This is a genomic window from Actinoplanes regularis (assembly GCF_900188005.1).
In the GTDB taxonomy this organism is placed as follows: Bacteria; Actinomycetota; Actinomycetes; order Mycobacteriales; family Micromonosporaceae; genus Actinoplanes; species Actinoplanes regularis.
In genome coordinates this window covers 1,145,449-1,200,796 of record NZ_FZNR01000001.1, presented here as the reverse complement: position 1 = coordinate 1,200,796, position 55,348 = coordinate 1,145,449, and the positions used below count along the sequence as shown (strand labels likewise).

Sequence of the window (55,348 nt, the reverse complement as noted above, 5' to 3'; positions counted from 1 at the left end):
GAACAAGATGCTCTTCACCGGCTACCTCAACAACGCCGCCGACACCGCGAAGACCACGATGCCGGCGAAGACCGTGAAGAAGCCGGCCAAGCCCGTCACGAAGAAGACCGAGAAGCCGCGCAAGGTCGTCAAGAAGCCGGCCAAGCCCGCCACGAAGAAGACCCTGAAGCCGCGCAAGGTCGTCAAGAAGCGCCGCTGACCTGATCCCGGAACACCCGCCGCGCGACGCGTCATGCGTCGCGCGGCGTCGTGTTTCCCGCGAAACTCGGCCGTCCGGTCCCTGCTCGGCAAAGTGCCCGACTCGGCGGCCCATGGCGGCTAGCGTGAGATCGACCCCAGCCCGCGAGGAGCACTCATGTCCGAGGCGCAGGTCGCCGACGCGCCGACCGTCCTGGTCGTCGACGACGAAGAAGATCTCCGCGACATCATGCGTCGCATGCTGGAACGCAAAGGGTATTCGACCCTGGTGGCGGGTGATCCGGACGAGGCGATCAGCCTCTGCCGGGACCACCCGGGCGAGATAGACGTCCTGGTCACCGACCTGAACCTGCCCGGCGGGAAGTCGGGCGGCGAACTGGCCGGCGCGGTCATCGGGATGCGCCCCGGCGCCGGCGTGGTGTTCATCTCCGGGCTGCCCAAGGACATCGCGGTCACGCAGGGCCTGGTCGGTGACGACGCCCTGCTGGTGAAGAAGCCCTTCACCGCCGACGTCCTGCTCGAAGCATTGCGAACGGCGCTCGGCAACGCGTGATCGCCCCCGCCGGCGCCGGCCGTGGTCAGGGTTGAACGGGCCAGGGCACGGTCAGCTCGCCGAGGCGCCAGCGGGCGGGCCCGTCGAGGACGGCCCGGCCCTCCGCGCGTAACCGGCGGACCGTGGCCAGCCAGCGCTGCCGCGGCCCGAACGGGGTCGCCTCGGTGTCCCACGCCCGGCCCAGCGCACTCAGCAGCTCGTGCACCGGATGACCGGGCACGTTGTGATGGATCAGCGCCTTCGGCAGCCGTTCGGCGAAGACCGAGGGATGTTCCAGCACCGGCAACCGCGCCGACAGGGTGAGCGTCGACGGCACGCCGGCCTCCACCACCGCCCAGGTGGCGATCCGGCCCAGCTCGTCACAGGTCCCCTCGACCAGTAACGCGCCGGTGCCAGTCATCTGCCGCCAGGCCGCCGCCACCCCGTCCTCCTCGTACTGCCGGAGCACGTTGAACGCGCGCACCACCACCGGGGAGAGCCCGGCGAGCTCGAACCCGCCCCGGCGGAACTCCAGGCGGGGCGGGTCGGCGTAGGGGAGGGCGGCGGCGACCCGTACCGGATCGATCTCCAGACCGACCACCGTGACGTCCGGGCGGACCGCGGCCGCCAGGCGGCCGCGGAGCTCGACCGCCGTGACCGGCGTAGCGCCGTACCCCAGATCGATGACCAGCGGCGCGGCCGTCCCGGTCAGCAGCGCCCCGCACCGGTATGCGATGTAGTTGTCCACCCGTCGCAGGCGGTTGGGATTGGTCGTCCCCCGGGTGATCGCGCCGACCGGTTTCACCTGTTACAGCTCCCGGTGCACCTTGTGCTGGGCGGCCTGGGCGATCGGGCGGACGACCAGCCGGTCGATGTTGACGTGCTGCGGCCGGGTCGCGGCGAACGCGATGATGTCCGCGATGTCCTCGGCCACCAGCGGCTCGGCGACCCCGGCGTAGATCGCGTCGGCGCGCTCGTGGTCACCGTCGAAGCGGTTGAGGGAGAACTCTTCGGTGCGCACCATCCCGGGGTCGATCTCCACCACCCGGACCGGCTTGCCGGAGAGCTCCAGGCGCAACGTGCCGACCAGGGCCGTCTGGGCGTGCTTGGCCGCGACGTAGCCGCCACCGCCCTCGTACGGCGTGAAGGCCGCGGTCGACCCGACCGTCACGATCGTCCCCGCTCCGCTCGCCTCCAGCGCCGGGAGCAGCGCCTTCGTGACCCGGAGGGTGCCCAGGACGTTCACGTCGAACATCGCCTGCCAGTCCCGCGTCGAGCCGGTCGCGACCGGGTCCAGCCCGATCGCGCCGCCCGCGTTGTTGACCAGCAGGGCGAGCGGGCCACCGAGACCGGCCACCGTGGCGGCCAGCTCGGCCACCGAGTCGTCCGAGGTCACGTCGCAGGCGACCGCGGTCGCGTCCGCCCCGATCTCCTTGACCAGCGCGTCCAGCCGGTCCGCTCGGCGGGCGGCGGCGACCACGTGGAATCCCTCCCCGGCCAGTCGGCGCGCCGTCGCCGCGCCGATCCCGCTGGACGCCCCAGTGACCACTGCGATTTTCTGCATGACTCAGATCTAACCCCATGACCTGAGTCACCCCGGCCCGGCTGCGTAGTGGTTCAGCGCACGCCGATGGGGAAGATGACAACTACGCAACGTCTTTTACCGGTTGGACCTGAGCGGAGGGACTGAACGTGGCTGAGGTCAGCTGGCCCACCCCGCGGCGCATAGCCACGCTCTCGGTGCACACATCGCCGCTGGAACAGCCGGGCACCGGCGACGCCGGCGGCATGAACGTCTACATCGTCGAGGTGTCCAAGCGGCTCGCCGCGGCCGGAGTCGAGGTGGAGATCTTCACCCGGGCCACCTCCAGCAACCTGCCCCCGACGGTCGAGATGGCCCCGGGCGTGCTCGTCCGGCACGTCACCGCCGGGCCGTACGAGGGTCTCGACAAGGAGGAGCTCTCCTCCCAGCTCTGCGCGTTCACCACCGGCGTGCTGCGGGCGGAAGCGGCCCACCCGCCGGGTCACTACGACCTGATCCATTCGCACTACTGGCTCTCCGGCCAGGTCGGCTGGCTGGCCCGGGAGCGCTGGGGCGTGCCGCACGTGCACACCGCGCACACCCTGGCCAAGGTGAAGAACCGGCTGATCGCGGCGGGTGACCGGCCGGAGCCGAAGGCCCGGGTGATCGGGGAGGAGCAGGTGGTCGCCGAGTCCGACCGCCTGGTCGTCAACACCGGGTTCGAGGCGCAGGATCTGATCACGTACTACCACGCCGACCCGTCCCGGGTCGGCGTGGTGCAGCCCGGGGTCGACCTCGAGCGGTTCCGCCCCGGTGCCGCGGACCGGGCCCGGTTCGGGCTCTCCGAGCGGGATCGGATCGTGGCGTTCGTCGGCCGGATCCAGCCGCTCAAAGCGCCGGATGTGCTCATCTCCGCGCTCGCCGAGCTGCGCGCCGGCGGCACCGAGAACGTCACCGTTGTCATCTGTGGCGGCCCGAGCGGCAGCGGCCTGGACCGGCCGTCCGCGCTGATCGATCTGGCCGCCTCGCTCGGCGTCCTCGACTCGGTGGTGTTCCTGCCGCCGCAGACCGGCGAGGGCCTGGCCGCTCTCTACCGGGCGGCCGACCTGGTCGCGGTGCCGTCCTACAACGAATCGTTCGGGCTGGTCGCGCTGGAGGCGCAGGCCTGCGGCACGCCCGTGGTGGCGGCCGCGGTCGGCGGCCTGGTCACCGCGGTCCAGGACGGTGAGAGCGGGGTCCTGGTCGACGGCCACGACCCGGCCGACTGGGCGCGGGTGCTGGAGCGGCTGCTCGCCGTGCCGGGATACCGCCGGCGCCTGTCGGCCGGCGCGGTGGCCCACGCCGCGCGGTTCTCCTGGGATCGGACCGTGGAGAACCTGCTGCGGGTCTACCGTGACGCGGTGATCGAACACCGGGCGCTGATCACCGCTCGGGTGGAGGGGGCGTCGTGCGCATGGTGAAGGACCTGATCGAGCGCGTGCTCGACGAGCGGGAGCTGGAGTGGGAGGCCACGGGCGAGTCGTCCTATGTGGTCACGCTGCCGGGCTCGCACAAGTTGAAGACGGCCTGCAACCTGATCGTCGGCGAGCACGCGCTGCGGATCGAGGCGTTCGTGATGCGCCAGCCGGACGAGCGCCGGGAGGAGCTGTGGGCGTGGCTGCTGCGGCGCAACGCGCGGATGTACGGGGTGTCGTTCTCCATCGACACTGTCGGCGACGTGTATCTGACCGGGCGGGTATCGCTCAACAGTCTCGATGAGGACGAACTGGACAGGCTGCTGGGCGCGGTTCTGACGTACGCGGACGAGTCCTTCGACACGATGTTGGAGATCGGTTTCGGTACGTCGATTCGCCGCGAGTGGGAGTGGCGCGTCAAGCGTGGCGAGTCTCTCGCGAACCTGCAGGCGTTCAAGCACTTCGCCGCGCCCGCTGCGAACGAACCTGCTGCGGACCTCGCCGGCCCGGAAGTGCCGGCGGCGGGCTGACCCCCGGCACGTCGTCTCGACCTGATCGCGCTGGCCTGCGAAGACGCGATCTTCGCAGCTTGAATTCACCTGCCCGTCACCACCCGGCAAGGCGGTCTCGGCGATCCGCCTGATTCGACGCTCATCATTTTTCCAACTCGTAACAGTCGTAATTTCCGACGGTGTCCCGGAGCCCGGACGAGTGATTGGCGGATCGTCCGATCGGTTGGTTGTTGGCGATTGTGACGCCTGAGACAGATGTCGACACGAATACGGGTTGTAAGCCTTGACTGGCCCAACTAGCGTGGTCGATGGACGCCGAGCCGTCAGTTCGGGGAACGGGACGATCAGCTAATGATCTCCACGGTTCGGCGTTTGGGGACGGGTGGCATAAGCCGTTGGGGGACGGCGCGACCCGAGACCGGCGGTTAGTGCGGGCGACACCTATGGGGATGGGGGTCGCCCGCCGCCGCCGGTGCTTTTGTTTGCGGGTCCGGCGCCGTTCCGTACGCCAAGGATCTTTCGTTCATCAATTCTCTGGCGCGCTTTCGAGCCGAACGCGCGCTTCGTTTTGTGCACCGACAGTGCACCTCTGCCCTATGTGTTCAGTGGTGCACTCGGTCGGTCCGATGTGTATCCGACGTCCGCCGCGGTAATGGGTGGGCGGAGGTCAGGTGGTCGGGGCGAGGTCGGTGGTTACCACCCGGCCGGGCGTGGCGGCGGCGATCCGGGCCGCTTCCTCCGTACGGCGCAGAGCGGCGCGCCGCTCGCGAGCCGGCCCGCTCAACAGATGGCCGGCGGCCGCCAGGGCGCACACGGCGAAGCAACCGGTCCAGAGCGTCGTCGAGCCCGGCCCCTGCAGGACGAGGCCACCGAGGACCGGCGCCAGTGCCGTCCCGATCGACCAGGACAGGGAATTGAGCCCCTGGTACCGCCCGCGCAGTGCGGACGGCGAGAGCGCGGCCACGGTGGCCGCGTTGCTGGGCGACTGCAGCATTTCGCCGAGCGTCCAGATCACCACGGTCAGCGCGTACACCCAGGCGGCGTGGGCGACCGCGACCAGCCCGAAACCGACCCCGATGAGCAGCGTCGCGACCGCGAGGACGCGGTGGCTGCGGCGGCCCTCGACCAGCCGCGGGACGAAGAGCTGGCCGGACACGATCATGATGCCGTTGACCGCGATCACCCAGCCGTAGGTGGCCGCCGAGAAGCCGTCGGCCTGCATGGCGATCGGCAGGGTCGACCAGTGCTGCAGGATGACCATCACGGACAGCAGGTTGACCAGCAGGAACGCGAGGAAGGTGCGATCACGCAGGGCGGTGAACATGCCCCCGCCGGACGTGGGTGCCGCGCCGGTGGGTGCCGGGCGACGGGCCGGCCGGGTCTCCTTCAGGAAGATCAGTGTGATCGTCGCGGTGACCAGCGTGGTGGCCGCGTCGATCGCGAAGAGCAGCAGGAAGTCGGCCTGGGCGGCGAAGCCGGCGGCGATCGCGGCGAGCGAGAAGCCGAGATTGATCGCCCAGTAGTTCAGCGAGTAGGCCCGGACCCGGTCGCGCTCGGGTACGACGTCGACCATCATCGCGGAGAACGCCGGCCGCACCCCCTCGCCGAACGCCCCGAGCAGCCCCGTGACGACCAGGATCTGCGGGTACGAGTGCGCGAACCCGAGGGTGAGCATCAGCGAAGCCGCGCCGAACTGGGCGAGGAGCATGGTCGGCCGCCGGCCCCAGCGGTCGGCCAGCACGCCGCCGGCCATCGTGCCGATCGCGCCGCCGACCCCGTAGAGGCCGAGGACCAGGCCGGCCTGGCTCTGGGTGAAGTGGCGCTCGCCGGTGAGGTAGAGGCTCAGGAACAGCACCACGAACGCGCCGACCCGGTTGATCAAGGTCCCGGTCCAGAGGAACCAGAACTGCCTGGGCAGCCCACCCGCGGCCTGTCGCAACCAACCCTGCACAACGCCCTCCCTGTAAGCAGCCAGCGGCTGCTATTCCCTTACAACCTAGGGTCCGGGGCAACCGGAATTCCATGTGGTGGTCACCACCTACCGGGTGGCCCGGACGCCGTCCCGGTACTGGGGGAAGATGTGGTCATGACTGGAACCCTGGTGCTGTTGCGGCACGGCAACAGCGAGTGGAACGCCAAGAACCTCTTCACCGGCTGGGTCGACGTGGACCTGGACGCCAAGGGTGAGGACGAGGCCCGGCGCGGTGGGGAGCTGCTCAAGGAAAAGAACGTGCTGCCGGATGTGGTGCACACCAGCCTGCTGCGGCGGGCGATCCGGACCAGCGAGATCGCCCTGCACATCACGGATCGGCACTGGATCCCGGTGAAGCGCTCGTGGCGGCTCAACGAGCGGCACTACGGCGCTCTGCAGGGCAAGGACAAGAAGCAGACGCTCGAGGCGTACGGCGAGGAGCAGTTCATGCTCTGGCGCCGGTCGTACGACGTGCCCCCGCCCCCGATCGAGGACGACTCGGAGTTCTCCCAGGCCGCCGACCCGCGCTACGCGTCGCTGCCGCCGGAGCTCCGGCCGTCGGCGGAGTGCCTGAAGGACGTGCTCGAGCGGGCGTTGCCGTACTGGTACGACCAGATCGTCCCGGACCTGCGGGACGGCAAGACCGTGCTGGTCGCCGCGCACGGCAACTCGCTGCGCGCGATCGTGAAGCACCTCGACGGGATCTCGGACGAGGCGATCGCCAAGCTGAACATCCCGACCGGCATCCCGCTGCGGTACGACCTGGACGAGAACCTGCGTCCGATCACCGCCGGCGGTACGTACCTGGACCCGCAGGCGGCCAAGGAGGCCGCGGCGGCGGTCGCCAACCAGGGCCGCTGACCGAGGGATCGGTTCCGGTCGGACGGGACCGGGACACCCCCGTGGTGTCCCGGTCCCGTCCTCAGCCGGTCGGTCAGGCCTGATCCGCGGCCGACTCCCCGGTCACCAGGTAGATCGTGTGCTCGCCGATGTTCACCGCGTGGTCGGCGTAGCGCTCGTAGAACCGGCCCAGAAGGGCGCCGTCGATCGCGGTCTCCGCCCCGTACGGCCAGTCGTCGGCCAGCATGATCTTGAACAGCCGACGCTCGAGATCGTCCATCGCGTCGTCGTCCTTCTCCAGTTCGGCGGCGAGGCCGGCGTCGGAGTCCGCCAACACGTTCGTGATCTTCTCGGCCATGTGGTCGGCGACCTCGGCCATGCCCTGGAAGACCGGGCGCAGCTCGGCCGGCACGGCCGGCGACGGGTGCCGCCGGGCGGCGGTCTTGGCCACGTGCTCGGCCAGATCGCCCATCCGCTCGAGGTCGGCGGAGATGTGCAGGGCGGTGATCGCCCGGCGCAGGTCGATCGCGACCGGCGCCTGCCGGGCGATCATATCGGCCACCTTCGTCTCGACCTGCTGGTAGACGGCGTCCACGTCGGCGTCACGCTGGATGACGGCCTCGGCCGCCTGGAGGTCAGCGGTCAGCAGCGCGATCGTCGCCTTGCGGAGCGCCGCGCGTACCGACTCTGCCATGGTCACCAACAGCCGGCTCACCTCGGTGAGATCAGCCTGGAACTCCTCGCGCATGTTTTAAAATCCCGGTTGTCGGGGCCGTCCCGTCTCCTGGGTTTCGGCCGAGGTTGCAGCCCAGGCTAGGTCCCCAGCCCTTCCCGAACATGAACGCCGGTGAACGACGCCAGACCCGGCGGTGAACTTTGATCGACGCGCGCCGGATTCGTCCTTTTGGCCTTGTGATCCAGGTAAACAATGACCCTACGATCGCAGGGTGGAGTGGGAATACGCCGTCGGCTTGGTATCAGCCGCGCTTGTCGTCGGTGTCGGTGCGGGGCTGATCCTCGCCCGTTTCCATCGGCGATCGCCGGAGGACGCGGCCGGAGCCGGTTCGCCGGAGGGGAGAGCCGCCATCGAACCGGACGACGATCGCCCGGCAGGCAAACACGGCCTCAAGGGGCTGGGTCGCAAGAGTCTCGATTCGCTACGGGTCGGCGTCGTCGTCCTCGACGCCGACGACTACCCGGTACTGGTCAACCCCGCGGCGCGGGCCATGGGGCTGCTGCGTTCCGGGGGCGCCCCCGGAACCATCGCCGCGCACCCCATCCTGCGTACGCTGGCCGGTCAGGTCCGTCGCACCGGCGTGCGCCGGGAGGTGGAGCTGGACCTGCCGCGTGGCCGGGCCGGCGGCGCACACGCCCCGCTCGGGCTGCACCTGCGGGCCGTCGCACTGAACTCCACGCACGTCGCCGTCGAGGCGGCCGACGTGACCGAGTCGCACCGCCTGGCCCGGGTCCGGCGGGACTTCGTGGCCAACGTCAGCCACGAGCTGAAGACCCCGATCGGGGCACTGCAACTGCTGGCCGAGGCGCTGCTGGACGCCACCCAGCTGCCCGAGTCGGCGCCCGAGGCGCAGTCCGAGGACCTGCTGGCGGCCCGCCGGTTCGCCGAGCGGATCCATCACGAGTCGGCCCGGATGGGCCGCCTGGTGAGCGAGTTGCTCGAGCTCACCCGATTGCAGGGCGCCGAACCGCTGCCCAACCCCGAGCCGGTCGCGCTCGACTGGGTGATCGCCGAGGTGCTGGACCGGACCAGGACGACGTCCTCGGCCAAGGACATCGAGGTCATCTACTCGGGGCCGAAGGGCATCATGGCGTACGGCAGCGACAGCCAGTTCGCCACCGCGGTGACGAACCTGGTGGAGAACGCCATCGCCTACTCCGGCCCGGACACCAAGGTCGAACTGACCGTGCGGCAGGTCACCGACTGGATCGAGATCGACGTCACGGACCAGGGCATCGGTATCTCGCCGCAGGACGTGGAACGGGTCTTCGAACGGTTCTACCGGGCCGACCAGGCCCGATCCCGGGCGACCGGCGGGACCGGCCTCGGCCTCGCCATCGTCAAACACATCGCCACCAACCACGGTGGTCGAGTGGACGTGACCAGCGCCCTCGGCGAGGGATCTACGTTCACCCTGCGCCTACCGGCGCGCCCGCCCGAATCCCCCTCGCCGTCACCGACGGCAACTGAAATCGAGTCCGGTGTGGCCGGGCAATGACCCGGTCACCGACGACGGAAGGAACTTCATTGGCCCGCGTGCTCGTGGTCGAGGACGAGGAGTCGTTCTCCGACGCCCTGTCGTACATGCTGCGCAAGGAGGGTTTCGAGGTGTCGGTCGCCGCGACCGGAACCTCGGCGCTCACGCAGTTCGACCGGACCGGTGCCGACATCGTGCTCCTCGACCTGATGTTGCCCGAGATGTCCGGCACCGAGGTGTGCCGCCAGCTCCGGCAGCGCTCAGCCGTACCGATCATCATGGTCACCGCTCGCGACAGTGAGATCGACAAGGTGGTCGGTCTGGAGATCGGTGCAGACGACTACGTCACCAAGCCCTACTCGCCGCGCGAGCTGGTCGCCCGGATCCGCGCCGTGCTGCGCCGCCAGGGTGGTGAGGCCGTCGAGGTGAGCACCCCGACGCTCGCCGCGGGCCCGGTCCGGATGGACGTCGAGCGCCACGTGGTCACCGTCAGCGGCACCGGCGTACAGCTGCCGCTGAAGGAGTTCGAGCTGCTCGAGTTGCTGCTGCGCAACGCCGGCCGGGTGCTGACCCGCGGTCAGCTGATCGACCGGGTCTGGGGCGCCGACTACGTCGGTGACACCAAGACCCTGGACGTCCATGTCAAGCGGCTGCGCTCCAAGGTCGAACCGGAGCCGGGCGCTCCGCGCTACATCGTCACGGTCCGCGGCCTGGGCTATAAATTCGAGCCCTGAGGGGCTGGGTTTATTGCCCCCCTTGGGGCCGTTGCCGCGAGTGCCGAAAACAACCGCGCTTCACTGGTTGTTTCTCGGCACTCTCGGCAACGGGCGAAATGCGCTGGGGTTGCGGCTAGCGCTGTGCGGGGCTTGGGGAGGCTGGTTCGCGGCCGCCTCGGCGTTTCGGCGTGGTTGGCGGGGCCGTCGCGGCGGTGGTGGCCGGGTGCACGGCGATGAGGCCGGACTTCAGGCGGGCTTCGCAGAGCTCGGCCAGCTTGTCGTAGGCCGCCTGGCCGATCAGTTCGATCAGCTCCGGGGCGTAGGAGAGGTACATCGCCTCGGTGCCCACGTGGGCCTCCGGGGAAGACGTGCACCACCAGGCCAGGTCGTGTCCGCCCGAGCCCCAGCCGCGCCGGTCGAACTCCGTCAAAGTGGACTGGAGCAGCTTCGTACCGTCGGGCCGGTTGATCCAGTCCTGTTCCCGGCGGATCGGTAGCTGCCAGCAGACATCCGGCTTGTACTTCAGTGGGTGCACCCCGTCGCGCAGCGCCTGGGCGTGCAGGGCGCAGCCGCCCCCACCGGGAAAGTCCGCGTCGTTGAGGAAGACGCACGGGCCGTCTTCGGATCGGGTGGCGGTCCGCCGGGCCGGCTTGGTGCCGTCCACGGTGTCCATCTCGGTCCAGTTCTTGAACCCGCGCCGGTGCCGCTGCCACGTCTCCGGAGTGAGTTTCGCGACGGCGGCCTTGACCCGGTTCTCGTCGTCGGCGTCGGTGAAGAACGCGCCGTGCGAGCAGCAGCCGTCCTCGGCGCGGCCGGGCAGGATGCCCCGGCAGGCCGAGCCGAACACGCAGGTCCAGCGGGACAGCAGCCAGGTCAGGTCGGCGCGGACCAGGTGCTGCTCGTCGGCGGGGTCGAGGAACTCGATCCATTCCCGAGGGAAGTCGAGGGTGACCTCGGCGGGGCGTTGCGTGCGGCTCATCCCGCTCAGCCTACGCGCACCAATGGATCATGACCGTTTGGAGCGGATATATCCGGCTGTGGCTGACGTGGTTAGGCTGGAGGGCGTGAGTTCCCGAGTTCCCGTGCTTCTCTCCAGCTCCTCGGTCTTCCCCGAGCCGACGGCGGCCGCGTTCGAGATGGCGGCCACGGTGGGTTATGACGGGATCGAGGTCATGGTCTGGACCGACGCTGTCAGCCAGGACACCGGCGCCCTGCGCGGCCTGGCCGATCACTATGGTGTGCCGGTCCTCTCGGTGCACGCCCCCTGCCTGCTGGTGACCCAGCGGGTGTGGAGCTCCGACCCGTGGGAGCGGCTCAACCGTGCCGCCCAGCTCGCCGAGTCGCTGGGTGCGCCCACGGTCGTGGTGCATCCGCCCTTCACCTGGCAGCGTGATTACGCCAAGAATTTCGCCACCGGTCTGGCCAAGGTCTGCGACCGGCATCCGGACCTGACCTTCGCGGTGGAGAACATGTTCCCGGTCAAGATGGCCGGTCGCTGGTTCGTTCCGTACACGCCGGGCTGGGACCCCACCGAGACCGGCTTCGACGGGTACACGCTGGACCTGTCGCACTGCGCCGCGTCCCGGACCGACGCGCTGGCGATGGCCGACAAGATGGGCGCCGGCCTGAAGCACGTCCACCTCGGTGACGGCACCGGCGAGGCCCGCGACGAGCACCTGGTCCCGGGTCGTGGCACTCAGCCCTGCGCCGAGCTGCTGAGCTCGCTCGCCGGTCGCGGCTTCACCGGTTCGGTGGCGCTGGAGATCAACACTCGTAAGGCCGCCAGCCGTGCCGTCCGCGAGGCCGACCTGCGCGAGTCCCTCGAGTTCGCCCGCCGTCATCTGGCCCCGGCCGACTCGACCCGGCCGGCGTACCGGAACAGCTGACTCAGAGGGGTGAAACGCCGCCGAGCGGAGCGAGGTTGTTGAGCACCGCCCGCTTACGGGCTCGGTGCGCCGCGACGTGGGAGCGGGTGGCGCAGCGCTCGGAGCAGAAGCGGCGGCAGTTGTTCGACGAGGTGTCCAGGTAGACGTTGCCGCAGCGCTCGTCGGCGCAGATGCCGAACCGGGCGCTGCCGTACTCGCAGAGCCAGACCGCCAGGCCCCAGACCGCGCCGGCGAGGTATTCCACGCTGACCGATGAGCCGCGGCTGGTCACGTGCATGTGCCAGTCGCTGGCGTCGTGACCGGAGATGCGTGGCTGCACGGGGAACGCCTCCAACAGGGCGTTCAGCTCGCGCACCGCGTCCGCGTCGCGCCCGGCGGTGCCGTACTCGAAGACCTCGCGGAGCCGGCGCTGTGCCCGGCGAAAGGTGGCCAGGTCCTTCTCCACGACGTGCTCCCGCATGTAGTCCAGCTCGTCGTCGGCGAACAGGGCCAGCAGCCCGGCGAGATCGTCCAGGCCGGCGTTGACGAGGTCGACCGCCGTCCGGGCGTACGCATCGAAGTTCACCCGACCACGGTAGCCGGAACCGGCCGCGAGGTGCGATTCCTCCACCGCACCGCCGCGCCGCGGTCATGGGACCGGCGGTTACGCTCGGCCCATGCTCCGTTCCCTGTTTCGCGCCGCGGCCGGCTCCGCCCGGCTGGAGCGGCTCGTCGAGTCCACGCCCGGCAGCAAAGAGATGGTCAAGCGCTTCGTCGCGGGCGGCGACGCCGAGGGGGCGCTGCGGACGGTCCGGGGACTGACCGATGACGGCCTCGCCGTGAGCCTGGACCATCTCGGCCCGGAGTCCGCGACGCCGGAGCGGGCGCGAGCCGTCCGGGATGAGTACGTCGCGCTGCTGTCGCGGCTGCGCGACGCCGGCCTGACGCCGGCGGCCGAGGTCAGCGTCAAGCTGTCGGCGCTGGGGCAGCTGATCGACGAGAAGACGGCGTACGAGCACGCCCGCGCGATCTGTTCGGCCGCGGCCGAGGCGGGCACGACGGTGACCCTGGCCGCCGAGGAGCACACCACCACCGACGCGACCCTGGAGACGCTCGTCGAGCTGCGGCGGGAGTTTCCGTCGACCGGGGCGGTGCTGCAGGCGTACCTGCGGCGTACCGAGGGGGACTGCCGGGAGCTGGCCACCGCCGGGTCGCGGGTGCGGCTCTGCAAGGGGGCGTACGCGGAGCCGGAGTCGGTGGCGTTCCAGTCGTCGCTGGACGTGGACAAGTCGTACGTGCGGTGCCTGAACATCCTGATGGCCGGCGAGGGCTATCCGATGGTGGCCACGCATGACCCGCGGCTGATCGCGATCGCCGAGGACCGGGCCCGCTGGTTCGACCGGGGCCCCGGGGAGTTCGAGTTCCAGCTGCTCTACGGCGTCCGGCCGGAGGAGCAGGCGCGTCTCGCGGCCGGCGGCCACACCGTGCGGGTCTACCTGCCGTACGGGCGGCAGTGGTACGGCTACCTGATGCACCGCCTCGCCGAGCGCCCCGCGAATGTCGCCCTGTTCGCCAGGGCGGTTTCTTCTCGGAAGTGAATCTTTCGGTCTAATCGGACACAGATCCGGCGTGTCGCACTTGACTTTTTGTGGGCAAATTACGGAACGCGACGCCCTCGTCACAGCCGCATCGATACGGTTCTGATGACACGCACGTTCGCCAGGCGGAGCGTGCCTGCGAAAGGATCGGTGCGACGAGATGACGGGTCCAGCCCAGACCGAGGAACGCCTCTCGGAGGTGCGATTCCTGACCGTGGCCGAGGTGGCCACGTTGATGCGGGTGTCCAAGATGACCGTCTACCGGCTCGTGCACGGCGGTGACCTCACCGCTGTCCGGGTCGGCCGCTCGTTCCGGGTGCCCGAGCACGCGGTACACGAGTATCTGCGCGGAGCGTTCTCGCAGACCGCCTGAGGGCGGGCTGCCGGGGTCGTGTTGGCCCTCTCGGAGCGGGCCGGTACGCTGGACCGGTTGGCTCCCGGGTCCACGTGCCGCCTGTAACGGCGCCGTTTCCGGGGTGCCGTCCAGATCGGTTCCGGTAGTGACCGTCAAAGGTCAGGCTGGTTCCACTCAAACATGGTTCGAGAGGCTTTCGTATGGGCTCCGTGGTCAAGAAGCGCCGCAAGCGTATGGCGAAGAAGAAGCACCGCAAGCTGCTGCGCAAGACCCGCGTCCAGCGTCGCCGTTTGGGCAAGTGACGATCGGCCGGGTGCAACGCCCGGCCCACATCGTCGCTTGCCGACCTGTTTCCGAGGCTCAGCATCGGAAGGTGCGCTCGTGGTGACCTCACCGCCCAGCGTTGTCGTGGTCACCGGGGTCAGCCGATACCTCGGCGCTCGGGTGGCCGCCCGCCTCGTGGCAGATTCCCGGATCGATCGTGTCGTCGGTCTGGACCCGCACGACCCGCCCGCACGCCTGCGCGGCCTGCTGGACGGGGTTGAGCGGATCCGGGCCGACCCGCGCGCGGCCACCGAAGCCATCGCCGAGCTCGACGCCGAGGCCGTCGTGCACCTGGCGGTGACGAGCGTCCCCGATCCGGCCCACGGCGGCCGTGCGGGGATGAAGGAACAGAACGTCATCGGCACCATGCAGGTGCTGGCCGCCGCACAGGGCGCACCGAAACTGCGCAAGCTGGTGGTGCGCTCCTCGACCGCCGCGTACGGCGCCTCCTTCCGGGACCCCGCGGTCTTCACCGAGGACACCGAGCCGCGCGCGGTGCCGCGTGGCCCGTTCGCCCGGGACATCCTCGACATCGAGGGGTACGTCCGCGGTTTCCGCCGCCGCCGGCCCGAGGTCGCCGCCACCGTGCTGCGCTTCGCGCCGATGATCAGCCTGTCCGCTGAGACCTCGCTGACCCGATACTTCGCCCAGCCGGTGGTGCCCACCGTGCTGGGTCGCGACGCCCGCCTGCAGTTCGTGCACGTGGACGACGCGCTCGAGGTGCTGCACCGCTCGATCGTCGAAGACCATCCGGGCACCTTCAACGTCGCCGGCTCCGGCGTGCTGATGCTGTCCCAGGCGGTCCGCCGCGCCGGCCGGGTCGCCGTGCCGCTGCCCGAGACCGGGCTGTCCACCGTCGCCTCGCTCATCCGCCGTCTGGGCGTCGAGCAGATCGGGCTGGACCAGATCGACCTCTTCGTACACGGCCGCGTGGTCGACACCACCCGGCTGGTCCGTGAATTCGGCTTCACCCCCCGCAGCACCGAGACCGCGTTCGAGGAGTTCGTCGAATCGCACGCGGCCGGCTCCTCGCTCACCGCCGACCGGCTCGCCGCCGCTGAGCGCGCGATCCTGGACGGCGTCCGGCGGGTGCGAGCGGCGGCCGACTCCGCTGATTCAAAGGCGTAAGCGCTCGTGAGCCAGGATGAGTACCGCGACATGCTGCCCGGGCACGCCGACTTCCGGCTGTCCGAGGGACCCCCGCCGAAGAAGTTGAACGGCCGCCGCCCGATCCCGGAGAAGCCGCCCACCGAGCCACCGGCCGCCTTGGACGTGTGGGACCGGCGGGTCGCCGACGGGCTGGCCTTCCTGCGCCGCAGGCTGGCCGGGGCGTACGAGGTCGACGAGTTCGGCTTCGACCCCGAGCTGACCGAGTCGGTGTTCCACCCGATGTTGCGGGTGCTGTACCGGGACTGGTTCCGCACCGAGGTGTTCGGCGTCGAGAACGTGCCCGCCGAGGGGTCCGGCCTGGTGGTCGGCAACCACTCCGGCACGCTGGCGCTGGACGCGCTGATGCTCACCGTGGCGCTGCGGGAGAACCGTCCGCACCCGCGGCACCTCCGGCTGCTCGGCGCCGACCTGGTGTTCCGGATGCCCGGGATGAGCGAACTGGCGCGCGCGGCCGGCGCCACGGTGGCCTGCAACCCGGATGCCGAGCGCCTGATGAACACCGGCCAACTGGTCGGCGTGTTCCCGGAGGGCTTCAAGGGCATCGGCAAGAACTTCTCCGAGCGGTACAAGCTGCAGCGGTTCGGTCGCGGCGGCTTCGTCTCGGCGGCCCTGCGCACCGGTACGCCGATCGTCCCGGTCGCGATCGTCGGCGCCGAGGAGATCTACCCGATCCTGGCCGACCTGAAGCCGCTGGCCCGGCTGCTCGGGGTGCCGTACTTCCCGGTCACCCCGACCTTCCCGTGGCTCGGACCGCTGGGCCTGATCCCGCTGCCCAGCAAGTGGTTGATCCAGTTCTGCACGCCGATCCCGACCGCGCATCTCACCGAGTTCGCGGACGACCCGCTGGTCGTCTACAACCTCGCCGACCAGGTTCGGGAGACGATCCAGGCAACCCTGCACGAGCTGCTGCAGAAACGCCCGGACCCGTTCGCCCGGTGACGAGACGCCCGAACCTCCCTATAGTGACGATTGAGGGGCGGCCCCGGATTTCTCCGGCACCGCCCCTCGCCACTTCGCTGCTGTCGGCCGGCTAGAACAGATCGCCGAACAGGCCGCCCAGCATTCCGTTGTCGCCCGACTCCTCGCCGTCGCCGTCCGAGCTGGCTCCCTGGGTCGGGGTGGTGGTGCCGGCGGTCGGCGTGGTGCCGGCCGGCGCCGAGCTGCTCCGATTGCCCTGCCCGGCCACGCCCGGCGTGCTCCCCGGCCCGGCCGGGGCACCGCTCTGCGCCGTTCTGGCCGGGGTGGCGTTCTGGTCGTTCTGCCGGGACTTGCCGCCGCTGGGGTGCGTGCTGGCCGGCGGCGTCTTGTCGGTCGGCTCCTCGCCGCAGCCGCGCAGCTTCGGGCCGAGCTGGTCGGAGCCGGCCGAGACGACCTTCTCGCAGTCCAGGCCGCCGCGGAGCTGCTCGGTCCGGCGGGCCACGTCCTCCAGCAGGCCGAGCGAGGTCAGCGCCCGTTCCCGGTTGACGGTGGAGAGGTTCTGCATCGCCGGCTGGAACGTCTCGCGCTGCTCGGCGACGAAGGTGTCCAGCGGGTTCAGCTGGGTGGCGTCCTTGCGGGAGACCGCCGCGATGGTGATCAGTTTGACGCCCTTGCGGGTGTCCGCGTCCATGTCGTCCAGTACGTCCCGGAACCCGTCGGCGTTCCCGCCCATCGTGGTCGCCTCGCGCAGCCGGTTGCGCGCGAAGTCCAGCGACAGCTGCCCGCGGCTGGCATCCGAGCCGGCGATTGCCAGCTGGGCGCGTTCGGTAGAGCGCTTCACGCCGTACAGGGCGTCGCCCGGTGCCGCGCTCTCGCTCGCCGCGGAGATTCCGGAGACGGCCATCGCTCCGGCGGCGACGCCGAGCACGATCGCGCCGCGGGTGCGGATCCGGCGGCCGAAGATGGCGCGCCGGCGCTCCGGGAGCTCGGCCGGTGGCTCGGGCTCCGCCTCGACGGCGGTCCGGCCGATGCCGTCCCGCTCGGCCGTGGCGACCAGCATGGCGCGCAGACCGACGCGGAACTCGGCGTCGACCTGCCCGGCCGGCCGAGTGGCGGAGAGGCGATGGCTGAGCGCCACCAGTTCGGTCAGCTCGTCATCGGCGTGGCCACGGGTGTGGTAACGACCGCTGCCACCAGGATTGTCGACCTGCTCCGCGAAGCGCTCGGCGCTCCGGGAGCTCGGAAAAGGGAACTTCACCGTGGGCACCTCCCCTCGCTCGTGAGTGTCGCGCCGGCCCCTGTGCCGGCGTCGGCGACTGGGCCGTGGATGGCAGCCTTGGGTCGCATCCGGACAAACGCGCGACACGCGGGTCCGGTTACGGGTGCGGAGGGGGACCATCGGGTATCGGAGGTCTGCATCCGACGGCGCCCGATCAAGACTGGAACCCTTCCGGCAGGAGCCGGTTGAGCGCGCGGACGGCGCGATACTGCAGGGCCTTGATGGCGCCCTCGTTCTTGCCCATGGTCTGCGCGGTCTCGGCCACCGAGAAGCCCTGCAGGAACCGGAGCACGATGCACTCCTGCTGCTCCGGGTTGAGCTGCTTGACCGCGGTGAGCAGGGCGACGTTGGTGATGTGGTCGACCACCGCGGACTCCGGGCTGCCCTCCGGGCCCCGGTCCTCGCGATCGGCGTCCAGCACGTCCCCGGTGGTCACCTCCAGTCGGTACCGCCCCGACTTGAAGTGGTCGGCGACCAGGTTGCGGGCGATGGTGACGAGCCACGCGCCGAGGTCACGGCCCTGCCAGGTGAAGCTGCCGATGCGTTTGAGCGCGCGCAGGAAGGTGTCCGAGGTGAGGTCCTCGGCGAGCTGCCGATTGCCGACCCGGAAGTAGACGAATCTGAAGACCGTGTCCACGTACCGGTCGTAGATCAGGCCGAACGCCTCGGCCTCGCCGGCCTGGGCCCGCTCGACCAGCGCCCACACCACGGCGGCGGGGTCACCGCGGTCGGGGCGGGCCGCGTGTTTGGGCGGCTCGGTCTCGGTCGACGGGCCGGTCTTGCTCTGTGTGGGCAGCACGACCGTGTGCTCGCCTCCGGGCGTCTCGCTCTCCGGAAGGTTGGAGCGCTGGCCGGCGGTCGGCTGGGAGGGCGGGCGGGGCGCGCCGAGCCGGTTGCCGCCGAACTTGCCGTTGGTGCCGGGCGCCGGCACGGACGGTGAGTTGTTGAGCGGCCGGCGGTTGCCGGTTCGCCTCGGGCCATCGCCGCGGATCGCGTTGGTGATTATTCCGTCAACCGATTCGCGGATGGCGTTCATGCCGTCGGTGAGCGCATGGCGCCCGGCGAGGACATCGCGGTGGTACGGGTCCCCGGCGTACACATGAGTCACTGCGCCTCCTCCACGCGGCGGGCCTGCGGCGTCCGCGAATCTGTCCCGCCAGACAGGGATTCACGGCGTTTCCGTCCTTTGTGTGGCACAGCGGCCTCCTCGGGATGAGGGTGGTCACTCGCATACAAAAGGGGTGGGGCAACCCGCGGAATCGCCGGTGACCTCACCCGTTCGTGTGGAGTCCGTTACTCCGACCGGAAGTATCACCGGGTTCGGACACGCGGAGTCGCACAGCATGTGCGCTGCGGATAAAGCCACGAATCCGTCCGAACCAGGCATCCGGGATCAGGGCCACCTTCGCCGATCCCCGTGGTGGGGCAACGGACCGGGTGTCCGATATCCCGGTCGGGTGATGTTTGTGCCAGACTCGGGCCTCGTGGAGGAACCCGCCCGCGATTCCGTTGCCGAGGCTGCTGCCCGGCGCCCGGACGGCCTTGCGCTGATAGCCGGTGACACCGTCCTGACCTGGGCGGATCTGGATGCCAAGGTCAACGAGGCGGCCGCCTACCTGGCCGGCCGGACCGCGCCCGGTGATCGCGTCGCATCCGTGCTCGGCAATACCGTGGATTTCGCGGTTACCTGGTTCGGCACCCTGCGGGCGGGCCGGGTCGCGGTGCCGCTCAATCCCGGTTACACCGCCGACGAGGTGGCCCACGCGATCACCGACGCCGGTTGCGCGCTGATCGTCATCGGACAGACGGACAGGTTACGGCTCGGGTTGACCGAGTCGTGCGTGCCGCCGGAGTTCGGTGGCGCCGCGCCGGTGGAGTTCCCGGCGGTGGCCGCCGGCGATCTCGCCATGCTGCTTTACACGTCCGGGACGAGTGGCCGGCCGAAGGCCGCCATGCTCACCCACGCCGCCCTGGCGGCGAACCACGAGCAGCTGGACCGGATCGAGCCGCCGGTGGTCGGCCCGGACGACGTGGTGCTGCTCGCGGTGCCGCTCTTCCACGCCTACGGGCTGAACACCGGACTGGGCAGCGTCGCGCACCACGCGGCGACCGGCGTGCTGGTCGACCGGTTCGACGCGGTGGCGACGGCGGAGCTGGTCGCCGACCGCGGGGTGACCGTCGTGGTCGGCGTCCCGGGGATGTATCAAGCCTGGTCACAGGTGCCGGGCGGGGCCGAGATGCTGCGCGGCCTGCGGACCGCGGTGTGCGGCGCGGCGCCGCTGGACCAGGCGACCGCGGCGAGCTTCCGGGCCGCGACCGGCAAGAGCATTCTCATCGGGTACGGCCTGACCGAGTGCGCCCCGGTGCTGACCACCACCGCGGTCAGCGACCGGGAGAAGACCGGTTCGATCGGCCGGCCGTTGCCCGGGGTGGAGCTCTCCCTGCGTACCCGGAACGGTTTTGAATTGTGGCGGGACGGCACCGCCTCGCCGGAGGAGGACCTCGCCGAGCTGGACCTCGCGCCGGCGGTCTCGGCCGGCACCGACCCGGGCGAGATCGTGGTCCGCGGACCCAACCTCTTCTCCGGTTACTGGCCGGACGGCACCGGTGGGCCGGACGCCGACGGGTGGTGGGGGACCGGGGACATCGCCTACGCGGACGCCGACGGCGACCTGATCCTGGTCGACCGGATCGGGGAGCTGATCCTGGTGAACGGCTTCAACGTCTACCCCGCGGAGATCGAGCGGGTGCTGGAGTCGCATCCGCGGGTGGCAGAGTCGGCCGTGGTGGGCCGGCCGGACCGGGAGGCCGGGGAGCGACCGCACGCCTACGTGGTGGTGACGGCGGGTGCCGGGGCGCCGCCGTCGATGACCGACCTGCAGGTGCACTGCGCCACCCGGCTGGCCCGGTTCAAGCTGCCGACGATCGAGCTGGTCGCGTCGCTGCCCCGCTCGGCCAGCGGCAAGGTCCGGAAGAGGGAGTTGTCTTGACCCGCATCACGCTGATCAGCCGGAACGGTTGCCACCTGTGCGAGGTGGCCGAGGAGACGCTGGAGCGGATCGCCCCCGGCGAATGGACCCGGGTGGACGTGGACTCCTCGATCGAGCTGCAGCGCGACTACGACGACCGGGTGCCGGTCGTGCTCCTGGACGGTAAGGAGCACGGCTACTGGCGGGTCGAGGAGGCCCGGCTGCTCCGGGATTTGGCTCGACAGCCGGGCGAGCCCCACCTGTAGTTTGCGAGCGTGACAGCTAAGCACCTGGTCTGGGACTGGAACGGAACCCTTCTCGACGATCTTCATCTGGTGGTGTCGTCGACCAACGAGGCCTTCGCCACGGTCGGCGGGCGCGCCGTCGAGGCGGACGAACACCGGCGGGCCTTCCGCCGGCCGGTCGCCGAGTTCTACGCGGAGATGCTGGGCCGGGCGGTGGACGCGGAGGAGTTCGGCCGGCTGGACCGGATCTTCCACGACGCGTACCGGCTCGGGCTGACCGACATCGCGCTGGCCGCCGACGCGCTGGCCGCGATCAAGACCTGGCCGGGGACGCAGTCGCTGCTCTCCATGTGGTTCCACGACGAGTTGGTGCCGGCCGTGGAGACGTACGGCCTGGCCGGTGTATTCGCCCGGATCGACGGACTGCGTACCGAGGTGGGTGGCGACCTCAAGGCCGGCCACCTGGCCCGGCACCTGGCGGGTCTGGGTGTCACCGGTGCCGAGGTGGTGCTGATCGGTGACTCGCTCGACGACGCGGCCGCGGCCGACTCGGTGGGCGCCGCCTCGGTGCTCTACACCGGGGGCTTCACCGACCCCGTTCGGCTACGCGAATCGGGCCGTCCGGTCGCCGACTCGCTCGTCGATGCGGTGAAGATGGCCATGTCACTCTGAGTCAAGTGGCCCTGGCGGGGTGGGAACGGTAATACTCGACAGGTCGGCTCGGCTAACACAGCTGAGTCGACCTTGTCCAATTGTCCCGACAAGATCGCGATTTGTGCACGCCTTCACAAGCGCCTACTGTGTGGTTCCGAAGAGCCCCGCTACCACAGCCGCCCCTCGAGGGTTTCACCGGTATCGCACAGACCGGGCTCACCGCAGGTCCGCCTCGTCGGCACGGAGTCAGATGAGTCAGCAGCGTCACGGAAGCACGCCCGGCGAGGCCGACGGCGTTCCGGCCTTCCCGGATCTCCCGGAGGCCACGATCGCTCGGCTGCCCGAATATCTACGCGCCCTGCACCATCTGGCCGAGGCCGGTGCGGAAACGGTATCCAGCGAAGGTCTGGCCGCCGCAGCCGGGGTCAACTCTGCGAAGCTCCGTAAGGATCTCTCGCATCTCGGGTCGTACGGAACCCGGGGCGTCGGCTACGACGTCGCCCTGCTCGTCGACCAGATCGAGTACATCCTCGGCCTGGACGAGAACCGGGCGGTCTGCCTGGTCGGCGTCGGAAACCTCGGGCACGCGCTGGCCGGTTACGCCGGATTCGCCAGCCGCGGCTTCCGGGTCGTCGCGCTCTTCGACGCCGACCGCAAGAAGGTCGGCGAGGTCATCAACGGCCTGTCCGTGCGGCACATCGACGACCTGGCCCAGGTGGCCGCCGAGGAGTCGATCGCGATCGGCGTGATCGCCACCCCGCCCGCCTCCGCCCAGGTCGTGGCGGACGGGCTGGTGGCCGCCGGTGTGACAAGCATCCTGAACTTCGCGCCATGCGTACTGTCGGTCCCCCCGAACGTCGATGTGCGCAAGGTGGATCTCGCCATTGAATTGCAGATCCTCTCGTTCCATGAACACCGCAAGGCGTCCCTGACCGCCCTCCCCGGAGGGGTCGTCGACGGCGCGGGTGACCAGGAGGCAGTCGGGTCGTGAATTTGCTCAGCATCGGTGCGTCCCACCGCACCGCCGACGTCGCCGTACTGGAACGGCTCAGCATCTCCGAGGCCGAGGTCCCGGAGATCCTCCAGAAACTTCTCGCTCAGCCGTACGTGAGCGAGGCCGTGGTGGTCTCCACCTGCAACCGCGTCGAGGTGTACGCCGCGGTCAACGGGTTCCACGGCGGCCTCGGCGACATCTGCAACGTGCTCTCCCGGCACTCTGGTGTCCCCGCCACCGAGCTGGCCGGCCACCTCTACGTGCACTACGGCGAGGCCGCGGTCCAGCACTCGTTCCGGGTCTCCTCCGGGCTCGACTCGATGGTGGTCGGCGAGGCACAGATCCTCGGGCAGCTCCGTGACGCGTACCACGCGGCCACCGAGTCCGACTCGGCCGGCCGGCTGCTGCACGAGCTGATGCAGCAGGCCCTGCGGGTCGGCAAGCGGGCGCACGCCGAGACCGGAATCGACAAGGCCGGGCAGAGCGTCGTCACGGCCGCCCTGGAGGTGGCCGCCAGCCACCTCGGCGGCGACCTGACCGGACGGTCCGCGCTCGTCATCGGCGCCGGTGCGATGGGCGCGCTGTCGGTCGCCACGCTCACCCGGAGCGGCGTCGGCCCGCTGCGGATCACCAACCGCAGCGCGGATCGGGCGGACCGGCTGGCCGAGGCGTACGGCGCGGTCACGGTGCCGCTGGCCGAACTCTCCTCGGCCCTGAGCGAGGTGGAGATCGTCGTCAGCGCGACCGGGTCCACCGAGCCGCTGCTGACCCGGGAGCTGCTGAGCGCGGCGCTCGCCGCCCGCACCCGCACCGAACCACTGGTCGTGCTCGACCTCGCCATGCCGCGCGACGTCGCCCCCGACGCAGCCGGGCTGCCCGGCCTGGTCGTGGTCGACATCGACGGGCTGGCCGCCGCCCGGCGGACCGCCCCGGCCGCCGCCGAGACCGCCGCGGTCGAGCAGATCGTCGCCGCTGAGGTGGACAATTTCCTCGGATGGATGCGGGGCGCCGAGATCGCGCCGACCGTGGCCGCCCTGCGGACCCGTGCCGAGGAGGTGGTCACCTCCGAGATGCGCAAGCTGCTCGGCCGGCGGCCGGAATTCACCGAGGAGCAGCGGGCCGACGTTTCCCGTACCCTGCACCGGGTCGTCCAGCAGATCCTGCACACGCCCACCGTGCGGGTCCGGCAGCTGGCTGCCGAACCGGGTGGTGACCAGTACGCCGCCCTGCTCCGCGAGCTCTTCGACCTGGACGTCCCCCTGGCCACCCACGCTGACGCGGTACCCGAGATCGGAGGTAAGGCGTGACCACCCGACCGCTACGCCTCGGAACCCGGGGCAGCGCGCTCGCGCTGACCCAGTCGGGGATGATCGCCGACGAGCTGACCGCGGCCACCGGCCGCGCCGTCGAGCTGGTCCGCATCCTCACGCCCGGTGACACGTCGTCCGTGCCGGTGGCCCAGCTCGGCGTCGGCGTGTTCGTCTCCGCGCTGCGGGACGCGCTGCTGGCCGGTGAGATCGACTTCGCCGTGCACTCGTACAAGGACCTGCCCACCGGTGAGTACCCACGCCTGCACATCGCGGCGGTGCCCCGCCGGGAGGACCCGCGGGACGCGCTGGTGGCGCGGGACGGGCGTACCCTCGCCGACCTGCCGCCCGGATCGGTGATCGGCACCGGAGCGGTCCGGCGGATCGCGCAGCTGCGGGCTCTCGGCCTGGAGTTGCAGGTCACGCCGATCCGAGGGAATGTTGACACGCGGATCTCCCGAGTCCTCGGCCCCGAGGCCGATCTCGACGCGGTCGTCATCGCCCGAGCCGGCGTGGCACGCCTCGGCCGGGCCGCGGAGATCACCGAGACGCTGGACCCGATGCTCATGCTGCCCGCTCCCGCCCAGGGCGCGCTGGCGGTCGAGTGCCGGTCCGACGACGCCGACCTGGTCGAGCTGCTGGCCACGCTCGACCACGCACCGACCCGAGCCGCCGTGTGTGCGGAACGGTCGTTGCTGGCCACGCTGGAGGCCGGGTGCGATGCACCGGTCGCCGCTTACGCCCGCCTCGTCCGGGGTGGGCTTGCCGACTCGGCCCACCGGGACGGGCACGGCGACGAGATGATTCACCTGCGCGGTGCGGTGATCAGCCCGGATGGGGTTCGAGCCATCCGGCTGTCGCGCACCGGAACGCCCGCCGGAGCGGCGGAGATCGGCAAGGCACTCGCCGCCGACCTCCTCGACGCCGGCGCCGATACCCTGATGGGGAGCACAGAATGACCACCCGCACCGCCCGTAAGCCAGCCGGACGCATCGCGTTCATCGGCGCCGGACCCGGCGACCCTGAGCTGCTGACCCGCCGCGCGTACACCGCGCTGACCGATGCCGACCAGGTGGTCTACGACCGGGGCGTGCCCGAGTCGCTGCTGTCCGCGGTACGCGCGGACGCCAAGGAGGACACCCAGTTCAGCCCGGCCGAGGGCGCCCCCGGCGACGTGGCCAAGGTGCTGCTCTCCGCCGCCAAGTCCGGCCTCTCCGCCGTGCACCTGGTCTCCGGCGACCCGTTCGGCCACGAGTCGGTGGTCAAGGAGGTGCAGGCGGTCGCCCGGACCGCGGTGCACTTCGAGGTGATCCCGGGCATCGGGCAGGCCGAGGGCGTCGCCGCGTACGCGGGTGTGCCGCTGCCCGGCGTGCGCATCTCCGCCGACGTCGACGACATCGCCACGCTCGACTTCGACGCGCTGGCCGGCGCGGCGCAGAAGGGCTCGTTCGCGGTCGCGGTGGACGCCGGCGACCTGGCCGCGGTCCGTGACGGACTGCTCGCGGCCGGCGTCGAGCCGGGCGTGCCGGTCGGCGTGACCGGCGACGGCACCGGCGAGACGCAGTACACCACCACCTCGACGGTGGACAGCTTCGTGGCGGCGGCGCTCGGCTTCACCGGCCGGGTCGTGCTCACCGTCGGCGCCGAGGTCGGCGAGCGGGACGCCCTGAGCTGGTGGGAGAACCGGCCGCTGTACGGCTGGAAGGTCCTGGTTCCGCGGACCAAGGAGCAGGCCGGTGCGATGAGCGCGCGGCTGCGGGCGTACGGCGCGATCCCGTGCGAGGTGCCGACCATCGCGGTCGAGCCGCCGCGCACCCCGGCGCAGATGGAGCGCGCGGTCAAGGGCCTGGTCGACGGCCGGTACGCCTGGGTCGTCTTCACCTCGGTCAACGCGGTCCGCGCGGTCTGGGAGAAGTTCGGCGAGCACGGCCTGGACGCCCGTCACTTCGGCGGCGTGAAGATCGCCTGCATCGGTGAGGCCACCGCCGAGGCGGTCCGCGCCTTCGGCATCCAGCCCGAACTGATCCCGGCCGGCGAGCAGTCCAGCGAAGGTCTGCTGGCCGAGTTCTCGCCGCACGACGAGATCCTCGACCCGGTCGGCCGGGTGCTGCTGCCGCGCGCCGACATCGCCACCGAGACCCTCGCGGCCGGCCTGATCGAGCGGGGCTGGGAGGTGGACGACGTGACCGCGTACCGGACGGTGCGGGCCGCGCCGCCGCCCGCCGAGATCCGCGACGCGATCAAGTCGGGTGGCTTCGACGCGGTGCTCTTCACCTCGTCCTCGACCGTCCGCAACCTGGTCGGCATCGCCGGCAAGCCGCACGCCCGCACGGTGGTCGCGGTGATCGGCCCGAAGACCGCGGAGACCGCGATCGAGTTCGGCCTGCGGGTGGACAGCCAGCCGCAGAACGCCTCGGTTCCGGACCTGGTCGAAGCCCTCGCCGAGTACGCCCTGGAACTGCGCGAGAAGCTGGCGGCGATGCCCGCCAAGCAGCGCCGCGGCTCCAAGGTCCAGGGACCGACCGCGCTGCGATTCCGCTGATGTCAGCCACGCGCCGGGGGACTTCCCCCGGCGCGTTTCTCTTTTCAGGGAGCGTCCGATGCCCTTCCCCGACATCCGTCCGCGCCGCCTCCGGCGGAACCCGGCGATGCGTCGGCTGGTCGAGGAGACCCGCCTCTCCCCGGCCGAACTGGTCCTGCCGCTCTTCCTCAAGGAGGGGCTGACCGAGCCGCGCCCGATCAGCTCGCTGCCCGGCGTCGTCCAGCACTCCCGTGAGTCGCTCCGCAAGGTCGCGCACGAGGCGGTCAGCGCCGGCATCGGCGGCCTGATGCTCTTCGGCGTGCCGGAGAACAGCAGCAAGGACGAGACCGGCTCGGCCGGACTCGACCCGGACGGCATCCTCAACGTCGGCATCCGCGACCTGATCTCCGAGGTCGGCGACTCCACCGTGGTGATGAGCGACCTCTGCCTGGACGAGTTCACCTCGCACGGGCACTGCGGCGTGCTCGCCGCCGACGGCTCCGTGGACAACGACGCCACCCTGGACATCTACGCCGAGATGGCGGTCGCGCAGGCGGCGGCCGGCGCGCACGTGGTCGGCCCGTCCGGGATGATGGACGGCCAGATCGGCGTGATCCGCAAGGCGCTCGACCGGGCCGGATACCAGGACGTGTCGGTGCTCGCCTACGCCGCCAAGTACGCGGGCGCGTTCTACGGGCCGTTCCGCGAGGCCGTCGAATCGACGTTGCAGGGCGACCGGCGGCAGTACCAGCAGGACCCGCCGAACCTGCGGGAGGCGCTGCGCGAGGTCGACCTGGACGTGGCCGAGGGCGCGGACATGGTGATGGTCAAGCCAGCGCTGCCGTACCTCGACGTGATCGCCGCCGTCCGCGAGCGGGTGAACATCCCGGTCGCTGCCTACCAGGTCTCCGGCGAGTACGCGATGGTCGAGGCGGCCGCCGCGAACGGCTGGATCGACCGGGAGCGGGTCATTCTGGAGTCGCTCACCTCGATCAAACGGGCCGGCGCGCAGATCACCCTCACCTACTGGGCCCTCGAGGCCGCTCGGATGTTGAGGTGAGCTGGCTGAGCTAGCTTGGCTTCGCTTCGCTTCGCGCACAAAACGCCGCCGGTGACGAGGCAGTTGATTTTCCGCCACCCGCAAACCCCGCGGGCGTCGGAAAATCAGCTGCCTCGTCACCGGCGGCGTTTTGTGGGTGGGGGGCTGGCTGGTGGTGTGGAGATGATGCGTCGTGTCTGCTCGTTTAGTTGGGGTCTAGGCGTTGGACTAGTTCGGCTACGTCGGCGATGTATTCGAACCAGTCGCGGTCGGATTGGTAGCCGAGGTCGGCGTTGACTTTCAGCATCGACTCGTTGTGCTGGGCGTTCCAGGTTTGGACCTGGCGGAGGCCGGGCTCGGCGGCGCGTAGCTCGAACAGCATCCGTGCCTTGATCGCCCGGTCGATGCCGTAGCCGCGGTGCTCGCGGACGACGATCGTGTCGTACTGGTCGGCGCGCTCCGGGTGTTGTGCGGGGACGACCACCTCGGTCAGCCCGGCCACCGTGCCGGACGCCTCGTGGATGGCGAGCACGATGTACGGCTTCAGGCCGCGCCGGTGCAGCGTGTCCAGGGATTCACGGAGCCGTTCCGGGTCGGATGAACGGGGCGTCAGGTCGAGGTCGTCGTCATCGGTCTGCGCCTGGGCCTTTGCCCGCGCGTACGTCTCCAGGAGGGCGGCGGGCGGGCCACCCGGGTGATACTCCACCCGGTAGCCGGGGCTGATGCCGCCGGCCATCGCGCCCAGGGCGGCCCAGTCGACCGTGTCCAGACTCAGGACACCGCGAGTCTCCACATACTCCCGCTCGAAGCCGAGCGCCTCGTAGAAACCGATGGCCGGGGTGCCGCCGATCGCTTCCACGCCGATCGAGGAGAACCCTTCCAGGTACGCCCGGCGGGTCGCCACCGCGAGCAGTTCGCGACCCAGGCCACGGCGACGCAACTGCGGCTTGACCAGGATTTCGAGCACACCGATGTCGCCCAGCAGCAGAATGCTGACCATGGCGTAGATCTCGCTCTCCCCCTCAGGGAGGCGGTCGTCCTCGGCCACCCAGCAGATCCGGCGTTCGCCCGGCATCGTCTCGGCGAGATAGTCCCTGACCTGGACGTCACGCCAAGGTGGATCGTCGGCGAGGTCGGTCGCCAACACCGCGTTGACCGTCTCCACCAACGAGCGGATCTCAGCCGCGGACGCGGAGCGGGGATCCCATTCACGCACCCTCACTCGTACATCGTGCCGTTTACCCGACCTTCAGGGAAGTGCTGACCACGCGAAAGTACACACGCACTCACCCAGAGTTGTCATTGTGCGACTGATTCATGTTCCGCGTCGCAGCAGCCAGCCGTCGGTCCAGCTGCTCGTCGCGGCTCTCGACGGCGGTAGCGACCTTCTGTCCGGCTGTCCGGCTCTCAGCTACGGCTGTCCTCGCCGTAACTGTTGACGGTCTCCTGCGCCGCTCTGGTTGTGGCTGTCCTGGCCGTAAACGTTGGCGGTCTCCTGCGCGGCTCCTAGTTGCGGCTGTCCTTGCCGTAAGTGTTGGCGGCTTCGAAGATCTTCTGTGCGGACGTGCGGAGCGTGCCGCCGTTGTAGTTCAGCACCGCGTCCCACCAGGCGTCGGCCCGGGACAGGTCGCGGACCCCGCCCTTGGCGTCCTTGCACAGGTGGGTGGCGGCGGCGAGCGCGGCGTCGTCGATGTCGTTGATGTCGGCGGCGCCGTTCCGGTCGGCGTCCACCGAGTGCGCCTGCCAGGTACCCGGGGTCAGCTTCATCGGCCCGACCTCGCGGTCATAGGTGGGATCCTGGTCGATCCGGCTCTGGTCGGTGTCCTTGACCAGGAGCCGGCCGCCCTGCCCGTCCAGCGGCAGGCCGAAGATCGCCGGCACGGCGACCCCGTCCGGGCCGAGTACCGCGCCGTTCGAACTGCCGTGGCCGGACGCGACCTTGCCGATCGCGGCGAGCGTGGTCCAGGTCAGGTGGCAGGTGGGCGTGGTCTGGGCGGTGACGAGCTCGGCGTATCCGTAGGCCTGGACCGCGACGACCGGGATGCCGACCTTGGCGCTGATCACCTGCGCCCAGGCGGCGAGGACCTCGGCCGGACGGCTCGTTCCGGCGGTAGGGGCACCGATCACGTTGCTCGGCGCGCCGATCCCATTGGTCGGCGGGGGTGTGTAGACCGGAAACGCGTTGCTGGCGGTGGTGGGCAGGCCACCAGGCACGCCGAAGGGATCGCTCGCCGAGGGGGCCGGGGCGGCCCCGGCGTCGCCGAAGGTCGGGGCGATGCTCGGGGTGGGCGCCGTTTCCAGGGCACGGGGGACCAGGTAGGCGCCGGCCGTGCCGGCCAGGCCGATCAGCAGGATCACCACGATGGTGGGCAGGATCAACCGGCCGCTGGGTCGTTTCGCCCAGGCCACCACGCCCCGGCCACCGCGGCCGACCAGGCCCAGCGAGCGGCGCAGCACGCCTCGCTTGGCAGGCGCGGCGTCGGTGGTCTTGCCGGGCTCCTTGCCGTCTTCAACCTTTTTGTCGGAATCCTTGCCGGAATCTGAGCCCTCGCCGGAATCTGAGCTCGCGTCAGATTCCTTTGGCTTGGCGTCGACGGCGGTCTTGTCCGTGACGGCGGTCTTATCCGCGTCGGCGGTCTTGCCCGCGGCAGCGCTCTTGCCGTCGATGACGTCCTTGTCCGCGTTGACGGTCTTATCCGTGACGGCGGTCTTGCCCGTGGCACCGGTCTTGTCCGCGTCGGCGGTCTTGTCCGCGTCGGCGGTCTTGTCCGCGTCGGCGGTCTTGTCCGCGTCGGCGGTCTTGTCCGCGTCGGCGGTCTTGTCCGCGTCGGCGGTCTTGTCCGCGTCGGCGGTCTTGTCCGCGTCGGCGGTCTTGTCCGCGTCGGCGGTCTTGCCCGCGTCGGCGGTCTTGCCCGCGTCGGCGGTCTTGCCCGCGTCGGCGGTCTTGCCCGCGGCAGCGCTCTTGCCGTCGATGACGTCCTTGTCCGCGGTGACGGGCTTATCCGTGACGGCGGTCTTGTCAGTGGCACTGGTCTTGTCGGCGTCGACAGTCTCATCCGTGACGGCGGTCTTGTCTGCGACGGCGGTCTTGTCATTGGAACCGGGAGCCGGGACCACGGTCTGCGCAGTCGGTTCAGGCTTCTCCTGGCTGCCGGATTTAGGCGGTGCCGGGTGCTTGCCGCCCTTGGCCGCCTCCGCCGGAGCCGCTCCGGAACTGCCCACCGGGCCGCCCTTGCTCGGCGTCGCCGAACGCAACTCCGGCTGCTTTGCTGGGACCTTCCGTACCTCCGCCACGGGCTCGACCATACCGGGCCGTGACCATCGGCGGGGAAGTCGCCGACGTCCTGTGGACAACGCCTCGTACCCATCGCCGGGAGAGAGCTTTACGCTGGTCGGATGCCGCGTTATGACTACCGCTGCCGCGCCTGCGGTGCCACCTTCGAGATCAGCCGCCCGATGCGGGAGGCCGCCGACCCGGCCGCGTGCCCGCAGGGCCACGACGACACCGTCAAGCTGCTGTCCACAGTCGCCGTCACGGGCCGCGGCGGCTCGGCCCCGGCCCCGTCCGCGGGCGGTGGCTGCTGCGGCGGCGGTGGCTGCTGCTAACCGGCAGCCAGACCGTGCGCAAGGCGATCGCTGCTGACCAGTAGCCCGACCGAGCGCCAGGCGGAGGCTGCCGCCTGCCGATGACCCGGCCCAAGCGGAGGTGGAGGCTGCTCCCGATCGGGGACCGAACCGGGCGCGAGGCGGGAGCCGCCACCGATCGACGACTGAGCCGGGTGCGAGGCGGCACCCGACTGGGGCGGGCCGCGGCGGGTGGCAGCTGGTTGGGGCGGGCCGCGACGGGCGGCAGCTGACTGGGGCGGGCCGCGACGGGTGGCAGCTGGCTGGAGGCGGGCCGTGACGCGCGGCAGGGCCTCGGATGCTGCCGTCGTCGCGCGAGAATCTCACGGGACTCGGCTCGAGCCTGGCCACGTGACTCCATCGGTCGTACCGAGGGAAGAGATCTTGAATTTGTTGCCGCAAGCCGACACCCGGCGGCGTGATCCAGCTCACCCCTTACTGCAAAACCTTCGATACCGGTCGTCCATCGACATTGGCCGCCAACCGCCTACCCGTTCTTACTCTGCGTATCCACCCTTCAACCCGCTGCCGAAAACTCCGCCCAGCTCAGGGCCGATTTCCCAATTTGTGGGACAACACGTACGGGTACACCCGAACGGCCCCGCGATTTTGCCCGAGCGCGTCGTTTCCGCGTTCGATCTCTTTCGTTACGACACGCGTAGTCCCGTATGCCGACGTCGATCCCGCGATCGGAGACGTCCTCCGTAAGGGGTACGTCGTGGCGGCAACATAGTTACTGTCCGTTTCTACGATGGGCGGTGACTCTGAGATACGGCACCATGAGTCGCGACTTCCAGAGGGGGCGGGAGGTTCAACCGTGTCGGGACGGCTCGAGCTACCCAGTGGCCTCGTGACCTTTATGTTCACCGACATAGAGGGATCAACACGACTGGCCCGGATGCTCGGTGACACCTATCGAGCTGTGCTGAATGCACATCGCTCAGTGTTACGTGCTGCACTGAGCGACTTCGGTGGTGTCGAACTCCTCACGGAGGGTGACTCGTTTTTCGTGGCGTTCGCCAGCGCGGACACCGCGCTGGCCGCCTGTGTCGAAGCTCAGCGGAGACTCGACGCGTACGACTGGCCGCGCCCCGACGCCGTCCCGAAGGTCCGCATGGGACTGCACACCGGGCGGGCCACGCCGATCGGCACCGAGTACGCCAGCGCCGAGGTCCACCGGGCGGCCCGGGTGTCCGCCGCCGCCCATGGCGGTCAGGTGCTCTGCTCGGAGGCGACGGCCCTCGCGGTGACCGCCACCTACGCCACCGCGACGCACGGGCGGGGGGCCACCGCGGCCGCCGCCACGCTGGCCACCGTGGACCTGCTCGACCTGGGCGCGTTCCGGCTGCGTGGCTTCGACGACGACGAACGGATCTTCCAGGTGGTCGCGCCCGGCCTGGAGCGGGACTTTCCGCGGCCGCGGACCGCCGAGGCGCCCCGGCACAACCTGCCGGCCCAGCACAGCGCGTTCGTCGGGCGGCAGGCCGAGGTGTCCGAGCTGGCCGAGCTGATCAGCCGGCACCGGCTGGTCAGCGTGGTGGGCGCGGGCGGTGCCGGCAAGACGCGACTCAGTCTGGCCGTGGCCGAGCAGGTGATCGACGCGTACCCCGGTGGGGTGTGGACGATCGACGCGGCGAGCGCGGCCGGTGGCCTGCCCACCGCCCTGGCCGCGGCCTTGGGCCTGCGTCCGGAGCCGGGCCGTCCGGCGATCGAGACGGTGGTGGAGCAGTGCGCCGAGCGGCGGATGCTGGTCATCCTGCAGACCTGCGACGCGGCCCCGGCGCTGACCGTGGCGCTGGCGCACCGGCTGCTGGCCCGCTGTCGCCGGCTGGACGTGCTGGCCACCGGCCGGGCCCCGCTGGGGCTGCCCGGCGAGACCGTGTGGCGGATCCCGCCGATGCTCCCGGCCGACGCGTTCGCGCTGCTCAAGGAGCGGGCGATGGCGGCTCGGGGCGGACGGCGCGGTGACGACGACGAGCAGTTGGCCAGGCTGGCCGCGCGGCTGGAGGGTTCGCCGCTCGCCATCGAACTGGCCGCGACCCGACTCCGGCTGCTGCCGGCCGATCTGCTGGCCCGGCGGCTGGATGATCCGATCGGCGCGCTGGACAGCGACGCCTGCGGCGAGGGGCGGCACGACAGCTTGCGGAACAACCTGGAGTGGTCCTACCGGAGCCTGGGCAGCGGGGCCGCTGAGCTGCTGCGCCGGCTGGCGGTCTTCGCCGGGCCGGTGGATCTGGCCACCGTCGACTGGTGCGGGGAGGGGGCGCTCAGCGCGCTCTCCGAGCTTGCCGAGAAGTCGCTGATCGAGGTGGCGCCGGGGCCGCGCTACCGGATGTCCGATCACGTCCGGTCCTACGCCCTGCGCCGGCTCGCCGCCGCCGGTGACGAGCCGGCCGCCCGTGACCGGCATCTCGCCTGGTCGCTGGAGACCCTGAAGGCCATCGCGGTGGATGTCGACGGGCAGCCGCGGACCGTGTCGCTGACCGACCTCGGGCCGTACGTCGCGGAGTGGGAGACCGCGCTGCGCTGGGTATCCGAGCGCGGTGACCTCCGTGCCGGCCTGTGCCTGGCGGGGGCGTTGAATCCGTGGTGGCGGGAGCACGGCGGCGCCACCGCGGGCCTCGGCCTGCTGGCCGGCCTGTACGAGCGGGCCGATGAACAGGAGCAGGCGGCGGAGCTGGCCCAGGCCTATCTGATCCACGCGGACCTGGCCGACGATCCCGCCGAGCGGGACGACTTCCTGCGCCGCGCGGAGCGTGCGGCGCGCCGTGCCGCCGATCCGGCCCTGCTGGTCCGGGCGCTGGGCAGCCGCCGGATCCGCTTGGACGAGCACAGCGAGGAGGCGACCGAGAACTCCTGCCGGTCGGTGATCGCCGAGGCCGAGCGGGCCGGGGTGGCGACCGAGTCGCTGCCGGCGGTGCTGGCGCTGGCCGAGCTGTTCTGGCGCCGGGGCGCGCTGACCGAGGCCGCCGACCTGCTCGGCGCGGCCCGCCAGTTGGAGGCCGGCCGTCCCGAGGACCGTGGCCGGCGGGCCGTGGACTGGCTGCTCGGGATGGTCGCGCTGCGCCGGGGTGACCTGGTGGCCGCGCACGATCACCTGGTGGTGGCGCTGCGGTCGAGGCTGCGGCACGGCTTCCGGGGCGCCGCCGCGGACGCGGTGGCGGCGATCGCGGCCCGGTGCGCGCTGGGCGGGGACGCGGTGAGCGCGACGGTGCTGTTCGGCGGGGCGGAGGCGGCGCGCGGGGCGCGCCGGACCGAGTCCTTCGGCGCGTTCTGGTCGGAGCAGCAGACCGCGTTGCGGGTCGCGCTGGGCGATGCCGCCTTCGACGCCGCGTACGCCGACGGCGCCAACCTCGGCTTCGACCGGATCGTCGCGCTGGCCCTGGCCGTCGAGCATCCCGACCTGGAGGACGGCGCCGCCCGTTTCGCGCAGATAGCGCGCTAGATCAACTCGTGTCGGAGTGGCCTCCTGATGCGGATCCCGTCGGGTACTGATCTGATGTCCGCGGGGTTTGAATATCAACCCGGCCGTTAGGGTGTGTCCGTGCAGGCGGTCCCATGATTCATTTGCCGATGGTCCGTCAGGGACCGTTGAGAGCTCTTGCCGTCCGGATGGTGCTGGCGCTCGCCCTGGTGCTGGGCGCGGTCATGATCGTCTATCTGGACCGTGGCGGCTACCGCGACGTGAACGACGACGGCCTCACCCTGCTCGACTGCTTCTACTACGCGGTCGTCTCGCTCTCCACCACCGGGTACGGCGACATCACCCCGGCGACTCAGGGCGCCCGGATGGTCAACGTCCTCTTCATCACGCCCGCCCGGGTGCTCTTCCTGATCATCTTGGTCGGCACCACCCTGGAAGTACTGACCGACCAGTACCGCAGGGGCCTGCGGATCAGCCGGTGGAGGCACAAGTTGAAGGATCACGTGATCATCTGCGGCTACGGCACCAAGGGCCGGGCCGCGGTCGACGCGCTGCTGGAGGCCGGCTACGACAAGTCCCGCATCGTGGTCGTGGAGAACCGCGAGGCCGCGATCCGGCAGGCCACGGCCAGCGGCTTCGTGGTGATCGAGGGCAACGCCACCCGCTCGGCGGTGCTGCTCGAGGCGGACGTCAAGAACTGCAAGTCGGTGATCATCGCGACCGACCAGGACGAGGCGTCGGTGCTGATCACGTTGACCGTCCGGCAGCTGACGGCCGGCCAGGTGCGGATCATCGCGGCCGTCCGTGAGCAGGAGAACGCGGCGCTGCTCAAGCAGAGCGGCGCGCACCACGTGGTCGTCTCCTCGGCCACCGCCGGCCGCCTGCTCGGCCTGACCACCACCGCGCCACCGCTGATCGACGTCGTGGAGGACCTGCTCAACCCGGGTCAGGGCATGGCGCTGGCGATGCGCTCGGCCGAGCGCGCCGAGGTCGGCCGCAACCCGCGGGAGCTGTCGACGCTGGTGGTCGCGCTGATCCGGCGCGGAAAGGTGCTGCCGCTCGGCGGCGAGAAGGTGGTCACCATCGAGACCGGCGACCTGCTGGTCTACATCCGCGCGGACGAACCCGCCGCCAACGGAATCTCTCTCTGAAACCCATCAAACCCATTCCGCCGGTACGACCGATGGAGTCGCGCCCCCAGGCCTCTCGGCCCAAGCCCCGTGCCGATCTCGCGCGGTGTCGCCGCCGCTCCGGGCCGCTACGCGCCGACCGGTCCGTACCGGAAGAAAAAAGGTCCGGCGCCGAGGAGCGCCGGACCTTCTCACGTGGTTCCGCTCAGAGGATGGTCCAGGTGTCGCCGGAGTTGAGGAGGCCGTTGAGCATCTCCTCGGGGGTGCCGCTCGACCCGGCCTGCGCGTCGACCAGCTGCTTGCGGACGATCTCGTCGTAGGACGGGCGCCGCACGTCGCGGAACACCCCGATCGGCGTGGTGTTGAGGTCGGAGCCGGAGAGCCGGGACAGGGCGAACGCGTACGCCGGGTCGTCGACCCCGGCGTCGTGCACGATCGGTGTCCCGCCCTCCTGCACCTTCAGGCCGAAGCTGCCCTCCGGGTGGACCACCGAGAACTGGTCGTCGCTGCCGAAGGTGATCGGCCGGCCCTGTTCCAGGCGGATCAGATGCTGGTCGCGGGAGTCCGGGTCCTTGATCAGATCGAAGGCGCCGTCATTGAAGATGTTGCAGTTCTGGTAGATCTCGACGAACGCGGAACCCTCGTGCGCCGCCGCGGCCCGCAGCACCGATTGCAGGTGTTTACGGTCCGAGTCGATGGTCCGGGCCACGAACGTCGCCTCGGCTCCCAGCGCGAGCGAGAGCGGATTGAACGGCGAGTCCGCCGAACCGGCCGGCGTCGATTTGGTGATCTTGCCGAGCTCCGAGGTCGGCGAGTACTGCCCCTTGGTCAGGCCGTAGATCCGGTTGTTGAACAGCAGGATCTTCAGGTTGACGTTGCGGCGCAGCGCGTGGATCAGGTGGTTGCCGCCGATCGAGAGGGCGTCACCGTCACCGGTCACCACCCAGACGCTCAGGTCGGGGCGGGACGCGGAGAGCCCGGTGGCGATCGCCGGGGCGCGGCCGTGGATCGAGTGCATCCCGTAGGTGTTCATGTAGTACGGGAAGCGCGACGAGCAGCCGATGCCGGAGACGAAGACGATGTTCTCCCGCGGGATGCCCAGCTCCGGCATGAAGCTCTGGACGGCGGCCAGGATGGCGTAGTCACCGCACCCCGGGCACCAGCGGACCTCCTGGTCGGACTTGAAGTCCTTCATCGTCAGTTGCACTGGGATCTGTGTCGGGCTAGCCATTCTTGACCACGTCCTCGAGCATGTTCTCCAGGGTCGCGGCGGTGAACGGCAGGCCGCTGACCTGGTTGAAGGGCACGGCGTCGACCAGGTACCGCGCCCGGATCACGTGGGCGAGCTGGCCGAGGTTCATCTCCGGGATGACGACCTTGTCGTACGAGGCGAGGACCTCGCCGAGGTTGGCCGGCAGCGGCGCCAGGTGTCGCAGGTGGGCCTGTGCGATGGTCAGCCCACGCTGGCGCAGCGCACGGCAGGCCGCGCCGATCGGCCCGTACGTCGAGCCCCAGCCGAGCACCAGCACACGCGCGTTCTCGTCCGGGTCCTCGACGTCGACGTCCGGAACCTGAATGGCCTCGATCCGCGCGGCCCGGGTGCGGACCATGAACTCGTGGTTGGCCGGGTCGTAGGAGATGTCGCCGGTCTTGTCCGCCTTCTCCAGTCCGCCGATGCGGTGTTCCAGGCCGGGCGTGCCGGGGATCGCCCACGGCCGAGCCAGCGTCTCTGGATCCCGCAGGTACGGCAGGAACTTGCCGTCGTCGCTGTTGGGCGCGGTGGTGAACTCCACCGACAGGTCGGGCAGCTCGTCGACCGACGGCAGCAGCCACGGCTCGGAGCCGTTCGCCACGTAGTTGTCGGAGAGCAGGATGACCGGCGTCCGGTAGGTCAGAGCGATCCGCGCCGCCTCCAACGCGGCGTGGAAGCAGTCCGACGGGGATTTCGGGGCGATCACCGCGAGCGGCGCCTCGCCGTGCCGGCCGTAGAGCGCCATGTTCAGATCGGCCTGCTCGGTCTTGGTCGGCATGCCGGTCGACGGCCCGGCCCGCTGCACGTCGACGATGACCAGCGGCAGCTCCAGCGCGATGGCCAGGGAGATGGTCTCGCCCTTGAGCGCCACGCCGGGACCGGAGGTGGTGGTGACCCCCAGCGCCCCGCCGTACGCCGCGCCGAGCGCCGCCCCGATCGCCGCGATCTCGTCCTCGGCCTGCATCGTGGTGATGCCGAACCGCTTGTGTTTGGAGAGCTCGTGCAGGATGTCCGAGGCCGGCGTGATCGGGTAGGCGCCCAGGAAGAGCGGCAGCCGGGACCGCACCGCCGTGGCCACCAGTCCGAGCGCGAGCGCCTGATTGCCGGTGATGTTCCGGTACGTACCCGGCTGCATCTTGGCCGGCTTGATCTCGTAGCGCACCGAGAGGACCTCGGTGGTCTCGCCGTAGTTCCACCCGGCGCGGAACGCCGTCTTGTTCGCCTCGACCAGCTCCGGCCGCTTGGCGAACTTGCGCTCCAGGAACCGCAGGGTTGACTCGAACGGGCGGGAGTACATCCAGCTCAGCAGGCCGAGCGCGAACATGTTCTTGGCGCGTTCGGCGTCCTTCTTCGCGATCCCGAGGCCGTCCAGCGCGCCGACGGTCATCGAGGTCAGCGCGACCGGGTGCACGGAGTAACCGGAGAGGGAGCCGTCGTCCAGCGGACTGGTCGTGTAGCCCACCTTGGCCAGGTTGCGCTTGGTGAACTCGTCGGTGTTGACGATGATGTCGGCGCCGGACGACAGCTCCGACAGGTTCGCCTTGAGGGCGGCCGGATTCATCGCGACCAGCACGTTCGGCGCGTCGCCCGGGGTCAGGATGTCGTAGTCGGCGAAATGGACCTGGAAACTCGAGACACCCGGCAGGGTGCCGGCGGGGGCGCGGATCTCGGCGGGGAAGTTCGGCAGGGTGGAGATGTCGTTGCCGAGCTGCGCGGTCTCCGAGGTGAACCGGTCACCGGTGAGCTGCATGCCATCGCCCGAGTCACCGGCGAATCGGATCACCACCCGATCCAGCTGCTCGACTCGCTTCGCGGGAGCGGCCACGTTTCAAACCTCCAAAGAGCGCGGGCCGATCTTGTGTACGCACGTCGATGAGCCGGCCCGCACATCGTCAGTTCCACACTACTTCGCCACTCCTTACGGAGGTGGCCGCGGACCGTGGCCCACAGTAGCGATCCGGTGCTGTGAACAGCTAGCGCTCTTGGGTAGGCTGCCCATTCGTGGACGGATACCTGGGCTCGTACGCCACCCTCGGGCTCGTCGTCGCGGCCGGGGTGCTGCTGTTCGTGGCCGCGTTCGGGGCCAACCGGCTGCTGCGCCCGGCGAGTCCCGCCGAGCCGGCCGGCAAGCGGATCCCGTACGAGAGCGGTATCGACCCGGTCGGCGGTGACTGGGCGCAGGCACAGATTCGGTACTACGTTTATGCGTACCTTTATGTGCTTTTCGCGGTGGAAGCCGTTTTCCTCTTCCCGTGGGCGGTGATCTTCGATCTCCCGGGCTTCGGCGGCGCCGCCATCGCGGAGATGGGCATCTTCGTCGCGGTGCTCGCGCTGGGGATTCTCTACGCCTGGCGCAAGAAGATCCTCGGCTGGACCTGACCGGAAGGGTGGCGAACTCGCCACCGGAAAGCTGACATGTCAACATCGTGCGCATGACTCAGCTTTGGCTCTTCATTGTCGTAGCGCTGGTCGTCGGAACGATCGTCTTCGGCGTGACCGTTCTGCTGAGCGGGGGCGACTCCGGGCTCACCCCGGTGGAGCCCGACGGCCAGTCGGTCCCCCTGCCCGGTGACCGTCCCCTGGGCGAGGACGACCTGGGCAAGACCCGGTTCGACACCGCCTGGCGCGGGTACCGGATGGCTCAGGTCGACCAGGCGCTGCAGCGCGCGGCGTACGACATCGGCTACAAGAGCGAGCTGATCGGTGTGCTGGAGGCCGAGGTGACGGCACTGCGCGAGGGCCGGACCGAGGACGCGGACGCGCTGCGCTCCGCCCGCGAGGCCGCGATCGCGCCGGCCTCATCGACGGAGACCTCCGCGCCGGCCGCGGACGAGCCGGTGGTGGAGGTGGCCGAAGCGCCGCCGGCCGCGGCCGATGAGGAGCCGGCGGAGCAGCGATGAGCGGCAGCGGCCCGGCCGACGACCCGGCCCGTCCCGGCTCCGGCGAGTTCACCGCCACGGTGATCGTGAACGCCCCGGCGCCGAAGGTCTTCGCCGCGTTCCTCAACTGGGAGAAGCAGTCCGAGTGGATCCCGTTCACCCGGGTCCGGGTGGTCGAGGGGGACGGCGGCGAGGGCAGCCTGGTCGAGGCGGTCACCGCGCTCGGGCCGGCCGTGCTCCGGGACGAGCTGCGCGTGGTCAAGGTCAACGCGCCGTACGAGGTCCGCGTGGTGCACTGCGGAAAGGTGCTGCGGGGCCCCGGCTCGATGCGCTGCACCGCGATGTCCGGCGACCGGACCCAGATCGTGCTGCACGAGTGGTTCCACCTGCCGCCCGGTCCGGTCGGCAAGATCGCCTGGCCGGTGCTCTGGCCCGGCTCGAAGCTCGGCTTCACCGGCGCGCTGAAGAGATTCGGGCGCCTCGTCGAACAGGGGCGCCTTCCATGACCGACGACCTCCTGATCGGCGACGACACCAAGGCGCGCTGCTTCTGGGGCGGCGGCTCACCGGAGTACGCGGCGTACCACGACACCGAGTGGGGCCGGCCGGTGCGCGGCGACGACGCGCTCTTCGAGCGGCTCACCCTGGAGGCCTTTCAGTCCGGCCTCTCCTGGATCACCATTCTGCGCAAGCGCCCGGCGTTCCGGGCCGCTTTCGACGATTTCTCGATCACCAAGGTCGCGGCGTACACCGAGGCCGACGCGGACCGGCTGATGGCCGACGCGGGCATCGTCCGGAACCGGATGAAGGTCGACGCCGCCCTGCACAACGCGAGGGTCGCCGCGGAGCTGGCGCCGGGCGAGCTGACCGAGCTGCTCTGGTCCTTCGCCCCCGCGCCGCGGCCGCGCCCGGACGGCAGGGCGGCCGTGCCGGCCGTGACGCCGGAGTCGACGGCGATGGCCAGGACGCTCAAGAAGCGCGGCTTCAAGTTCGTCGGCCCGACCACGGCGTACGCGTTGATGCAGGCGACTGGCATGGTCGACGACCATCTGATCGGCTGTTGGGTCCCACCGGTCACCGCGAGCCCCGGCGCGTGATGGGATAGGGCTTATGGCGCAATGGTCGGTGATCATCCCTTCGGAGCAGTGGGCGACGGAACGTCTGTTCCAGCAGGACGTCGTGGTGGTGGCGGGCGGCCCGGCCGGGGTGTCCGCCGGTGACGAGGCCCTCCTGATCGCCGACGAGCAGGTCGTGGCGCTGGCCCGGGTCGAGAAGGCGGGCGAGTACCTGGCCCTGGCGTACCTGCGCCGGGCCTTCGACGAGCCGGTCCCGGCCGGTGAGCTGGCCTCCGGCGGCGCCGTGGCGGAGGCCGACTTCCGGCGCTTCGCCGACCGGCTCGGCGCGGCCCGGCCGAAGCGCAACTGGCTGGTCAGCGTGGCGATGCCGATCGAGGCGTCGGGTCCGGCCGAGGCGGTCCGGCAGTTCTGGTCGCACGTGAACGAGCTGGGCCCCCGGGAGCTGCCGACCTATGTCTGGCCGTCCGGTGACGAGCTGGCGATGCAGGCCTTCGTCCTCGGGGTCGAGGCGAACCAGGACCCCGAGGAAGAAGATGAGGAAGACGAGGACTAGCGGCCCTCGTAAACCGGCTTCCGCTTGTTGACGAACGCGTCGACCGCGTTCCGGTGGTCCGCCGTCGCCCCGCAGATCGCCTGCGCCTGGGCCTCGGCGGCGAGCGCGTCGGAGAGCGTGCCGGCGTCGCCGATCGACAGCTCCCGCTTGATCGCGCCATAGGCCAGGGTCGGCCCGGCGGCCATCCGGGCGGCCAGCTCCTGGGCCACCGGCAGCACCTGCTCGTCGTCCTCGAGCAGCCGGGTGAGCATGCCGATCTCGTACGCCCGCTGCGCCTTCACCGGCTCGGCGAGCAGCAGCAGTTCGACCGCCCGGGCGTGCCCGACGATCCGCGGCAGCGACCAGGAGATGCCGCTGTCGCCGGCCAGGCCGACGTTGGCGAAGGCCATCAGGAACGACGTCTTCGGCCCGCCGATCCGGAAGTCGGCGAGCATCGCCAGCGACGCGCCCGCGCCGGCCGCCATCCCGCGCACGGCCGCGATCACCGGCTTCGGCATGCTGGCGAGCCGCTGCGCGATCGGGTTGTAGTGCACCTGGACGGTGTTCAGGTCGGTGTGGCCCTGCCCCAGCAGCTCCGCGTGCTCGCGCAGGTCCTGGCCGCCGCAGAAGGCCGCACCGGCACCGGCCAGGACGATCGCCCGGCAGGACCGGTCGGTCTCCAGCTCGGCCAGGGTGTCCCGGAGGGCCACCTTGAGGTCCACGGTGAAGGAGTTCATCGCCTCGGGGCGGTTCAGGGTCAATGTGACGACCGCGTCAGTGCGGTCGACGAGGAGCGCGTCGGTCATGTGTCAGAGAATCCCACACGGCCGCTCCTGTGGGCCGGGTGCAGGCAACGTTCGACGTAACGATCGGCGGCGGGACGCAGCCGGGCGGCGTGCTTGTCGAAGAAGGCGGCGGCGTGGACGCCCGGCCAGCCGGGTGGCAACAGCGGCGTGGGCAACTGTGGATCGTGGAAGAGGAACGAGCGCCAGGCGTGCACCAGGCGGAAGCGGGCCGCGTACGCCTCCTCGTCCGGGCTACGCACGGTGACCGCCTTCACCACCGGCTGTAGCTCGGCCTCGAAGTCCTGGTACGACCGTCCGATCCGGTCCAGATCCCAGGCCTTGCGGACGATCGCGTTGGCCCCGGCCGAGCCGGCCGAGTGAGCCGCGCTGAACCGTTCGTAACCCGCCCCGGCCTCCTGGAGCACCGCGTCCAACTCGTCCGACGCTCGCGGGGCGACCCACACCTGTTCGCTGAGGGGCCCGTACCCGAGGAAGGCGAGCCGTTCCGTCTCCCGGCGGGCCAGTGGCGGGTCGTGCAGCAGGACCAGATCGAAGCGGCCGTCCCAGCCGCCGCGTCCGATTCGGTACACCCGCGCGGTGGCCTCGTCAAGCCGCCGCGCCGCCTTGGGAGTGAGCAGATAGCCCGGTCCGGAGGTCATGCGCAGCGGATGCAGCCAGCCCTGTCGCACCATTCGCGACACTGCGGTGCGGACTGCCGGGGCCGCGATGTCCAGCGGAGCGAGCAGCCGCACGAGGGCGGCGACCGGGGCTCGCGAGCCGCGGGTGCGCAGGTAGTCGCCGTACAGGTCGAAGAGTGCGGACCGCGCCTGCATGACCGCACATTGTGACAGCCCAAAAGACGATATGCTAGACGCTGTCACATCCGCCCGGGCTGGGTTTGGGTTCGCCGGTGTTCATCAGGGAAAATGTTTGATCGGCACGGTGGGCCGCAACGCGTGAAGACGTGAAACGGCCTGTACGGCCGCCGGTCGGAAACGAGCACCGCGTCACGTGGGGCTGAGCACGTGACGCGGCTGCTGGCATTCCAGGAGCAAGTGGCTGTGGGGCAACCCACCGACCCTGACGTAGGTCTGAGGGGAGACAAGATGGCGGCGATGAAGCCGCGGACGGGCGATGGTCCGCTGGAGGTCACCAAGGAGGGGCGTGGCATCGTCATGCGCGTCCCGCTGGAGGGTGGTGGCCGTCTCGTCGTGGAGATGACCCCGGACGAGGCCAACGCGCTGGGTGACGCGTTGAAGTCGATCGCCGGCTGACGTTTCACGCGAGCCCGCCGGTACGGTACCGCCCGTACCGGCGGGCTTTCCACGTCTCAGGGAAAGGTCATCCTCCCGTGTTCGCTATCAGGTTTGCTGGTGGGCTCGACGACGCGCGGACCTGGGTGGTGCCGGTCGGCGCCCCTGGTGACGACGATGTCGGCGCCGAGGTGAGCGCGCTCGCGGCAGCGACGCCCGACGCTCGGAAAGCCGGCGAGGTCACCGTTCTGCCGCGCCCGCTGCGCCGCCCGGCCCGGGTGCTGCTGGCCGGTGCCGGCGACGGCGACGAGGCGGGCTGGCGGGCCGCCGGCGCCGCGATCGTCCGGGCCCTGACCGACGACGAGCAGGCTCAGGTCCGGCTTCCGGACGACCTGTCGCCGGACGCGCTGCGCGGTCTGGCCGAGGGCCTGTGGCTGGGTGGCTATCGCTATCGCGAGGCTCCGAAGCCGCCGCGGTCCGGCGATGTCGAACTGGTCGTCCGGGAATCTCCGGCGTACGCCGAGGCGCTCGCCCAGGCGCGGGCGACGGCCACCGCCACCTGGCTGGCCCGGGACCTCACCAACACACCGTCGTCGTTGAAGAATCCGGCCTGGTTCGCCGACCAGGTGGTCGCCGAGGCGGCGAAGCGTCCGGGCATGACCGTCAAGGTGCTCGCCGGCGAGGAGCTGGAGCGTTTCGGTGGTCTGGTGGCGGTCGGCGGTGCCTCGGTGTCGCCGCCCCGCTTCGTCGAGGTGTCCTGGACACCGCCCGCGGCGCCGGACGCGCGGCACGTGGTGCTGGTCGGCAAGGGGATCACCTTCGACACCGGTGGCATCTCGATCAAGCCGCGGGACGGCATGTGGCTGATGAAGAAGGACATGGGCGGCGCGGCCGCGGTCCTCGGCGCCACCCTCGCCGCCGCCGACCTGGAGCTGCCGGTCCGGGTGACCACGCTGCTCCCGCTCGCCGAGAACGCGGTCGGCGCGGCGGCGTTCCGGCCCGGCGACATCATCCGGCACTACGACGGCACCACCAGCGAGAGCACCAATTCGGACGCCGAGGGCCGGCTGGTGCTGGCCGACGCGTTGGGCTACGCGACCGAGCGGTTGAACCCGGACACCATCGTCGTGCTGGCCACGCTGACCGGGGCGAACGCGGTCGCCCTCGGCAAGCGCACGGCGGCTCTGTACAGCGAGGACGACGCGCTGGCCGGTCAGCTGGAAGCGGCGGGCTCGGCGGCCGGTGAGCGGATGTGGCGGTTGCCGCTGCCCGCGGACTACGTCGAGTACCTCAGCAGCGAGATCGCCGACCGGCACAGCTCGCCGACCCACGTGAGTTCCGTGGTGGCGGCGCTCTTCCTGCGCGAGTTCATGGGGGACGTGAAGTCCTGGGCGCACCTGGACATGTCCGCGCCGGCCTGGGCGCAGGCCCACGACGGCGACCTGACCAAGGGCGCCACCGGTTGGGGCGCCCGGACGCTGGTCCGGTACCTAGCCCTGCTTGACGGCGGTCAGTAGTCCGGCTCCGGCCGAGATGACCGCGGCGATCCACTCCTCGGACTCCCGGATCGTCTTCACCGTCTCGCGCACGGTGAGGGTGTCCACGTCACGGGCGGCCGGATCGGTGATCCGGCCGCCGGCGTGCACCCCGTTCACGACCAGCACGCCGCCGGGGCGCAGCAGCCGCAGCGCCGCCTCGGTGCACGCGGCGAACTCGGTGGTGTCGGCGTCCACGAAGATCAGGTCGTACGCCCCGTCGGCCAGCCGGGGGAGCACGTCCAGCGACCGCCCGCTGATGATCCGGGTCCGCGACGGCGCGAAGCCGGCCTCGACGAACACCCGCCGGGCGATCCGCTGGTGCTCGTGCTCGACGTCGATGGTGGTGAGCACCCCGTCCGGGCGCATGCCGCGCAGCAGCCAGATGCCGCTCACCCCGGTGCCGGTGCCGATCTCGACGACCGCTTTGGCGTTGCCGGCGGCGGCCAGCAGGCGCAGCACGGAGCCGGCGGCGGGTGAGACACAGGGCAGGCCGAGCTCATGCGCGAGCGAGCGAGCCGTCTGCAGGATCGGGTCCTCGGTCGCGTAGGTCTCGGCGAAGGGCATGGAGGGACCCGATGGCTGGCCGAAGGAGCGGGCGGCAGGACCGATGATGACGAACCTCCGTGCGGCGAGGGGCGACGTGGCGGCGGAACCGCGCACATCGGATAAGAGAGTAGAGCGATGTCCACCCGTGATGCACGGTGCCGTCGATGGATAAACAGCCCAGTCGGGACCTCGAGGCCATGGCTGGACGGCGCGGCGGGCCGAATCCGTGTCATCCTGGATGCGGAGCCGGGCGAGCGATGACTGGAGGCCCCGACGTGACCGACGGCTGGAACTGGCGCCGGCCACCCACGGCGTCGTCTGCGCCCGGTGAGCACCAGCCGCCGCCCGGGTCACCCTGGTGGACCGACGCGCTGAACGATCCCTGGCGGGACCCGTGGGCCCCGTCCGCCGTCGTGCTCCCACCACCCCCACCGTCCGGCGGCCCGCCTCTCGACCCGGTGCCGGACCCCGACGCCCCGCGCCGTCCGCTCTCCCTGATCCTGCTGATCTCCACGATCACCGCCCTGCTCGCGGGCGGTCTCGGTGGCACGCTCGGCTTCGTCTTCGCGGTCCGCGGTGGCTACGCGAGCAGCGGCGGGATCCAGCTCGGCGGGACCGGGCAGCAGAGCCCGGCGGTGGTCGCCCGGGACCCCGGGTCGCTGGCCGGGGTGGCCAAGCAGGTCCAGCCCAGCGTCGTCACGGTGCACGTGACCGGCGCGATCGGCTCCGGGTTCGTGGTCTCCGCGGACGGTTACGTGATCACCAACGACCACGTGGTCGACGGGGCCGGCAACACCATGACGGTCTCGTTCAGCGACGGCTCCACGGCCTCCGCAAAGCTCGTGGGGCGTGCCCCGGAGTCGGACATCGCGGTGATCAAAATCGCAAAGTCCGGGCTGCCCGTGGTGGAGTTCGGTGACTCCGACGCGCTCGCGGTGGGTGATCCGGTGCTCGCGTTCGGTTCGCCGCTCGCGCTGGAGAACACCGTGACGTACGGCATCGTCAGCGCCCTGGACCGCACCATCGAGGCCGGCGAGTCCGGTGGCACCACCCGGTACTACGCGGCCATCCAGACCGACGCCGCGGTCAACCAGGGCAACTCCGGTGGTCCGCTGGTGAGCGCGGGCGGCGAGGTGATCGGGGTGAACTCGGTGATCCGTTCGGTGGGCGGTGCGGACAACGAGGCCGGCAACATCGGTCTCGCCTTCGCCATCCCGATCAACCAGGCCAAGCGGATCGCGCAGGACATCATCGACACCGGGAAGGCCCGGCGCACGGTCATCGGCGCGGAGGTCAACGCCGCCGGCAGTGCCGGCGGCGCCAAACTGCGCTCGGTGGAGCGGGCCGGTCCGGCCGCCGCGGCCGGTCTGAAGGCCGGTGACGTGCTCACCAAGATTGACGGTCACCCGGTGCAGGACGGCACCGATCTGATCGCCCTGGTGCGCAAGCACGCGCCCGGCGCGGTGGTCGCGGTGGAGTACCGGCGGGGTACCAAGACCGGCTCCGCCTCGGTGACCCTGGCCGCCGACACGAACTGACAGCCAGGTGGGGTGTCCGGAGCACAGGTCGCGTGCGTACGCTTGCCCCCGGACGCTGTGGGGAGGTCGCTCGTGTTCGAGAATCTGAACTGGTGGGAGATCGGCGCGCTGCTGATGCTCGCACTGCTGATCTTCGGGGAACGCCTGCCCAAGGTCATCGGGGACGGGCTGCGGATGCTGCGCGGGCTGCGCTCGATGGCACAGAACGCGACCTCGGACCTGAGCAAGGAACTGGGCACCGACATCCAGCTCGAGGATCTGCATCCGAAGGCGTTCATCCGCAAGCACATCCTCAGCGAGGATGAGGAGCAGGCGCTGCGCAAGCCGCTGCAGAGCCTCTTCGACGACGTGAAGCAGGATCTGAACGGCGTCAAGTCCGACCTGAACGGCGTGAAGGCGAACCTCAACGAGACCGCCTCCGACCTGCGGAGCGTCGGCAAAAGCAGCGCGCCGGCCGAGAGCCCTCGACCGGCGCAGCGCTTTGATCTGGACGCGACGTAGGCGTCAGCCCCGTTTGGCGTTGACCATCAAGCCCAGGGGCTTTCCGACCAGGGACTCGCGGCGGACGGCCAGCTTGTCGGCCACCTCGTCGAGCGCCTTCGCAGCCGGGGCCGACGGGTCGGCCAGCACGATCGGCGTGCCGGCGTCGCCGGCCTCGCGGACCCGCGTGTCCAGCGGGATCTGCCCGAGCAGCGGCACCCGGGCGCCGACCGTCTGGGTCAGCGACTGGGCCACGGTCTCGCCGCCACCGGCGCCGAAGACCTCCATCCGGGAGCCGTCCGGCAGCTCCAGCCAGGACATGTTCTCCACCACGCCGACCAGCCGCTGGTGGGTCTGCAGCGCGATCGCGCCGGCCCGCTCGGCCACCTCGGCGGCCGCCATCTGCGGGGTGGTGACGACCAGGATCTCCGCGTTCGGCAGGAGCTGGGCCAGGGAGATGGCCACGTCACCGGTGCCCGGCGGCAGGTCGAGCAGCAGCACGTCCAGGTCGCCCCAGTAGACGTCGGCGAGGAACTGCTGCAACGCCCGGTGCAGCATCGGGCCCCGCCAGACCACCGCGGCGTTGCCGGCGGTGAACATGCCGATCGAGATCACCTTCACACCGTGCGACTGCGGCGGCATGATCATGTCCTCGACCCGGGTGGGCGGGCTCTGCACACCGAGCATCCGCGGCACCGAGTGGCCGTAGATGTCCGCGTCGACCACGCCGACCGACAGGCCCCGCTTGGCGAGCGCCGCGGCCAGGTTCACCGTCACGCTCGACTTGCCGACCCCGCCCTTACCGCTGGCCACCGCGTACACCCTGGTCCGGGAGCCGGGCTGGGCGAACGGGATGACCGGCTCGGCGGCGGCGCCGCCACGTAGCGTGGTCTGAAGCGCCTTCCGCTGTTCCTCGCTCATCACGCCGAAGTTGATCTCGGCGCCGGTGATGCCGGGGATCTCGGTGACCGCGGCGGTGATGTCGGTGGTCAGCTTGTCCCTCAGCGGGCAGCCGGCGACGGTGAGCAGCAGATCGACCTTGACGAGGCCGTCGCTGACGGTGAAGCCCTTGACCATGCCGAGTTCGGTGATCGGGCGGCGGATCTCGGGGTCGTCGACGGTCGCCAGAGCGGCCTGGATCGCGTCCTCGAGGGTTGAGGCAGGTGCGGACATGGAGCCCATGCTACGTCGAGGTCAGGGGTGGTCTTCCTCCCACTCCATACGGGCCCGCTTCTCCCGCCGCAGCGCCGCGTCGTCCAGCTCGGTGGCCAGCCGGGTCAGCTCGGAACGGAGGAAATCCCTGGTCGCGACCTCACCGAGAGCGATCCGCAGGGATGCGATCTCGCGGGCCAGGAACTCCGTGTCGGCCTTCTGCAGGGTGGCGCGGCGTCGATCCTCCTCCATGGTCAGGCGATCACGGTCGGCCTGCCGGTTCTGCGCCAACAGGATCAGCGGCGCGGCGTAGGACGCCTGCAACGACAGGACCAGGGTGAGGAAGGTGAACGTGTACGGGTCGAACCGCATCCGCTCCGGCGCCAGCGTGTTCCAGGCGAACCAGGCCCCGATCACCACGGTCATGTAGACGATGAACTTCGCCGTCCCCATGTACCGCGCGATCCCCTCCGACCAGCGGCCGAACGCCTCCGGATCGAACTTGGGCAGCTGCATCCGGCCCGGCTCACGCGGCTGATCCAGGCGGTCCCGGCGGGGCTCGCTCACAGTGGCTCCCCGTCCTCGTGGGCGTCCCGGTCACGCCAGTCACGCGGCAGCGAGTGGTCCAGCACGTCGTCGACCGTGACCGCGCCGAGCAGCCGGTGCGTGCCGTCCACCACAGGCATGGCGACCAGGTCGTACGTCGCCATCCGCCGGGTGATCTCGGCCAGCTTGATGTCCGGCCGCAGCGGTTCGATCCCGCTGTCCACCAGCCCGCCCACGATCGAGGACGGCGATTCCCGGAGCAGCCGCTGGAAATGCACCATGCCCAGATACTTCCCGGTCGGGGTGGCGCTCGGTGCCCGGGCCACGAACACCTGCGCCGCGACCACCGGCGACAGCTCGGGCTCGCGGATCCGGGCCAGCGCCTCGGCGACCGTCGCGTCCGGGGTGAGGATCACCGGCTCCGAGGTCATCACGCTGCCGGCGGTGCCCGGGCGGTAGATCATCAGCTGGCGGACCGGTGCGGCCTCGTCCGGCTCCATCAGGTCCAGCAGCACCACCTGCTCGGACTTCGGCAGCTCGGCGAGCAGGTCGGCGGCGTCGTCCGGGTCCATCCGCTCCAGCACGTCGGCGGCCCGCTCCCGGTCCAGCTGGACCAGGATCTCCACCTGATCGTGCTCGGGCAGCTCCTCCAGCACATCGGCGAGCCGGCGGTCGGAGAGCGCGGCGGCCACCTCGTTGCGCCGGGCGTCCGGCAGGTCCTGCAGCGCGTTCGCCATGTCCGCCGGGCGCATCTGGTCCAGCAGGGCGATCAGGTTCGAGGTGCCCTGCGTGTCGGTCGGGCCGACCAGGCCCCGGACCCGGTCGTACTCGACCTGGTAGACGTGGCCGCGGCGGGCCAGCCGGCCGGTGTGCTCGCGGACCGCGACCCGGGTGACCACCCACTCCGTGTTGCGATTCAGCTCCATGCCGATGTCCACCACCGTGCCGAGGTGCTCGTCGCTGCCCTCCTGCTCGGGCGCCACGGTGACCCGGCGGTCCAGCACGTCCGCCAGGATCAGCAACTCGTTCGGCCGTTTCTCGAACCGGCGCAGGTTCAGAGTGCCGGTACCGAGCACGACCCCCTCGGCGTCCATGCTGGTTATCCGCCCGATCGGCAGGAAGATCCGCCGGCGCAGCGCCATCTCGGCCACCAGACCGACGATCTGCGGCGGACGGTTCGTGGTGCGCAGCCGGATGACCGCGTCCCGCACCCGCCCGACCCGGTCGCCGTTGGGGTCGAACACCGGCAGAGCGGCCAGGCGGGCCAGATAAACCCTCGTCCCCATGGTCACAGCCCCAGATTAGGTTAGGGTCCGGACATGTCCACCGTGGCGTACGAGGTAGTCGACGTGTTCACAGATCGGCCCTTCACCGGAAATCCGCTCGCGGTGGTGTTCGGCGCGGAGCAGTTGGGCGCCGATCAGATGCAGACCCTGGCCCGCGAGTTCAATCTGGCCGAGACCACGTTCGTGCTGCCACCGACCGATCCCGGGGCGACGTACCGGGTTCGGATCTTCACCACGGAGGCCGAGCTGCCGTTCGCCGGTCACCCGAGCGTGGGAACGGCGGTGACGCTGATGCGGCAGGGCCGCTTCGGGCCCGGGCGGGTCGTGCAGGAATGCGGCGCGGGGCTGCTGCCGCTGGAGGTGACGGCCGCGGGCGCGGCCACGCTCACCGGGGCCGCGCCCCGGCTCGGCGATCCGGTCGAGGCCGATACGTTGCTCAAGATCGCCGGTCTGACGGCCGACGACTACGCCGGCGACCCGGTTGCCGTTCCCCGTACGGCGGGCTGTGGGTTGGATTGGGTCTTTCTTCCCGTACGACGGTCCGCGCTGGCCGACATCCGTCTCGACCACCAGGCGGCCGAACTGGCCGGGATCACCGAGCTGAGCGTGTTCTCGTGGGAGGACGGGACGGCACACGCCCGGGTGTTCGTGCCCGGCACGTCCGTCTGGGAGGACCCGGCCACCGGGTCGGCGGCGCTCGGCCTCGGGGTCTGGCTGGTCGCCGCGGGCCGGCTGCCCGGCGACGGCCTCTCCGCCTACCGGGTGCACCAGGGCGTCGAGATGAAGCGACCGTCCGTGCTCGACTGCACGGTGACCGCCGCGGGCGGCGTCGCCACCGCGGTGACCGTCACCGGTCACGTTCAGCCGGTCGCGTCCGGAAGGATCGCCGTTCCGCCGTTCATCGGCTGAGCCCTCAGCGCCGGACGACCTTGTGCAGCCGGAACGGCCTGCGGGTCTCGACGCGGGCCGGGGTTTCCCGGGGCGTGGCCGCGCCCGACTCCCCGGGCAGGCCCGGGGCGGCAACCACGGTCTCCTCGGCCGGGGTGAGCCGGAGCAGCGCGCAGCCCGATCCGGCCCAGCGGGCCACCAGCTCCTCGGCGCTGCCGGAGGCGTTCAGCCGCTTGCCGGCGAGCTGTGGGGCGATCTCCGCCCACTCCTCGCGGTCGGGGTCGAGCCGGTGCACCACGGCTTCGGTGGTCAGGATCAGACCGCCGTGATCGCCACGCAGCCGGACCGTGGCCCGGTCCGCCTCGGCGAGGCCGGGCGCGTACTGCTCGCCGGGGCCGGTGACCACGGCCAGCGACGTCTCCACGGGCATGCACCAGAGCGCGTACGCCGGCCCGTCAGCCACCGAGATCCAGGCGATGGCAGCTTTTTTGATCGCCTCGTCCAGCACTCCGGTCATCGCGTCATCCTCGCACGCGTCTCAGACCAGCACCGGGGTCCGGTCGAGCAGCGAGACCACCTCGGTGAGGGACCGCACGGTGCGGCCGGCGAAGTTGGTGTCGGCGTCGAAGACCAGGTGGTGGGCGAGATCGCGGGCGGCCAGCCGGACCGGGGTCATGCCGACCGCGGCGGCGCCGGTCAGCTCGTGACTGCCGCCGTCCCCGACATACAGGCACTCGTCCGGCGTCACGCCCAGCTCCGTGCAGGCGGCCAGGTAGATCCGGGGATCCGGCTTGCAGATGCCGACCTCGACCGAGAAGATCTGGGCGTCCAGCAGCGGCGCCACCGGCAGCCCGGGCAGGAAGGCGGGTAGTTCGTGGGTGCAGTCGCTGATCAGCGCCGTGCGCAGGCCCCGGCGACGGATCGCGGTGAGCGCGCTGACCGCGTCCGGCCGAAGCTGGGTGTCGGCGCGCAGCGCGTCGACCCGGGCCGGCATCGCCGCCTGGATGGCGCCCGGCCGGGGCAGGCCACCGGCCTGCTCGATCACCCAGCGCAGGGTGGCTTCGGCGGATCCGTACCGGCCGCAGGCACGGGCCCGGAAGGTGCGGTCCAGAACGCCCCGCACCGCTTCCGGATCGGCGCCGAGCGAGCGGGCGATGGCGGCGTGCTGCGGACCACGCTGCACCGAACGGGTCAAGGTGCCGAAGAAGTCGAACACCACCGCACGGTATGCGGGCATGAAAATCGCTCTCCTGGGCATCGAAGGGTGGAAAAGGCCGAGGGGCCGTCGGTGACTGTAGCGACTCAGTTACTGTCCGCCAACCGACAGGAGCAAACACCCTGCTCACCTGCGCAAGAAGCGACGGCCGGTGATGAATAGGCGCTCATCAGGGCAACCGATCAGCCCTCTGACGGTGTTGGCGCTGGCTGTGGCGGTGTTCGCGGTCTCGTCGTCGGCGCCGCTGATCGCGTTCGCGACGGCGCCGGCGCTCGCGGTCGCGTTCTGGCGCAACGGGCTGGCGTCGGTGGCGCTCACCCCGGTCGCGCTCGGCCCGCGCCGTCACGAGGTGCGCGACGCGATCCGAGGTTCCCGGAGACGGGCCGGGATGTTCTGCGTGCTCGCCGGCGTGGCGCTGGCGGCGCACTTCGCGACCTGGATGCCGAGCGTGAAGCTGGGCACGGTGGCCACCTCGACCGCGCTGGTCGCCACCCAGCCGGTGTGGCAGGGCCTGATCGCGGCCGGGCAGGGCCGGCGTCCGTCGGTGCCGGGGTGGATCGGCATCGTCCTGGCGGTGGCCGGTGCCGCCTGGGCCACCGGTGCCGACGTCGGCGTCTCCGGTCAGGCTGTCCTCGCCGACGTGCTGGCCGTCCTCGGTGCGATCTTCGCTGCGGTCTACACGGCGCTGGGCGAGCGGGCCCGGACGGCGTTGAGCACGACGACGTACACCTGGATCTGTTACGGCGTCTGTGCCCTGATCCTGCTGGTCGTCTGCGCTGTCGCCGGGATCGATCTGATCGGCTACGACAGCCGCACCTGGGCCGCGATCCTGGCGTTGGTGGTGGGTGCTCAGCTGCTGGGGCACTCGATGTTCAACTACGCGCTGCAGCACACCTCGGCGACCACGGTCAGTGTTCTGATCCTGCTCGAGGTGCCCGGGGCGGCTCTGCTGGCCTGGCTCTGGCTGGGTCAGGTGCCGAGCACCGGAGCGCTTCCGGGGCTGGGTCTCCTGATGGCCGGGGTGGCGGTGGTCATTCTCGGTGCCGGCCGCTCGGCTCGTCGTCGCGCGACTTCCGCCCCGGCCGAGGAGTCTCTTCCCACCTGACCGTCCGCAGTTCCTCAGCGAGCCGATGAGTCGCTTCCCGCTTGCCCTCCGCGGGGTTCCTCAACGGGCCGAGGAATCGCTTCCCACTTGGCCCCTCTGCGGGGTTCCTCACGAACCGAGGAGTTTCCCGCTTGCCTTTCTGCGGTGCCTCAGCGGCCGGGGAGCCCCTTCCCGCGTGTATCCGCCCGGCTCAGGAGTCCCTTTCTGCCTGATCTCCCGGCTGCTCGACCTTCTGGGGTGCTCCAGTCCTGCCGTTGGGTTCGGGGCTTGGGCCGCGAGGCCTGGAGGAGGGACTCCATCGGTCGTACCTCCGATGGGTTTGGGTTTGCGGAAACGGCGCGCGACGGGCGCGAAGGCTGGACCGTCAGGTATGTAGCCGGATTTGTCGGTTTTCGCTCCTTTCTGGCCGTCACCGGTGAGGTCGGGGAGGTCGTTGGACCAGCGGGCTGACCGGGACCCTCCGGCGTTCCGGGGCCGAGGCCGGTCGGCCTGGCGGCGGGGCGGCCGGGCGCGGTAATGAGGAGGGATGCGATGCATCGGGTACGGCTCGGCCGGCTGCTCCTCGCCGGGATGCTCATGATCAGTGGTTGCGGCGAGTTCGAGAGCGCCGACCAGCCCGAGTCGGCGGGCGTGGTGGGCGGCTGGCGGACCGCGGGGTGCGAGTTCAGTCGCGCGCTGGAGTACGTCGAGCGTGGCGGCGTCCGGATGCCGATCACCCCCGCGCCGCTCGCCGCCGTGATGGAGCGCATCGAGCAGGCAGGCCGCCTGCGCTTCGCGGAGAGTTTCGCCGGGATCGAGGTGGATCAGCCGCGGGTCCGCGCGATCGTCTACCGGGTGCCGGCGGGTTCCGCCGAGTTCGACGACTTCATCCGGCACACCGCGGAGAACAATTGCGTCGTGGTACGGGACGCCGCGCACGCCGTCGCGGAACTCGACACCTGGCACGACCGGGTCGTCGCCGATCTGGCGTTCTGGACGGCCCAGGGCGTGCGGATCGTCACCGTCGGTAGTCGTCACGACGGGGCGGGAGTGGAGATCGGCACGGAGGACGTCGAGCGGGCCCGCAGCGAGATGCCGGCCCACTACGGCACCGGCGCGCCGCTGATCTTCGTCGAGCAGGGTCCGGTCACGCCGCTGGCCCGGGCGGTTCCGCCTCGACACGACGACTGAATTCCCGGCGTGTCGGAAAATCGTCCTCGGGAGGGTCGGCTCGCAGGTCGGGCCTTCTACGGGACGGTGGCACCGGGTGCGCCACGGACCCGCGGATGTTTGCTCCGGCTTCCGGGAGCAGGCAGGATCGCCGCATGGTCTTCGACGCCCGTTCCACCGGCGGTACCCCTTCGCGGCGTGACGCCACCCGACCGGCCGACGGCCGGCCGCCCCGGTCCGGCGTGCCCGGCAGCGACCCGGACCGCCCGGTCGAGATCACGCCCGAGGTCGTGGAGGCGGAGTTCGAGGAGGCGAGCGCGGAGGCCGCGGTGACACTGCGCTTGGACGGAAAGGTCGCACTGGTCACCGGCGCCGGCAGCCCCGACGGGATCGGGTATGCGACCGCCCGCCGGCTGCGTGACCTGGGCGCCCGGGTGGCGATCGTCTCCACCACCCGGCGCATCCACGAGCGCGCCTCCGAGCTGGGGATCACCGGCTTCGTCGCCGACCTGACCGACGAGTCCGAGGTGGGCGCGCTCGCCGACGCCATCGCCGACCAGCTCGGCGACGTGGAGGTGCTGGTCAACAACGCCGGCCTGGCGAGCCGGGCCAGCCCCGAGGTGCTCCGGCCGGTCGCCCAGCTCTCCCTGGACGAGTGGAAAGCGGAGATCGACCGGAACCTGAGCACCGCGTTCCTGTGCAGCCGGGCGTTCATCGGCGGCATGTCGGAGCGCGGCTGGGGCCGGATCGTGA

General features: G+C 70.7%; 56 protein-coding genes and 1 pseudogene (2 of these 57 running past the window's edge). 37 read left to right on the top strand and 20 right to left on the bottom strand.

All coding sequences use genetic code 11. The annotated features are described in order from the left end of the window. Positions 1–199 carry the 3' portion of a S8 family peptidase gene (locus CHC09_RS05295; RefSeq protein WP_089291751.1) on the top strand. Its footprint begins 1,175 nt before the window's first position, so the window shows 199 of its 1,374 coding nt (coding positions 1,176–1,374); its start codon lies off the left edge, out of view; the stop codon is at positions 197–199. Between the two features lie 156 nt (positions 200–355). Next, positions 356–751, top strand: coding sequence for a response regulator (locus CHC09_RS05290; RefSeq protein WP_089291750.1), 396 nt, complete (start codon positions 356–358; stop codon positions 749–751). A gap of 25 nt (positions 752–776) precedes the next feature. On the opposite strand, the gene CHC09_RS05285 is transcribed toward CHC09_RS05290, so the two are convergent. Together CHC09_RS05285 and CHC09_RS05280 are read right to left on the bottom strand one after the other, a co-directional pair. Next, on the bottom strand, positions 777–1,535 hold the full coding sequence (locus CHC09_RS05285) for an SAM-dependent methyltransferase (RefSeq protein WP_089291749.1): 759 nt from the start codon (positions 1,533–1,535) through the stop codon (positions 777–779). A 3-nt stretch (positions 1,536–1,538) separates the two neighbouring features. Further along, positions 1,539–2,294, bottom strand: coding sequence for an SDR family oxidoreductase (locus CHC09_RS05280; protein ID WP_089291748.1), 756 nt, complete (start codon positions 2,292–2,294; stop codon positions 1,539–1,541). Between the two features lie 128 nt (positions 2,295–2,422). Between CHC09_RS05280 and mshA the strand changes: the two genes are divergently transcribed. After that, positions 2,423–3,712: a D-inositol-3-phosphate glycosyltransferase gene (mshA, locus tag CHC09_RS05275; RefSeq protein ID WP_089291747.1), complete on the top strand. Its 1,290-nt coding sequence runs from the start codon at positions 2,423–2,425 to the stop codon at positions 3,710–3,712. Next, positions 3,706–4,236: a type III secretion system chaperone family protein gene (locus CHC09_RS05270; protein ID WP_089291746.1), complete on the top strand. Its 531-nt coding sequence runs from the start codon at positions 3,706–3,708 to the stop codon at positions 4,234–4,236. The genes mshA and CHC09_RS05270 overlap by 7 nt, the downstream gene beginning before the upstream one ends. Before the next feature lie 649 nt (positions 4,237–4,885). Here CHC09_RS05270 and CHC09_RS05265 read toward each other — a convergent pair. After that, complete coding sequence (locus tag CHC09_RS05265) at positions 4,886–6,169, bottom strand: MDR family MFS transporter (protein WP_089291745.1); 1,284 nt, start codon at positions 6,167–6,169, stop codon at positions 4,886–4,888. 135 nt (positions 6,170–6,304) lie between these two features. On the opposite strand from CHC09_RS05265, the gene CHC09_RS05260 reads away from it, so the two are divergent. Next, entirely contained in the window at positions 6,305–7,051 is a 747-nt protein-coding gene (locus CHC09_RS05260) for a phosphoglyceromutase (RefSeq protein WP_089291744.1), read from the top strand. A gap of 73 nt (positions 7,052–7,124) precedes the next feature. Here the strand turns inward: CHC09_RS05260 and phoU are convergent, their stop codons facing one another. Continuing rightward, the gene (gene phoU, locus CHC09_RS05255) at positions 7,125–7,778 is read right to left on the bottom strand and encodes a phosphate signaling complex protein PhoU (RefSeq protein ID WP_089291743.1); all 654 of its coding nucleotides are present in this window, start codon (positions 7,776–7,778) and stop codon (positions 7,125–7,127) included. Positions 7,779–7,977: 199 nt separating this feature from the next. Between phoU and CHC09_RS05250 the strand changes: the two genes are divergently transcribed. Both CHC09_RS05250 and CHC09_RS05245 read left to right on the top strand, forming a co-directional pair. Continuing rightward, positions 7,978–9,264, top strand: coding sequence for a sensor histidine kinase (locus CHC09_RS05250; RefSeq protein ID WP_089291742.1), 1,287 nt, complete (start codon positions 7,978–7,980; stop codon positions 9,262–9,264). A 29-nt stretch (positions 9,265–9,293) separates the two neighbouring features. Next, complete coding sequence (locus CHC09_RS05245) at positions 9,294–9,977, top strand: response regulator transcription factor (protein WP_089291741.1); 684 nt, start codon at positions 9,294–9,296, stop codon at positions 9,975–9,977. 115 nt (positions 9,978–10,092) lie between these two features. Here CHC09_RS05245 and CHC09_RS05240 read toward each other — a convergent pair whose 3' ends face one another. Continuing rightward, entirely contained in the window at positions 10,093–10,938 is an 846-nt protein-coding gene (locus CHC09_RS05240) for a DUF3109 family protein (protein WP_089291740.1), read from the bottom strand. 85 nt (positions 10,939–11,023) lie between these two features. Between CHC09_RS05240 and CHC09_RS05235 the strand changes: the two genes are divergently transcribed. Next, a complete protein-coding gene (locus tag CHC09_RS05235; protein ID WP_089291739.1) occupies positions 11,024–11,845 on the top strand; it encodes a sugar phosphate isomerase/epimerase family protein in 822 nt (273 codons plus the stop codon). 1 nt (position 11,846) lies between these two features. Here the strand turns inward: CHC09_RS05235 and CHC09_RS05230 are convergent, their stop codons facing one another. Continuing rightward, the gene (locus tag CHC09_RS05230) at positions 11,847–12,410 is read right to left on the bottom strand and encodes a CGNR zinc finger domain-containing protein (protein WP_089291874.1); all 564 of its coding nucleotides are present in this window, start codon (positions 12,408–12,410) and stop codon (positions 11,847–11,849) included. Between the two features lie 91 nt (positions 12,411–12,501). Between CHC09_RS05230 and CHC09_RS05225 the strand changes: the two genes are divergently transcribed. From CHC09_RS05225 to CHC09_RS05205, 5 genes are all read left to right on the top strand, one after another. After that, positions 12,502–13,422: a proline dehydrogenase family protein gene (locus tag CHC09_RS05225; protein ID WP_089291738.1), complete on the top strand. Its 921-nt coding sequence runs from the start codon at positions 12,502–12,504 to the stop codon at positions 13,420–13,422. 160 nt (positions 13,423–13,582) lie between these two features. Next, positions 13,583–13,795 carry a helix-turn-helix domain-containing protein gene (locus CHC09_RS05220; protein ID WP_014694808.1) on the top strand — a complete coding sequence of 71 codons (213 nt, stop codon included), beginning with the start codon at positions 13,583–13,585 and terminating at the stop codon, positions 13,793–13,795. Positions 13,796–13,977: 182 nt separating this feature from the next. Beyond that, entirely contained in the window at positions 13,978–14,079 is a 102-nt protein-coding gene (locus CHC09_RS05215) for a 30S ribosomal protein bS22 (RefSeq protein ID WP_007465623.1), read from the top strand. A 79-nt stretch (positions 14,080–14,158) separates the two neighbouring features. Next, positions 14,159–15,229, top strand: a complete 1,071-nt coding sequence (locus tag CHC09_RS05210) for an NAD-dependent epimerase/dehydratase family protein (RefSeq protein WP_089291737.1) — start codon at positions 14,159–14,161, stop codon at positions 15,227–15,229. Between the two features lie 6 nt (positions 15,230–15,235). Then, positions 15,236–16,210, top strand: coding sequence for a lysophospholipid acyltransferase family protein (locus CHC09_RS05205; RefSeq protein WP_203833007.1), 975 nt, complete (start codon positions 15,236–15,238; stop codon positions 16,208–16,210). A gap of 91 nt (positions 16,211–16,301) precedes the next feature. Here the strand turns inward: CHC09_RS05205 and CHC09_RS05200 are convergent, their stop codons facing one another. Both CHC09_RS05200 and CHC09_RS05195 read right to left on the bottom strand, forming a co-directional pair. After that, positions 16,302–17,447, bottom strand: coding sequence for a DUF5667 domain-containing protein (locus tag CHC09_RS05200; protein ID WP_089291872.1), 1,146 nt, complete (start codon positions 17,445–17,447; stop codon positions 16,302–16,304). A 175-nt stretch (positions 17,448–17,622) separates the two neighbouring features. Then, positions 17,623–18,576, bottom strand: a complete 954-nt coding sequence (locus tag CHC09_RS05195) for an ECF subfamily RNA polymerase sigma factor, BldN family (RefSeq protein ID WP_089291736.1) — start codon at positions 18,574–18,576, stop codon at positions 17,623–17,625. 352 nt (positions 18,577–18,928) lie between these two features. Here CHC09_RS05195 and CHC09_RS05190 point away from each other — a divergent pair, with 352 nt between their 5' ends. The 8 genes from CHC09_RS05190 (at position 18,929) to hemB (ending at position 27,218) form a co-directional block, all read left to right on the top strand. Continuing rightward, positions 18,929–20,458 carry an AMP-binding protein gene (locus CHC09_RS05190; protein ID WP_373871875.1) on the top strand — a complete coding sequence of 510 codons (1,530 nt, stop codon included), beginning with the start codon at positions 18,929–18,931 and terminating at the stop codon, positions 20,456–20,458. Then, positions 20,455–20,703, top strand: a complete 249-nt coding sequence (locus CHC09_RS05185; RefSeq protein WP_089291734.1) for a glutaredoxin family protein — start codon at positions 20,455–20,457, stop codon at positions 20,701–20,703. The genes CHC09_RS05190 and CHC09_RS05185 overlap by 4 nt, the downstream gene beginning before the upstream one ends. Positions 20,704–20,712: 9 nt before the next feature. Further along, a complete protein-coding gene (locus CHC09_RS05180; protein ID WP_089291733.1) occupies positions 20,713–21,354 on the top strand; it encodes an HAD family hydrolase in 642 nt (213 codons plus the stop codon). A gap of 232 nt (positions 21,355–21,586) precedes the next feature. After that, positions 21,587–22,327 (top strand): redox-sensing transcriptional repressor Rex, encoded by a 741-nt coding sequence (locus CHC09_RS05175; protein WP_089291732.1) that lies wholly within the window; start codon positions 21,587–21,589, stop codon positions 22,325–22,327. Further along, entirely contained in the window at positions 22,324–23,637 is a 1,314-nt protein-coding gene (locus CHC09_RS05170) for a glutamyl-tRNA reductase (protein WP_089291731.1), read from the top strand. The genes CHC09_RS05175 and CHC09_RS05170 overlap by 4 nt, the downstream gene beginning before the upstream one ends. Continuing rightward, positions 23,634–24,596 (top strand): hydroxymethylbilane synthase, encoded by a 963-nt coding sequence (gene hemC / locus CHC09_RS05165; protein WP_089291730.1) that lies wholly within the window; start codon positions 23,634–23,636, stop codon positions 24,594–24,596. The genes CHC09_RS05170 and hemC overlap by 4 nt, the downstream gene beginning before the upstream one ends. Continuing rightward, the gene (locus CHC09_RS05160) at positions 24,593–26,179 is read left to right on the top strand and encodes a bifunctional uroporphyrinogen-III C-methyltransferase/uroporphyrinogen-III synthase (RefSeq protein ID WP_089291729.1); all 1,587 of its coding nucleotides are present in this window, start codon (positions 24,593–24,595) and stop codon (positions 26,177–26,179) included. Before hemC ends, CHC09_RS05160 begins: the two co-directional genes overlap by 4 nt. A 58-nt stretch (positions 26,180–26,237) precedes the next feature. Continuing rightward, positions 26,238–27,218 carry a porphobilinogen synthase gene (hemB, locus tag CHC09_RS05155; RefSeq protein ID WP_089291728.1) on the top strand — a complete coding sequence of 327 codons (981 nt, stop codon included), beginning with the start codon at positions 26,238–26,240 and terminating at the stop codon, positions 27,216–27,218. 184 nt (positions 27,219–27,402) lie between these two features. Here hemB and CHC09_RS05150 read toward each other — a convergent pair whose 3' ends face one another. Further along, a complete protein-coding gene (locus tag CHC09_RS05150; RefSeq protein WP_179276943.1) occupies positions 27,403–28,419 on the bottom strand; it encodes a GNAT family N-acetyltransferase in 1,017 nt (338 codons plus the stop codon). A gap of 284 nt (positions 28,420–28,703) precedes the next feature. Continuing rightward, positions 28,704–30,491 carry a hypothetical protein gene (locus CHC09_RS05145; RefSeq protein ID WP_143232208.1) on the bottom strand — a complete coding sequence of 596 codons (1,788 nt, stop codon included), beginning with the start codon at positions 30,489–30,491 and terminating at the stop codon, positions 28,704–28,706. Between the two features lie 102 nt (positions 30,492–30,593). Between CHC09_RS05145 and CHC09_RS05140 the strand changes: the two genes are divergently transcribed. The 3 genes from CHC09_RS05140 to CHC09_RS05130 all read left to right on the top strand — a co-directional run bounded on the left by CHC09_RS05140 (position 30,594) and on the right by CHC09_RS05130 (position 35,396). Further along, positions 30,594–30,803 carry an FmdB family zinc ribbon protein gene (locus CHC09_RS05140; RefSeq protein ID WP_089291726.1) on the top strand — a complete coding sequence of 70 codons (210 nt, stop codon included), beginning with the start codon at positions 30,594–30,596 and terminating at the stop codon, positions 30,801–30,803. Between the two features lie 877 nt (positions 30,804–31,680). Continuing rightward, positions 31,681–34,266, top strand: a complete 2,586-nt coding sequence (locus tag CHC09_RS05135) for an ATP-binding protein (RefSeq protein ID WP_239137952.1) — start codon at positions 31,681–31,683, stop codon at positions 34,264–34,266. A 113-nt stretch (positions 34,267–34,379) separates the two neighbouring features. Further along, a complete protein-coding gene (locus tag CHC09_RS05130) occupies positions 34,380–35,396 on the top strand; it encodes a potassium channel family protein (protein ID WP_089291724.1) in 1,017 nt (338 codons plus the stop codon). A 184-nt stretch (positions 35,397–35,580) separates the two neighbouring features. On the opposite strand, the gene CHC09_RS05125 is transcribed toward CHC09_RS05130, so the two are convergent. Continuing rightward, positions 35,581–36,606: a 2-oxoacid:ferredoxin oxidoreductase subunit beta gene (locus CHC09_RS05125; protein WP_089291723.1), complete on the bottom strand. Its 1,026-nt coding sequence runs from the start codon at positions 36,604–36,606 to the stop codon at positions 35,581–35,583. After that, positions 36,599–38,452, bottom strand: coding sequence for a 2-oxoacid:acceptor oxidoreductase subunit alpha (locus CHC09_RS05120; protein WP_089291722.1), 1,854 nt, complete (start codon positions 38,450–38,452; stop codon positions 36,599–36,601). Before CHC09_RS05120 ends, CHC09_RS05125 begins: the two co-directional genes overlap by 8 nt. Positions 38,453–38,628: 176 nt before the next feature. Here CHC09_RS05120 and ndhC point away from each other — a divergent pair, with 176 nt between their 5' ends. The 5 genes and pseudogenes from ndhC to CHC09_RS05095 all read left to right on the top strand — a co-directional run bounded on the left by ndhC (position 38,629) and on the right by CHC09_RS05095 (position 41,134). Next, positions 38,629–39,006, top strand: coding sequence for an NADH-quinone oxidoreductase subunit A (gene ndhC, locus CHC09_RS05115; RefSeq protein ID WP_089291721.1), 378 nt, complete (start codon positions 38,629–38,631; stop codon positions 39,004–39,006). Between the two features lie 53 nt (positions 39,007–39,059). Then, positions 39,060–39,506: pseudogene (locus tag CHC09_RS05110) on the top strand (DivIVA domain-containing protein); the annotation flags it as partial. Positions 39,507–39,523: 17 nt separating this feature from the next. Next, positions 39,524–40,012 carry an SRPBCC family protein gene (locus CHC09_RS05105; protein ID WP_089291719.1) on the top strand — a complete coding sequence of 163 codons (489 nt, stop codon included), beginning with the start codon at positions 39,524–39,526 and terminating at the stop codon, positions 40,010–40,012. Next, entirely contained in the window at positions 40,009–40,602 is a 594-nt protein-coding gene (locus CHC09_RS05100) for a DNA-3-methyladenine glycosylase I (protein WP_089291718.1), read from the top strand. The genes CHC09_RS05105 and CHC09_RS05100 overlap by 4 nt, the downstream gene beginning before the upstream one ends. A gap of 13 nt (positions 40,603–40,615) precedes the next feature. After that, entirely contained in the window at positions 40,616–41,134 is a 519-nt protein-coding gene (locus tag CHC09_RS05095; protein WP_089291717.1) for a hypothetical protein, read from the top strand. On the opposite strand, the gene CHC09_RS05090 is transcribed toward CHC09_RS05095, so the two are convergent. Together CHC09_RS05090 and CHC09_RS05085 are read right to left on the bottom strand one after the other, a co-directional pair. Continuing rightward, entirely contained in the window at positions 41,131–41,919 is a 789-nt protein-coding gene (locus CHC09_RS05090; RefSeq protein WP_089291716.1) for an enoyl-CoA hydratase-related protein, read from the bottom strand. The genes CHC09_RS05095 and CHC09_RS05090 overlap by 4 nt on opposite strands. After that, entirely contained in the window at positions 41,916–42,731 is an 816-nt protein-coding gene (locus CHC09_RS05085; protein ID WP_089291715.1) for a PaaX family transcriptional regulator, read from the bottom strand. The genes CHC09_RS05090 and CHC09_RS05085 overlap by 4 nt, the downstream gene beginning before the upstream one ends. Positions 42,732–43,004: 273 nt before the next feature. On the opposite strand from CHC09_RS05085, the gene CHC09_RS05080 reads away from it, so the two are divergent. Next, positions 43,005–43,172 carry a DUF3117 domain-containing protein gene (locus tag CHC09_RS05080; RefSeq protein WP_014447667.1) on the top strand — a complete coding sequence of 56 codons (168 nt, stop codon included), beginning with the start codon at positions 43,005–43,007 and terminating at the stop codon, positions 43,170–43,172. Between the two features lie 77 nt (positions 43,173–43,249). After that, complete coding sequence (locus CHC09_RS05075; protein WP_089291714.1) at positions 43,250–44,668, top strand: leucyl aminopeptidase family protein; 1,419 nt, start codon at positions 43,250–43,252, stop codon at positions 44,666–44,668. Here the strand turns inward: CHC09_RS05075 and CHC09_RS05070 are convergent. Then, positions 44,642–45,253: an O-methyltransferase gene (locus CHC09_RS05070; protein WP_089291870.1), complete on the bottom strand. Its 612-nt coding sequence runs from the start codon at positions 45,251–45,253 to the stop codon at positions 44,642–44,644. The two genes, CHC09_RS05075 and CHC09_RS05070, sit on opposite strands and share 27 nt — an antisense overlap. A gap of 257 nt (positions 45,254–45,510) precedes the next feature. Between CHC09_RS05070 and CHC09_RS05065 the strand changes: the two genes are divergently transcribed. Both CHC09_RS05065 and CHC09_RS05060 read left to right on the top strand, forming a co-directional pair. After that, positions 45,511–46,773, top strand: a complete 1,263-nt coding sequence (locus CHC09_RS05065) for a S1C family serine protease (protein ID WP_089291713.1) — start codon at positions 45,511–45,513, stop codon at positions 46,771–46,773. Positions 46,774–46,845: 72 nt separating this feature from the next. After that, on the top strand, positions 46,846–47,274 hold the full coding sequence (locus tag CHC09_RS05060) for a twin-arginine translocase TatA/TatE family subunit (RefSeq protein WP_089291712.1): 429 nt from the start codon (positions 46,846–46,848) through the stop codon (positions 47,272–47,274). A 3-nt stretch (positions 47,275–47,277) separates the two neighbouring features. Here the strand turns inward: CHC09_RS05060 and CHC09_RS05055 are convergent, their stop codons facing one another. Genes CHC09_RS05055 through CHC09_RS05045 form a run of 3 tightly spaced genes read right to left on the bottom strand, consistent with a single transcriptional unit; the run spans position 47,278 to position 50,243 of the window. Beyond that, entirely contained in the window at positions 47,278–48,426 is a 1,149-nt protein-coding gene (locus CHC09_RS05055) for an Mrp/NBP35 family ATP-binding protein (RefSeq protein WP_089291711.1), read from the bottom strand. A 21-nt stretch (positions 48,427–48,447) separates the two neighbouring features. Beyond that, complete coding sequence (locus tag CHC09_RS05050) at positions 48,448–48,921, bottom strand: DUF1003 domain-containing protein (protein ID WP_089291869.1); 474 nt, start codon at positions 48,919–48,921, stop codon at positions 48,448–48,450. Between the two features lie 47 nt (positions 48,922–48,968). After that, positions 48,969–50,243 carry a magnesium transporter MgtE N-terminal domain-containing protein gene (locus CHC09_RS05045; RefSeq protein WP_089291710.1) on the bottom strand — a complete coding sequence of 425 codons (1,275 nt, stop codon included), beginning with the start codon at positions 50,241–50,243 and terminating at the stop codon, positions 48,969–48,971. A 27-nt stretch (positions 50,244–50,270) separates the two neighbouring features. Here CHC09_RS05045 and CHC09_RS05040 point away from each other — a divergent pair, with 27 nt between their 5' ends. Then, positions 50,271–51,146 carry a PhzF family phenazine biosynthesis protein gene (locus CHC09_RS05040; RefSeq protein ID WP_089291709.1) on the top strand — a complete coding sequence of 292 codons (876 nt, stop codon included), beginning with the start codon at positions 50,271–50,273 and terminating at the stop codon, positions 51,144–51,146. Positions 51,147–51,150: 4 nt separating this feature from the next. On the opposite strand, the gene CHC09_RS05035 is transcribed toward CHC09_RS05040, so the two are convergent. Next, positions 51,151–51,642, bottom strand: coding sequence for a hypothetical protein (locus CHC09_RS05035; RefSeq protein WP_089291708.1), 492 nt, complete (start codon positions 51,640–51,642; stop codon positions 51,151–51,153). Positions 51,643–51,663: 21 nt separating this feature from the next. Continuing rightward, positions 51,664–52,362 (bottom strand): HAD family hydrolase, encoded by a 699-nt coding sequence (locus CHC09_RS05030; RefSeq protein ID WP_089291707.1) that lies wholly within the window; start codon positions 52,360–52,362, stop codon positions 51,664–51,666. A gap of 133 nt (positions 52,363–52,495) precedes the next feature. Here CHC09_RS05030 and CHC09_RS05025 point away from each other — a divergent pair, with 133 nt between their 5' ends. The 3 genes from CHC09_RS05025 to CHC09_RS05015 all read left to right on the top strand — a co-directional run. Then, complete coding sequence (locus CHC09_RS05025) at positions 52,496–53,446, top strand: DMT family transporter (protein WP_089291706.1); 951 nt, start codon at positions 52,496–52,498, stop codon at positions 53,444–53,446. A gap of 531 nt (positions 53,447–53,977) precedes the next feature. Next, positions 53,978–54,616 carry a hypothetical protein gene (locus CHC09_RS05020; protein WP_089291705.1) on the top strand — a complete coding sequence of 213 codons (639 nt, stop codon included), beginning with the start codon at positions 53,978–53,980 and terminating at the stop codon, positions 54,614–54,616. Between the two features lie 134 nt (positions 54,617–54,750). Continuing rightward, positions 54,751–55,348: the 5' portion of an SDR family NAD(P)-dependent oxidoreductase gene (locus CHC09_RS05015; protein WP_089291704.1), read on the top strand. 338 nt of this gene lie beyond the right edge of the window; 598 of the gene's 936 nt are visible here — the first part of the coding sequence; its start codon is at positions 54,751–54,753; its stop codon lies beyond the right edge, outside the window.

Bases quoted from the DNA above. Each gene is read 5' to 3' on its own strand.
- CHC09_RS05190 (WP_373871875.1), top strand. From the start codon at position 18,929: ATGTTTGTGCCAGACTCGGGCCTCGTGGAGGAACCCGCCCGCGATTCC.
- CHC09_RS05080 (WP_014447667.1), top strand. From the start codon at position 43,005: ATGGCGGCGATGAAGCCGCGGACGGGCGATGGTCCGCTGGAGGTCACC.
- CHC09_RS05030 (WP_089291707.1), bottom strand. From the start codon at position 52,362: ATGCCCGCATACCGTGCGGTGGTGTTCGACTTCTTCGGCACCTTGACC.
- CHC09_RS05225 (WP_089291738.1), top strand. From the start codon at position 12,502: ATGCTCCGTTCCCTGTTTCGCGCCGCGGCCGGCTCCGCCCGGCTGGAG.
- CHC09_RS05090 (WP_089291716.1), bottom strand. From the start codon at position 41,919: ATGACCGACGCGCTCCTCGTCGACCGCACTGACGCGGTCGTCACATTG.
- CHC09_RS05160 (WP_089291729.1), top strand. From the start codon at position 24,593: ATGACCACCCGCACCGCCCGTAAGCCAGCCGGACGCATCGCGTTCATC.
- CHC09_RS05025 (WP_089291706.1), top strand. From the start codon at position 52,496: ATGAATAGGCGCTCATCAGGGCAACCGATCAGCCCTCTGACGGTGTTG.
- CHC09_RS05270 (WP_089291746.1), top strand. From the start codon at position 3,706: ATGGTGAAGGACCTGATCGAGCGCGTGCTCGACGAGCGGGAGCTGGAG.
- CHC09_RS05105 (WP_089291719.1), top strand. From the start codon at position 39,524: ATGAGCGGCAGCGGCCCGGCCGACGACCCGGCCCGTCCCGGCTCCGGC.
- hemB (WP_089291728.1), top strand. From the start codon at position 26,238: ATGCCCTTCCCCGACATCCGTCCGCGCCGCCTCCGGCGGAACCCGGCG.
- CHC09_RS05260 (WP_089291744.1), top strand. From the start codon at position 6,305: ATGACTGGAACCCTGGTGCTGTTGCGGCACGGCAACAGCGAGTGGAAC.
- CHC09_RS05140 (WP_089291726.1), top strand. From the start codon at position 30,594: ATGCCGCGTTATGACTACCGCTGCCGCGCCTGCGGTGCCACCTTCGAG.
- CHC09_RS05040 (WP_089291709.1), top strand. From the start codon at position 50,271: ATGTCCACCGTGGCGTACGAGGTAGTCGACGTGTTCACAGATCGGCCC.
- CHC09_RS05095 (WP_089291717.1), top strand. From the start codon at position 40,616: ATGGCGCAATGGTCGGTGATCATCCCTTCGGAGCAGTGGGCGACGGAA.
- CHC09_RS05135 (WP_239137952.1), top strand. From the start codon at position 31,681: ATGTTCACCGACATAGAGGGATCAACACGACTGGCCCGGATGCTCGGT.
- CHC09_RS05050 (WP_089291869.1), bottom strand. From the start codon at position 48,921: ATGCAGCTGCCCAAGTTCGATCCGGAGGCGTTCGGCCGCTGGTCGGAG.
- CHC09_RS05280 (WP_089291748.1), bottom strand. From the start codon at position 2,294: ATGCAGAAAATCGCAGTGGTCACTGGGGCGTCCAGCGGGATCGGCGCG.
- CHC09_RS05215 (WP_007465623.1), top strand. From the start codon at position 13,978: ATGGGCTCCGTGGTCAAGAAGCGCCGCAAGCGTATGGCGAAGAAGAAG.
- CHC09_RS05035 (WP_089291708.1), bottom strand. From the start codon at position 51,642: ATGACCGGAGTGCTGGACGAGGCGATCAAAAAAGCTGCCATCGCCTGG.
- CHC09_RS05070 (WP_089291870.1), bottom strand. From the start codon at position 45,253: ATGCCCTTCGCCGAGACCTACGCGACCGAGGACCCGATCCTGCAGACG.
- CHC09_RS05125 (WP_089291723.1), bottom strand. From the start codon at position 36,606: ATGGCTAGCCCGACACAGATCCCAGTGCAACTGACGATGAAGGACTTC.
- CHC09_RS05020 (WP_089291705.1), top strand. From the start codon at position 53,978: ATGCATCGGGTACGGCTCGGCCGGCTGCTCCTCGCCGGGATGCTCATG.
- CHC09_RS05130 (WP_089291724.1), top strand. From the start codon at position 34,380: ATGATTCATTTGCCGATGGTCCGTCAGGGACCGTTGAGAGCTCTTGCC.
- CHC09_RS05290 (WP_089291750.1), top strand. From the start codon at position 356: ATGTCCGAGGCGCAGGTCGCCGACGCGCCGACCGTCCTGGTCGTCGAC.
- phoU (WP_089291743.1), bottom strand. From the start codon at position 7,778: ATGCGCGAGGAGTTCCAGGCTGATCTCACCGAGGTGAGCCGGCTGTTG.
- CHC09_RS05220 (WP_014694808.1), top strand. From the start codon at position 13,583: ATGACGGGTCCAGCCCAGACCGAGGAACGCCTCTCGGAGGTGCGATTC.
- CHC09_RS05085 (WP_089291715.1), bottom strand. From the start codon at position 42,731: ATGCAGGCGCGGTCCGCACTCTTCGACCTGTACGGCGACTACCTGCGC.
- CHC09_RS05175 (WP_089291732.1), top strand. From the start codon at position 21,587: ATGAGTCAGCAGCGTCACGGAAGCACGCCCGGCGAGGCCGACGGCGTT.
- CHC09_RS05055 (WP_089291711.1), bottom strand. From the start codon at position 48,426: ATGTCCGCACCTGCCTCAACCCTCGAGGACGCGATCCAGGCCGCTCTG.
- CHC09_RS05100 (WP_089291718.1), top strand. From the start codon at position 40,009: ATGACCGACGACCTCCTGATCGGCGACGACACCAAGGCGCGCTGCTTC.
- CHC09_RS05240 (WP_089291740.1), bottom strand. From the start codon at position 10,938: ATGAGCCGCACGCAACGCCCCGCCGAGGTCACCCTCGACTTCCCTCGG.